This window comes from Pandoraea capi (assembly GCF_902459735.1).
GTDB classification, from domain to species: Bacteria; Pseudomonadota; Gammaproteobacteria; order Burkholderiales; family Burkholderiaceae; genus Pandoraea; species Pandoraea capi.
The window spans coordinates 344,844-398,516 of the sequence record NZ_CABPRV010000005.1 but is presented as its reverse complement, the minus strand read 5'-3'; the positions used below and the strand labels follow the sequence as shown (position 1 = coordinate 398,516).

Here is a 53,673-nt window from a genome sequence, read left to right as displayed (position 1 = left end):
TTACGGCACGTCATGGCGACGTATTCAGGCCGCACCGTCGAGTTTCGGCTTCGCGGTGGCGGTCGACCCGCACGATCCGGACGTCGCCTGGTTCGCACCGGCACAGTGTGACGCCTGCCGCATCCCTGTCGATGCACGGCTGGTCGTCACGCGTACGCGCGACGGCGGCGAGTCGTTCACCGCCCTCTCGCAGGGATTGCCGGACGTGCCCTCCTACGACCTCATCTATCGTCACGGCCTCGACATCGATGCCACCGGCAGTACGCTCGCCATGGGTTCCACCACGGGCGCGCTCTGGATCGGAGAAAACGCCGGCGAGCAGTGGCAAAGCCTGTCGACGCACCTGCCGCCGATCTATGCCGTTCGTTTTGTCTGATACCTCTAAATCGACGTGCGAGCCTTGCCCCTCGGCTCGTACCAACGATTGCGTCGGAATCGACCACCTCGCTCATCTCGTCGTTTACCCCGTTTCGCTGTAGGAAACCTTCAGTTCGGGTATTTCGTGTCGTATACGAAATGAGACGGACTGGCTTCATCGAATCCCCCCGTCACGCGTCGCCGGACATGTCACACTTGCCGAGCCTGGCGCGTGAGCCAACGTTGCGTCGCGCCTCAACCCGGTATCGACGCGTACTACGGCAAACCGGCGACCACTCCTCGAAACGCCATCGGCGACACGCCACCCGTGTTGCCCGGCATCAAATCTCTAAAAGGAGTCATTCTCTATGCGCATCGCCGACCTCAAGATCCGAACCCGTCTGGCCATCGGTTTCGGCACGTTGCTCGTTCTGCTTCTCAGCATGCTGGTCATCGCGTTGGTGCGCTTCGTTGCCATAGAACGCGCCAACGAGGAACTGCTCACCAGCGCGTGGGCCAAGGCCGACGCCGCCCACACCATCGACGCCATGGTGCGCGGCAACGGGCGGCGTCTCCTGGAGTTCTTCACCACCACGAATCCGGCACAGCGCTCGACATACAACGAGCGCATCGACGCGAACCTCGCACGCATGGGCGAAGCGCAGGCCCTGCTCGACAAGTACGTCACGACGGAGAACGGCAAGCGGCTGATCGCCGGCATTCGCGAGCAGAACGAAGCCTTCAAGAAGGCGCGCGCCGCGATCATCGCTGAGCTCGATAACGATCAGCGCGATATCGCACTCGGCATCACGCAGCAGCAAGCGCTACCGGCGCTCGACACGATGCAGACCGAGGCCGCCGAGCTGGTCACGTTCCAGAAGAAGATTCTCGATGAGACGGGGGCCGCCACGAGTGCCGACATCGCCTTTGCGAAGTGGCTGCTCGTCGGGCTGGGTGCGGTTGCAGCCTTCGTCGGCATTCTGGCCGCCTGGTCGGTCACGCGCAGCATCACGCGCCCGCTCGCGCGCGCCGTCGAGGTCGCTGAACGCGTCGCGCAGGGCGATCTCACGAGCCGTATCGACGTGACGAGCCGCGACGAGACGGGTCAGTTGATGGCCGCCCTCAAACACATGAACGAAAGCCTCGACCAGATCGTGCGACGCGTACGCAGCGGCACTGCCGCCATCGCTTCGGCATCGGGCCAGTTGCTCGCGGGCAATACCGACCTTTCCTCGCGAACGGAGGAACAAGCCGCATCGCTCGAAGAAACCGCATCGTCCATGGAACAACTGACGGCGACCGTCAAACAGAATGCGGACAACGCGCGTCAGGCCAGCCAACTTGCGTCGAACGCCTCGGAGATCGCCGGTGAAGGTGGGCGCGTGGTGGAGCGTGCGGTGACGTCGATGCAGGAGATCGCTGCGAGCTCGACCAAGATCAACGACATCATCGGAGTGATCGACGGCATCGCCTTCCAGACGAACATTCTCGCGCTCAACGCCGCCGTGGAAGCCGCGCGTGCAGGCGAACAGGGACGCGGGTTCGCCGTCGTCGCCGGCGAGGTCCGGACACTGGCCCAACGCAGCGCGGCGGCCGCCAAAGAGATCAAGTCGCTCATCGAGACGTCTGTGGGCAAGGTCGAGGACGGCTCCTCGCAAGTGCGCGATGCCGGGCGCACGATGACGGATATCGTGCAGGCCGTGCAGCGCGTGACCGACATCATGGGAGAAATCTCGGCAGCGTCGAGCGAGCAATCGGGTGGCATCGAGCAGGTCAATACCGCCGTCATGCAGATGGATCAGGTCACACAGCAGAATGCCGCGCTCGTCGAGCAGGCCACGGCCGCCGCCGGCTCGCTCGAAGATCAGGCGCGCAACCTGCGCGAGGCCGTGGCGGTCTTCCGGTTGCCCGGCGGCGATGCCATGACGGCCGCAGACGACAACACCGATCTGGCCGCGAACGGCCCGCGCGGGGCCGTGCTGGCGTTCTCGCGTCAACGGCAGGTCGCATAAGGCCCATGAGGCTCATGAAGCACGCGACGACCACGCGCAGCATCGTCTGAGTTCTCGCATGCCCCGACGCCCCGGCCCGTTCGCCGGGGCGTTGTCTTTCGCCTCACGCCTGGCCATCGCACCGCGCGACGCGCTGTCGCACATCGCTGCAAAGCCCCGTCAACGCTGGTCTGGCGGGCGATGGGGCGCTCAGCGCGGCAGTGCGACATTGGAGTATGATGGCTGCTTGCTATGCTTTTTCCCCACCGTCTGAGAAGAGGTGTACTGTGGCCCGAAAGACCCCCATCGAGCGCTACCGAAACATTGGCATCAGCGCTCACATCGACGCCGGCAAGACGACGACGACCGAGCGGATCCTGTTCTACACGGGCGTCAACCACAAGCTGGGTGAAGTCCACGAAGGCGCTGCCACGATGGACTGGATGGAGCAGGAACAGGAGCGCGGCATCACGATCACGTCCGCGGCGACGACCTGCTTCTGGCGCGGCATGGCCGGCAACTTCCCCGAACATCGCATCAACATCATCGACACGCCGGGACACGTCGACTTCACCATCGAAGTCGAACGCTCGATGCGCGTGCTCGATGGCGCGTGCATGGTCTACGACTCGGTCGGCGGCGTGCAGCCGCAATCGGAAACCGTCTGGCGTCAGGCCAACAAATACAAGGTGCCGCGCATCGCGTTCGTCAACAAGATGGACCGCGTGGGCGCTGATTTCTTCCGCGTGCACAAGCAGATTCACGAGCGTCTGCGCGGCAATGCCGTGCCGATCCAGATTCCCATCGGCGCCGAGGATAACTTCCAGGGCGTGGTCGATCTGGTGAAGATGAAGGGCATCGTCTGGGACGAAGAGTCGAAGGGCGTGAAGTTCGATTACGTCGATATTCCCGAAAACCTCAAGGACACGGCGCAGGAATGGCACGAGAAGATGATCGAAGCCGCTGCCGAAGCCAGTGAGGCATTGCTCGAGAAGTATCTTGGCGGCGACACGCTGACCGAAGACGAGATCAAGGAAGGCCTGCGCAAGCGCACGGTCGCCGGTGAAATCGTGCCGATGCTGTGTGGCACGGCGTTCAAGAACAAGGGCGTGCAGGCCATGCTCGACGCCGTCATCGAGTACCTGCCCTCGCCGGTCGATGTGCCCGCGATTGCCGGTCACGACGAAGACGACAAGGAAATTGAGCGCCACCCGTCGGACGACGAACCGTTCTCCGCCCTTGCCTTCAAGATCATGACCGACCCGTTCGTCGGTCAGCTCATCTTCTTCCGCGTGTACTCCGGCGTGATCGAGTCCGGCGGCACGGTGCTGAACCCGCTCAAAGGCAAGAAGGAGCGCCTAGGACGCGTCTTGCAGATGCATGCGAACACGCGTCAGGAACTCAAGGAAGTACGCGCCGGCGATATCGCGGCCGCCGTGGGGCTGAAGGAAGCGACGACGGGCGACACGCTGTGCGACCCGAACCACGTCATCATCCTGGAAAAGATGGAGTTCCCGGAGCCGGTGATCTCGCAGGCGGTGGAGCCAAAGACCAAAGGCGACCAGGAAAAGATGGGCCTCGCGCTCAACCGTCTGGCGCAGGAAGATCCGTCGTTCCGTGTGCAGACCGACGAGGAATCGGGCCAGACGATCATCTCCGGCATGGGCGAGCTGCACCTCGAAATTCTCGTCGACCGCATGCGCCGTGAGTTCGGCGTGGAGGCGACCGTCGGCAAGCCGCAGGTTGCGTATCGCGAGACCGTGCGCAAGAAAGTCGAGGACGTTCAGGGCAAGTTCGTCAAGCAATCGGGCGGACGCGGCCAGTACGGCGACGTCGTCATCACGCTCGAACCGGACAAGGAAAAGCCGTACGAGTTCGTCGACGCCATCAAGGGCGGCGTGGTGCCTCGCGAGTACATCCCGGCAGTGGACAAGGGGATTCGCGAGACGCTCAACAACGGCGTGGTCGCGGGCTATCCGGTCGTCAACGTGAAGGTCACGCTGACGTTCGGCTCGTACCACGACGTCGACTCGAACGAAAACGCGTTCCGCATGGCCGGCTCGATGGCCTTCAAGGAAGCGATGCGCAAGGCCGAGCCGGTACTGCTCGAACCGATGATGGCCGTGGAAGTCGAAACGCCCGAAGAGTTCATGGGCAACGTGATGGGCGACCTCTCGGGACGTCGCGGCATCATGCAGGGCATGGACGACATCGTGGGCGGCGGCAAGATCGTTCGCGCCGAGGTGCCGCTCTCGGAGATGTTCGGCTACTCGACCTCGCTGCGTTCGCTCACGCAAGGCCGTGCAACGTACACGATGGAGTTCAAGCAGTACGCCGAGGCACCGAAGAACGTGGCCGACGCCATCGTCACGTCGAAGAAGTGACAACGTTGCGTCGCCTTCGTAGTCGAAGTCGGAGCGACGTCACGTTGGAGTAAAGCGCCGATGTGCAGGAATGGCGGCGCAACATGCGCCGTCGCCTGCGTCACCCGCGACCAACGCCCGCAGCGCCAGCGCCTTTGTCTCAGGATCGGGGGCGTATCGCTAGCGGGCGTTGTTTTTTGCGAGTCCCTGACAGTCCCGAGAAGTCCCCCTCGTCTTCCCTCCCCCCGCAACATCATGATGAAAAACGTCCTCAGCATTCAGTCCCACGTCGTCTTCGGCCACGCCGGCAACAGCGCCGCCGACTTTCCGATGCGACGCCTCGGTGTCAACGTGTGGCCGATCAACACTGTCCAGTTCTCGAACCACACGCAGTACGGCAAATGGACGGGCCAGGCCCTGCCGAGCGAGGAAATCCTGCGATTGGTCGACGGCATCGCGGACATCGGTGAACTGGGTAATTGCGACGCTGTCCTCTCCGGGTATCTGGGCGCCCCCGAGCAGGCGAGCTTCGTGCGTGCGGCGGTGCAACGCGTCAAACAGGCCAATCCCGCCGCGATCTATCTTTGCGACCCTGTGATGGGGCATCCGGAAAAGGGATGTCAGGTCAAACCGGGGATCGAGCAGGATCTCGTCGAGCACATGCCCGGCATCGCCGACATCATGACGCCGAATCATCTCGAACTGGAAAAGCTCTCGCAGCATCCGATCGATACGTTCGACGATGCCGTTGCCGCCTGCCGCGCCCTGCTCTCGCGCGGGCCGAAGATGGTGCTCGTCAAACATCTGGAGTACGCAGGCAAGCCGCAAGACCGCTTCGATATGCTCGTCGTGACGAACGACGAAGCATGGCACGGCTCGCGCCCGCTCTATCCGTTCTCGCGTCACCCGGTCGGTGTGGGCGATCTGACTTCAGGCGTGTTTCTCGCGCGGCTGCTCAAGGGCGATACGGTTCGCGCGGCGTTCGAGCATACGCTCGCCGCTGTCGATGCGGTGCTGTCCGTCACGCATCTGGCGGGGCGCTACGAGTTGGAAATCGTCCGCGCGCAGGACGAGATCGTCACGCCGCCGCGCCGTTACGAAGCACGGGCGGTGTGACGTCGTCAGTCGGAAGACGGTGAGCGGGTGGCGGATCAGTAAGCGCGCAGATGCTCGGCGTGATGCGACAGATGGTCCGCCATGAAGGTCTGGATAAAGTAGTAGCCGTGGTCGTAGCCGTCCTGACGACGCAGATTGAGCGGCTGCCCCGCCTCGCGGCAGGCGCGCTCGAAGATGTCCGGATGCAGTTGCGCTGCAAGGAACTGATCGTTTAGCCCCTGATCGATCAGGATGCCGCCCGGGAACACGGCTTTGCCCGCCTTTGCGATCAGCTCACTCGCGTCGTACTGACGCCACGACTCGCGATCTGCGCCCAGATATCCGGTGAACGCTTTCTCGCCCCATGGGCAATGCATCGGCGCGGCAATCGGCGCAAACGCCGAGACCGACCGGAACTTGTCGGGGTTGCGTAACGCGAGCGTCAAGGCGCCATGGCCACCCATCGAATGCCCGAAGATGCCGATGCGCTCGGCATCGACCGGCAACGACTGCGTCACGAGGCCATACAACTCCTCGACGATGTAGCTGTACATGCGGTAGTGCGTCGACCACGGCGCCTGGGTCGCGTCGAGGTAAAACCCTGCCCCTACGCCGAAGTCCCACGCATCGGTCTCGCCCGGCACACCGGCACCTCGCGGGCTCGTGTCGGGCGTGATCAGCGCCACACCGTGCTCGGCGGCAAGCCATTGCGCGCCGCCCTTGATCATGAACGTCTCTTCGGTACACGTGAGACCCGCGAGATAGAACAGTGCGGGGACAGCGCGGCCGTCGCGCGCCTGTGGCGGGATGAAGACCGAAAAACGCATCGGCAGGCCGATGGTCGACGACGTGTGACGATAGAAACGCTGCGTGCCGCCGAAACAGCGATGTTCGGAAAGGAGTTCGAGCATGACGGGATCCGGGAGTGTACGGGGCGTCGGCCATGGCATCCGGCGGTGACGCGGTCTCTCATGCGTCGAGCCCGACCGGCCGCCTGTGGCGACATATGGCTGCTATCTTACCTTGCGGGCGCGATGCGTGACATCGCCTAGGCACTCGACGAGAACAGCGTAGCTGTCGACACGCGCCATGGCCGACGCATCGTCTGCCATGCCTCCGGCACCCGCCCCGCATCCGTCGGGCTATGGCGTGCTGTGATGGGCTTGCGCTCGCTTGATGCCTTGTGACAGGCGAATACGCGTCGCTACGGTTGGCGTCCCTTACTCGTTACCAGGAGCGCCCCATGCCGAAGTCGCCTTTCGATCTCGACGATGTGACCAATCTCGTCCACCACAACGGCATTGCCGCACGTCTGTCGGAGCAGGAAAAGCGTTTGTTGGTGCTGCTCGCCGGGCGTGCGGGCACGGCGTTCGAGAAGCATGCGTTGATGCAAGCGCTGTGGGGACGGCGTGCCCAATGGATGGAAGACGCCGCGCTCGTGCAACTCGTCTCGCGTCTGCGGCGCTCGCTTGCCCCGCTCGGTCTGCAACGCGCCATCGTCACCGTCGCCCGCGTCGGGTATCGCTTCGAGATGCCGTCGCCCTCGCCCGCTACGCCCACCGCCGAGCCCACCACCGAGCCGTCGATAGCGGACCGCGGTAGCGAACGTCCTCATGCCGTGACCGACGCGTTATGTATTGACGATTCGACGGGCGCCACGTCGCTTGCGTTGCCGCTTCAGCATGGCGTCGCCCGCGACGGGCACGGCGAGGTGCGACGCCACGGCGTCATCGTGAAGATTCCGCAGATTGAGTACCGCCTGCTGTGTGCACTGCGTTCCCCCGTCGATGTCGTCCATGACAAACGTACGCTCATCGCGATGCTCTGGCCGGCGCGTCCCGATCAGGACGACACGAACCTGATGCAGGTCGTCTCCCGCCTTCGACGCAAACTCATTCCGCTCGGGCTGCACCGGCACATCGTCACGGTGCCACGCGTCGGTTATCGGTTCGCGTCTGGCGATACCGCGCTTACGCCCACCCCGGATCCGACAGACGTGTCGGCGCAAACGCCAGGCGCATCGCAACGCGCCGGCACGGGGATGTCGGCGACGTGGCATCGCGCTCGCCTCGCACTTCACGCACTGCGCGCGCTGACACGTCGTTTGCGCTGGCGCGACCGCTGAGCGAACGCGACGCTGGTTACGCCGATGCCGCAGCGGCCAGCGCCGCCCGGCGACGGCACCTGTCCATAGACTCTCAGGAGCCACAGCATGTCCGATACCATGCGTAACATCCCGACGCCCCGCATGCCTCAACAAACATCACAGACCACCGCGACTGCCCCGCAGGCCGCAACGGCCACCGCGCAAAGCGAACTCGTCTACCCGACGGACCCGCAAGACGGCGCAACCGAAACGACCTACGCGCAGAACGGCTTCGATCCCGCAACCAGCACGACGCAACTGTCGTACACCTCGGCGCGGGTCGCCCGACGTGTCTATAACCGCTACGCAAAGAACGCATTCGAGGTCTCCGGTTACTACACCGACTGGTCGCAATACGACGGACGTCTCGACGGCGACTTCAGCAACGAGGCCGCCGGACGCGGCGTCGATCTGATGCTGCTCGACCCCTTCGCCTACGACCGATTGATCGTGGGCTTCGCGGGCATCGTCGGCGATCAGGGTGAGAAAGCACAAACGATTGCACGCGCGGCGACCGACTTCGTACGCAAGCCGGATCAGGCCACCTTCGTCGATAGTTGGGGCGACGTGCTCGCCTATCGCAACTGCGGCTTTCCGGGATGGGTCAGCAACGATGTCATTCCGATGTTCCAGCAGTCACGCGCGCAGGGAGTGCTCGGCGGATTGCGTCTGTTGCACGCGAAGAATCCGGCGCTCAAACTCGCCCTCGCCATCGGTGGCTGGACCATGAGTCAGGCGTTTCACGGCATGGCCGGCACCAGCGCGCGACGCAAGACGTTCTGTGCGAGCGTCGTCGACTTGCTCAAGCGCTTCCCGATGTTTACCGAAATCGATCTCGACTGGGAGTATCCCGGCTCGCCCGGCAACGACGGCAACGTGTATGACGATACGGACGGTCCGAACTACGCAGCGCTCGTTAGCGATCTGAAAAAAGCCCTCGTGGCCGCAGGACGCAAAGACGTGGAGATCTCGGTCGCCGCATCAGCCGACGTGGCCGACATGCGTCACGCGAATCTGCCGGGATTGATCGCTGCCGGCGTGTCGCGCATCAACCTGATGACGTATGACTTCTTCGGCACGCCGTGGGCGCCGACGCTCGCCCATCAAACCAATCTGCACGACACGAACCCGGCCGACGCCGGTGGCTTCTCCATCGACCGTGCCGTGAACTGGTTGCGGCAGGCCGGCGTGCCGCTCGCCAAGGTGCATATCGGCTACGCAGCCTACTCGCGTAACGCGCTTCAGGCGCAAATCGCACAGGTCAGCGCCCTGTCGGGCACCTATTCGCCGGGCGACGACATCACCGCCGGTACGTTCGAATCGGGCACGACGGAGTACTACGACGTGCTGCGCAATTACCTCGATCTGGAGGACGGCACGGCGCGTAATGGCTTCACGCTCTACACCGATCCGGTCGCCGACGCGGACTTTCTGTACCAACCGTCCAGCGGTCTGTTCATGTCGCTTGACACGCCACGCACGGTGCGGGCCAAGGGGGATTACGTCAAACGCAACGGCCTCGGCGGTCTCTTCACATGGACCATCGACCAGGACAACGGGGTGCTGGCGAACGCCGCGCACGAAGGCCTCGGGCAGAAGGCGACGGTGTCGCACATCGACATGACGCCGTTCTACTTCAGCGGGAAGACGTCGCTCGACGAGTCGACGGGAGAATGATCATGCGCTTTCTCCTGTCGCGACTGCTGGAACCGTCGACGTGGGCCGGCCTGACAGGGCTTTCGGTGTCGCTCGGCATGTCGCCGGACGTCATGCACGAACTCGCGCAGGCAGGGGCGGCAATCGCATCGCTCGCGGCGATGGCGCTTCCGGAGAATGCCGCGCGCGGTCGGCAAAACCACGACATTTCCGGGCAACCGTAAGTCCGTTCTGGGACGTAGCAAGCGTAGAAAACGTGGACAACGTCGACAGCCCTGCCTGCCGCTGTGCCCGCTAAGCACGGGCCGTGAGCGCATCGATATAGCGTTCACGGCCCATGTCAGGAAAAAATCGTCACGATTTCTAAACTTTTCGCTGCACGCGTCGCTATACGGTAGAGGACACGTCACGCCTTGCTGCGCTGCGTCGCGCGGCCAGGTTTTGGGAAACCCCGGAAAGATGTCACATTCGCCCGCTATGATGCCGGCGATGCCAATGGTAGTGACACCCCGAGGCCCCGGCACGCGCCTGTCAGGCAGTTGTGGCAGCGACGTCCCTCAGCAGTGCATGAAAGACGCGTCGCGAAACGCCCGTCGGCACGGCCCTTGTAAAGGGCTGACCCGAACGAGCACGACGACGCACGATGGCGATCACAACGATCCTGTCGGGCCATCATGGCCATAGCGGTTGATAACGACCGATAACGATCAATAACGACCAGATTCACCAGGGATTCACCGGGGGCCTTATGAAGCTGATCCTGCTGGCGCTAGCCGCCTCGCTATTTACGCTCGTCATGATGGTGCAGGCGCGCAGCGAGGCGAGTGACGTCGCCGTCTCCAAATCGCAAGCGCAACCGACCGGCATCAACATCAGCGAACGCGTACGTACGCGCAAAGACATGGCGATGTGGAACGCACGCCGCAAGATGCACGCGGTCCGTCAGGAGGACTGAAAGGCAGCAACATGCTGCGTCGCACCAAATTTGGGCATCCTCGAACAGCGTCCTATAGTGGAAAGGCACATAGGAGAGGAGATAAGAACGATGCCCGCATTCCACTTCAATCTCTACGACCTGACCTTGTTCCTGCCGATGGCAGTGGCCGGGGCGCTACTCGTTGGCGGCATCCCGGTCGCCACCCGCACCACGCGCTATAGCTTGCGCGCGGCCGGCGCGGTGGTCGGTGCGCTCGTCGCGTTCCTGGTCGTGGAGGCGCTCCCGGTGCTCGTATAGCCGGCGTCGCACTTCAGAAAGACCCACGTCGAACGAGGAAGGTCGACAGCGTGCCTAGCACGCAGTGAGCGGCTTTTTCTCGCGACTTTCGATGCCTGCGCCGCGTGTGAACCTAGTGCGCGGCAGAGGATGCGTATTCCCTTCGAATCCTTTCGGCGGTCATGATGATGTCATCGCCGCGGCCTACGCTGATCTACGGCAACTTCGGTTGCGCTGTCACCCTCTCTGTTGCGCCGCCGACCCGCTCGGCGGCTTTTTTTGTGGCGTTGCCGAGCGACACACCCTCTGGATTCTGCCGCTATCGCGCCGTCTCGCGCGTTGTCCCGTTTTGTTCTGCCATGCGGCGCGCCATCGCCTACAATCACCGGAAGTGCAACGCCGTGTGCGTGCTCCCGCCGCAACATCAGCAGGGATCGCGCCGTGCCGACAGAGGAGGTTTCCGCATGTCCGACGCGTTCTCCCGCGCCTTTGCCGTCGTCGTCAACCAGTATCGTTCGCCGCGCCAGTACACGGTCTCCGTCGAACGCGCCGGCGAAATGATCGCCAAGAACGTTGGCTTGTTTTCGGACGGGTTCGCCGCCGAACCGCACCTGATCGTGGGGCTGTTCGAAACCGAAGCCGAAGCCTGGGCGCTCGCGCGGCGCCTCCAGCGCATGCGCACCACCATGCAGGCACTTTTGCAGACGCCTGCGCGTACGGCCTCTCCGACTTCTCCCACCTCATCAGCACCTGTCTGGCCGCCGGAGCTGGATTAACCCCGCCCTGCGCTATTACGAAAAAATCGCGCCGTCGTCCGTCGTTACGCGTAGAATTCGGAATTCCAGATATCACAGATCCCCGGCGAAGGCCGGAATGACATGCCGTCTCCCGCCGATTCCGACGCCCAGCGCAACTCGCTGGGCGCACAGCCCTCGCTTGCGCCGCTGGCCAGTTCGCCGGTCCTCATCGATCAGGTCTACTCGCGCCTGCGCGACGCCATCGCCGACCTCACGCTCCCCCCGGGCGAACGCATCCGGCAGGCGGAACTGGCGGACTCGCTCGGCGTGTCGCGTCAACCCGTCAGCCATGCGTTGCAGTTGCTCAAGCGCGACGGCCTGGTCTGCGACAGCGGACGTCAGGGACTCGAAGTCGCGCCGATCGACCCGGATCACTTGCGTCAGCTCTATCAGGTGCGCACTGCACTCGACGGACTGGCCGCCCGACTCGCCGCGCATCGCGTGGTCGACGGCACGCTGCCTGCGCCCGACTTGCGCCGCTTGCAGGACGCTGTCGCGGCGGGCATGACGATGACACGGGGTACGCCGGTGGCGCGTCAGGTGCGTGTCGAAGTCGCGTTCCACACGGCACTGCACGATGCGTCGGGCAATCCGCTGATCGCGCAGACGGTGGCGCCGCAATGGCCGCACATCATGCGCGCGATGGCAGCGACGCTCGACGCGCTGCCGATGCAGGAAGTCGTCTGGCACGAGCATGGCGAAATCGTGGCGCGCATTGCGGCAGGCGACGCCGATGGCGCGGAATCCGCGGCCCGCGAACACACCGAGGCGGACGGCGGGAACGCGCGTCGTGAATGGCTCGCCCGCCTGACACCCTCGAACTGAATCGACCGACTGGACCTGATGCCGTCGAACTGGTGGCATCGCACCGACCCGCCATCATGCAAGCCGTCATCTCCGCCGCCTTTCCTGTTTTCGGCCTGATCTTCCTGGGCTACCTCTGCGCACGTCGCGCCTGGCTCGGCGCCACCGCGCTCGACGCGCTCAATCGCTTCGTCGTCTACCTCGCGCTGCCCGCCGTGCTGTTCCAGTCGATGGCGCAAATCACCTGGGCGGAACTCTTCAATCCCGGGTTCCTGGGCGCTTTCGGCGGCGGGATGGCGGCCACGTTCGCGCTGTCGTTCCTGCTCGACCGCACAGCCCGGGGCCGGCTGACCGACGCGAGCATCGAAGGCATGGGCGCGGCCTATCCGAACGCCGGGTTCATGGGTTTCCCGTTGTGTCTCGTCGCGTTCGGCCCGGCGAGCGTGCCGGCCGTGGTCGTCGCCATGCTGCTTACCGCGACGGTGCTCTTCGCGATCTCGATCGCGATCATCGAGACAGATCTGCAAGCGACACCCGACTGGCGTCGGACCGCCGGCTTCGTGATACGGGCGCTGATCCGCAATCCGCTGGTCGTCTCGCCGTTCGCCGGTATGGCGTTCGCGGCTGCCGGCGTCGCACTGCCCGCCCCGGTGCTGCACTTCACTACGCTGCTCGGCGGTGCCGCCAGCCCATGCGCGCTGGTCGCAATCGGCATGTTTCTCGCGCAAAGTACGGGCGCTGCGAAGGAGCCGCGCATCGCTCACGCGGTGGGGCGTCTCGTGGGGCTGAAGCTGGTGTTCCAGCCGGCGATCACCGCGTTTCTGGCATTCCGCGTGTTCGACCTGCCAGCGATCTGGGCGCATAGCGCACTACTGCTCTCGGCGCTGCCCATCGGCACCGGACCGTTCATGCTTGCGCAACTGTATGGACGTGAAGCCGCCGTCGCATCACGCGCGATTCTGATTTCGACGGTGCTTTCGGTGGTGACGGTATCGTTGCTGATCGGCTGGTTCAGCCTTCGGTGATCGGCGAATCGCCATCGCGTTCGGGGACGGGCGAGCGTCAGGCGATGCACGACAGGCGTGCGGGATGGCCGCGCTAGCGCAGACTCACCGACGGCGCGACGACCACGCGATCCCGGCCCGAACGTTTCGCGGTGTATAGCGCCGCGTCGGCAGCACCGAGCAAGCGCATCGGCAGCGTTTCCGGATCCGCAGTGTCGCGCGGATCGATACTGGCCAACCCGATCGAGATCGTGAGCGGCACGAGCGCACCCTCGTCGTCGGGCACCTCCAGTCGCGCCACCGCACGTCGCACGCGCTCCGCCACCGTCCCCGCCCAGTTCTGTTCGGTCTGCACGAGCAACGCGGCAAACTCCTCGCCGCCGTAACGCGCCAACGTATCCGTCACGCGAAGCTGCGCACGCATGCACGCACTCGCCGCACGCAAGGCGCGATCACCCGTGGCATGGCCGTGGCTGTCGTTGACGCGCTTGAAATGATCGATATCGATGAGCAGACACGCGAGCGGCGCGCCATAACGTGCGCCGCGCACCACCTCCTCACGCAAACGCTGATCGAAGTAGCGCCGATTCGACAGGCCCGTCAGCGGGTCGGTCAGGCCGATGCGCTTGAGACGTTCGCGATTCCACATGTTCTCGAGACACACGGCGACGACCGCGCCGAAACGTTCGAGGAAATCGGTCGCCATTTCAGGCGCGAAACGTCGTGCATCGCGACTGCCCAGCGCGATCGCGCCGATGTGACGCCCGTTGCGGGCGAGCGGCATGACGACCGCACTCGCGGGAGGACGCGCGCCGAACAGCGCCGCGTGGCGCTCACGCGGCGCCCCGATCCAGAGTTGCCCGTTGCCGCATACGGCGCTGAAAGTGCCGGCATCCTGCGCAATGCACAGACCGGCATCCAGCGCACGGATGCCTTCGGCAGTATCGATGAGGTCACGCAACGTGTCATCGACTTCCGCGAGCATCAGGCGCACGCCGGACAGATCGAAATCGTGACGCAGACGATTGAGCACCACTTCGAGGAATTGACCGAAGTCCGGCGCGCCCATGAGCGCCAGCTCGATGTCCTGGAAACGTTTTAGCGAGCGCTCGTTGCGCTGGACGGTTTCCAGCAGCGATTGCAATGCGTCGAGCGTCGGTGCCTGATTGGTTGCCACGTAAGGTCTCGAAAGACACGCGGCACTGCGCGGCCGCCTAGCGTGCTTGCCCCACCATGATGACTTCATGACGACGCATGTTGCAATGCCATCGTGAAGCGACCACGCGGCCATCATGAGGCCGTTAACGGCACATGCCCATCAAATTTAAGGGTGATGAGAATCTATTTTGCCGTCGCGAAATCGAGCACTGGTGCGTGCTTTCCGCGGTGCTAGGGAAAATACCAACTTCACATGAAAACTATGCGGCGACGCACAAAATCCGCCCATCGTGGTGCATGACGATGTCCGGGCGGGCAGTCGTCCACCGTGCCGGGCGAGGCTGGCACACAACATCGCAGACGTCACCCTTACGCCGCAGATCCGTCGCGATGCAACGAAACGACTCGCCAGCGGCCACTTCACAATCACCGGACGCCAGCCGCCATCGCATCGACACACCTATCAAAAGCATCAGGTACGCATTGCGCTGTCGGAGACAGGAAGCGCACCGGCATGAAGTCATGCATGAGGTCGGCATAAGCTATTGAGCGCGCTAACTTCGGCGCACACCGCGATGACGCAAGCATGAAACGTCGAGTTGACGATGTGCTCGTTGTGTCTGCACCACAACGCCACCTGTGCGCACCGCGTCGCCCTGCATTTTTTCATCGCACGCGCTTGGGAAACGACGCATCGCCATGTCTCACTCCCGTCACCACACTTCCCGGTAAGCGGGAAAATCTGACATGCTGGCGGGTAACGATTGCTGGACGATCAAAGACTTCGATGCCATGCAGATGGCGCCGAATGCAGGCGAAGGCGCGATGTGGCGCAATCTCGCAGACCGGCCGTCCGGCAATGCCGAACGCATGTCGCATCGCAGCGAAAAATGGCTGGAAACTGGCGTGGATCAACAATCCCACAGTTTCCCTGCTTGACACCTTCCCACCTTTCCCGTAAAAAAACGGGTGCATGAACGTTGTATGGCGAGTCTTGTGTCATCTAATGTCGCCCTCTGCGTCAACTCGGTTGTACCTGATCAGCTTTAATGTCATGCGCTCGCTGAGCATCTCGCTCGCTCATTTGAAAACTTTAAGGATTTAAGAAATGGCAACTGGTACCGTCAAGTGGTTCAACGACGCCAAGGGTTTTGGTTTTATTACGCCGGACGAAGGTGGTGAAGATCTCTTCGCCCACTTCTCGGAAATCCAATCGAAGGGTTTCAAGTCGCTGCAAGAAAACCAGAAGGTCAGCTTCGAAGTGAAGATGGGACCGAAGGGCCGTCAAGCTAGCCAAATCCAGCCGCTGTAAGGTCTGGTGACTGGCTGAGCGATCGCTCCCGCGATCGACGCGCCTCGGGCGGTGCGCTAACCCTAGCCGCCGCCCGAACTGAAAACCCCGCCGAGGCGGGGTTTTTTCATGGCTGGGCGATACTGCGCTGCGTCAGACCGCGCGCGGCTTCACGCGACTGGCGGCTTCCACCGCACGACTGCGCGCCACATCGAGATCATCGTCGTAAGCGAGCGCCACGCCCATGCGGCGCTTGACGAAGCTCTCCGGCTTGCCGAACAGACGAATGTCCGTTTGCGGCACTTGCAGCGCCTGATCGACACCGTCGAACACGATGCCCTTCGCATCCACGCCGCCGTAAATCACGGCACTCGCACCCGGCGTCTTCAGCGTGGTGTTCACCGGTAGCCCCAGAATCGCGCGCGCGTGCAGCTCGAACTCGTTCTGCCACTGCGTGATCATCGTCACCATGCCCGTGTCGTGCGGACGCGGGCTGACTTCGCTGAACCACACGTCGTCGCCCTTCACGAACAACTCGACACCGAAGATGCCCTGCCCGCCAAGATTGTTGGTCACTTCGCGTGCAATCAGACGCGCCCGTTCCAGTGCGACGGACGACATCGGGTGCGGCTGCCAGCTCTCGACATAGTCTCCACTCACCTGCTTGTGTCCGATCGGCGCACAGAAGTGCGTCTCGACCTGGGCGTCGGCGCCGCGCGCGCGCACCGTCAGCAACGTGATCTCGTAATCGAAGTCGATGAACCCTTCCACGATGATGCGGCCATGGCTCACGCGCCCGCCCGCCATCGCATAGTCCCAGGCGGCCTTCACATCGGCCGCGCTGTCGATCTTGCTCTGCCCCTTGCCCGAACTGCTCATGACCGGCTTGACGATGCACGGATACCCGATGCCGCCGTCGATGGCTGCCTGCAACTGCTCAAGCGAGTCGCAGAACTGGTACGGGCTCGTCGGCAGACCCAGCGTTTCGGCGGCCAGACGGCGGATGCCCTCGCGGTCCATCGTCAGACGCGCGGCGCGCGCGGTCGGAATCACGCGCACAACGCCGTCGGCCTCCAGCGCTTCGAGCATCGGCGTGGCAATCGCCTCGATCTCCGGCACGACCAGATCCGGCTTCTCCGCCTCGATCAGCGCCTTGAGTTGCTCGGGATCGGTCATCGCGATCGTGCGCGCATGATGCGCCACCTGCTGGCCCGGTGCATTCTCGTACCGATCGACGGCAATCGTCTCGACACCGAGACGCTGCAACGCGATGAGCACTTCACGGCCGAGTTCGCCAGCGCCCAACAACATGACCTTCGTCGCGCTCGGCGACAGCGGGGTTCCGATAGTGGTCATTTGCGACCTTTGAAGAGTGAGGAATTAGGGGCGACGACGGGGAAGGTGAGCGCGGGACGATCTCACCTCACGGGCGTCGTACGGGAAAGACGTATTGTAGCGAGCCTGCCCTCCGCTGCGGCGGCCTTCGACAATCGCAGGGGCGAGAGACCCAAGAACGGAAGGTCAAAAGGACGACAGGACGAAAGCGTCGTGCGTCAGGCCAGCGCGCCGCGCAACACGCGACGACAGCTCGCCACCATGCAGGCTTCCGTGTCGTGATAGCCCATGAGCACCCATGCCGTCCCCGCGTTGGTCATGGCGCCCACAAGCGCCAGGCCGACGATGCGCGCTTGCGCCTGCGCCTCATCGCCTTCCGGCTCGGGGGTCGACGCCATGCCGAGAATCAGTTTCGCGAATTCGAAGATGTAGCGCTGATAGGTCTGGTCCGTCTCCGGACTCACGCCCATCACTTCGAGTAGCAGCACACGCGCCGCATGCGGATTGCGCAGGAAAGAAAAGAACGCGTGGAGACCGGCATCGAGACGCGCATCGAGCGTCGGGGCGCTCGCCGCGATGGCCGCCTGCAACTGTGCGAGCAACGATTGCGCGTGATGCGCATAGGTCGCCCGCAGCAGATCTTCCATGTTGGCGAACGCCGCGTAGAAATACCGGTCGTTGAGCCTGGCCAGCCCGCACACCGCCCGCACGGTGGCGCGGCGAAAGCCGACGGTGCCGAACACCTCGGTCGCGGCGTCGATCAAAGCCGTACGGCGTGCCTGCTCACGCTGCGCCTGACCTACACCGCCGTAGCGCCGCCCCCGGGCCGGCGCCTTCGCCACTGCATCCGACATCGCAGCATCCCTCGATTCGAGTCCTTGTTCCATTTCGCTATTTGACATCACCCGGACGGAAAACTAAAGTGGTGACACTCAACACCAAATTTGCATGACCTCATTATAGGTAGCGCGGGCGCCCTTGCAAGACGAGACGGATGGGCGACGACGCACCCCAGACGGAGACAGCGCAATGAAGACGTTCACGGACAAGGTCGCCGCGATCACCGGTGCCGGTTCGGGCATGGGCCGCTCGCTCGCGCTCGAACTCGCCCGCCGAGGTACGCATCTCGCACTCTCGGATATCGACGAGGCCAGCGTCGCCAACACAGCCATCGCCTGTCGCGCGCTCGGCGTACGCCTCGGTGTACGCGTTACGTCGCAACAACTCGACGTGGCCCAGCGCGACGCCGTTTTCGCGTGGGCACGCGATACGGCGGCAGTCCACGGCAAGGTGAACCTCGTGTTCAACAATGCAGGCGTATCGCTGTCGGTGCCTGCGGCAACGGCGCGTCAGGAAGACTTCGAATGGCTGATGAACATCAACTTCTGGGGCGTGGTGCACGGCACGCAGGCCTTCCTGCCCTACCTGAGCGCTTCGGGCGACGGTCACATCGTCAACACGTCGAGCCTCTTCGGCATCATCGCGATGCCCACGCAATCGGCCTATAACGCCAGCAAGTTCGCCGTACGCGGCTTCACCGAAGCCCTGCGCATGGAGCTAGATCTGGCGGGCTCGCCCGTATCGTGTACGTGCGTGCATCCGGGCGGCGTCGCCACCAACATCGTGACGACGTCGCGCATCGACGACAGCATCGCCGCGTTCACCGGCATCGACGCACAGACCCATCGCCGTCGCGCCAACAAGCTCATCGACGTGACAAGTGCAGAGGCGGCCGCGCGGCAAATCCTGGCGGGTGTCCAGCGCAATGCCCGGCGCGTGCTCGTGGGCCCCGATGCGCGCCGGGTCGACAAGCTGGCGCGTCTGCTCGGGGCGAGCTATCAGGCCCTGGTCGTCTGGTTCTATCGTCGCTCCGCCATGTCGGGCAAGCGTGCGACCGGCGCCACCAGCGCGCACTCCACCACGACCGAATCGTCCACGCACTGACGCCATCACCTGTCCGAGGATCTCGTCATGACGACCCACGCCACTGCTACCGCAGCCGCTCACCAAGCCAGCGCCGGTGCGAACCTCTCGAGTCTCGACGTCGTCATCGTCGGCGCCGGACTATCCGGTATTGCCGCCGCCCACTATCTGCGCGAACGTTGCCCGGGTACGCGTTTTGCCATGCTCGAAGCGCGTCAAGCGCTCGGCGGCACATGGGATCTGTTCCGCTACCCCGGCGTGCGCTCCGACTCGGACATGTTCACGCTGGGCTTCAGCTTCCGTCCGTGGACGAGCGATCAGGCCATCGCTGACGGTGGAAAGATCCTCGACTATCTCAAGGAGACGGTGCACGCCGAGGGCCTCGCCGACCAGATCCGCTACGGACATCAGGTCATCGAGGCCCGTTGGGATTCGAGCGTGGCGCGCTGGACACTCGACGTCGAGCACACCGATGCCGACGGCCATCGCGAGACGCGCGCGATCACCTGCCGCTTTCTGTTCATGTGCAGCGGCTACTACGCTTACGACGCCGGTCATGCGCCCACGTGGCCGGGGATGACGTCGTTCAAAGGCACCGTGGTTCACCCGCAGCACTGGCCCGCAGCGCTCGACTATCGCGATAAACGTGTCGTCGTCATCGGCAGCGGGGCGACGGCGGTGACGCTGCTGCCGAGCATGGCCGCCACCGCCGCCCACGTCACCATGTTGCAACGCTCGCCCAGCTACATTCTGTCGATGCCGCAACGCGACAGCATGGCCGAGCGCTTGCGCACCTGGTTGCCGGCCGGTGCGGCACACCGCATCGTGCGCATGAAGAACGTGCTGATCACACTCGGCTTCTACAATGCCGCGCGACGCTGGCCGCACGCGGTCCGACGTCTGCTGATCAAGCGCGCCGCGCGACAGGCTCAGGGTCATGCCGACGTCGAACGTGATCTCACGCCGCGTTACAACCCATGGGACCAACGTCTGTGTCTGGCCCCGAACGGCGACATCTTCAAGGCGATGCGCAGCGGGCGTGCCGACATTGTGACGGACGAGATCGCGGCCTTCACGCCGACCGGGCTTACGCTCAAGAGCGGCAAGACGCTCGACGCGGACATCGTGGTGACCGCCACCGGCCTGCGCGTACAACTGATGGGCGGTGCACGGCTGCGGGTCGACGGCAAACCGGTCGCACTCACAGACACCGTGGCGTACAAAGGAATGATGTACAGCGGCGTGCCGAACCTGGCGTCGATCTTCGGCTATACGAATGCGTCCTGGACGCTGAAGGCCGAGCTGATCGCGCAGTACGTCTGCCGCCTCATCAATCACATGAATGCACACGATGCCGACACATGCGTGCCGCATCTGCGTGACGGCGAGCAAGGCGAGTTGCCCGCGATCGGGCTGACGTCGGGTTACATACAACGGGCAGCAGGCGTTTTACCCAAGCAGGGCCGACGCAAGCCTTGGGTGTTCTACCAAAGCTATTTGCGTGACCTGCGCCTGATGCGCTGGAGCCGCGTCGACGATGGCGTCATGCGCTTCGAGCGACGTGCCACGCGGCAGTGCGACGCATCGTCGCATCGCGAGCCGGCACCGCACCTTGCTACGATGCGTTCTGAATGACGCCCTTCCCTCATCCAGCGCTACGACACGCCCCCATGCTCATTGCCTATCTGCTTGCCTGCCTCGTCATCGCTTTCGCGGCCGTGGTGTTCGTTCTGATGCGGTTCACGCGGCGCGTGGCGCACCGCGCCGAAGCGAGCGTGCCGCCGGATGGCCAGTTTCTCGAGATCGACGGAGAACGACTGCATTATGTCGACTTTGGACACGGCCCGGCGATCGTATTCATTCATGGGCTTTGCGGTCAGTTACGCAACTTTGCCTATCTGCCGCTCGCGGCGCTCGCCCACACACACCGCATCGTGCTCATCGACCGGCCGGGGTCGGGTTACTCCACTCGCGCATCGGGGCGTGACGCCGCTATCGCATGGCAAGCCAACGTCGTCGCCCAGGTGATCGACAAGCTCGCGCTGGATCGCCCGCTGATCGTCGGGCATTCGCTCGGCGGTGCAGTATCGCTGAGGCTCGCGCTCGATCATCCGCAACGGGTGGGCGCGCTCGCATTGATCGCGCCGCTCACGCAACCGGTATCCGACGTCCCTGCCCCGTTTCGGGCGCTCGCCATCCGTAGTGCGTGGTGGCGTCGCTGGGTCGGGCGCACGCTCGCCGTTCCGGTCGGCATGATGACGGGACGCACGACGCTCACTTACGTCTTCGGCCCGGAGGACGCCCCCAAGGACTTCCTGATTCGCGGCGGTGGCGTGCTGGGATTTCGGCCGGGCAACTTCGAGGCCGGTAGCGGCGACATCCTTGCGGCCGAGCGCGACATGTCCGGGCTTGCCGCACACTACGCCGAGTTGACGGTGCCGGTCGACATTCTTTATGGACGCGGCGACCGCATTCTCGACTACCGTCAGCATGGTGAGCGCATGCCGGTCGCCAACCCTCGCATACGTCTGGCGCTCGTCGACGGCGGCCACATGCTGCCCGTGACGCAACCCGAAGCGACGATGCAATGGCTTCAGGAGGTGGCCGCGCGGATGCCGTCCACGCATGACTACCGTCCCCGCAACGACGTCATGACCGTACCGACGCAAGCCGCTAACGACGCAGCGTGATGTAGCGCAAAGGGTTGCGGCATCGTTCGCGATGTCGCACGACCGCATGAAACGACCTCGCGACATGACCAGTTGGCGTTCCTCCCTAGCCCGCCCGGATCTTCCGGCCTCTCTTCGCCGCGTCGTAGCGTCTCGATTTCATTACTTTGCTAACCGAACGGCCGGCACGCCGCCCATCGGGAGTCGCCCGGCCTGCGGCCGACGCTTTCCGATGGCACACTAAGGACTTTCTGAATTCGCGCGGCTTGCGTGCGCACGTCCCATGGCAGATCGACCCGGTCGCACCGAAACGCCACCGTCCCCCTCCGGCGAAGCGCCTCGCTCGTCGCTGCGCATGGCGGCAAGTCTGGTACTGCTGCGCGAGCGCGCAAGCGGCATGGAAGTGCTGTTATTACGACGCGCCGTTCGCGCCAACGATTTCAGCTCCAACGCCTACGTGTTTCCCGGCGGTGTGGTCGACGCCGCCGACCGCCGCGGCCATGCCGTCTGCGAGGATCTCGACGACAAGACAGCGAGCGCACGTCTCCAGCTTCCGGAGGGCGGCCTCGATTACTACGTCGCCGCCATCCGGGAATGCTTCGAAGAAACCGGCGTGCTGTTTGCGCAGGACGTCGACATTGCCGACACCAAACTCGACGAACCGCGCCTCTATGCGTTGCGCGCGCAACGCGAAGCACTCCACGATGGAACGATCGACATCGCATCGTTTTGCCAGACGTCGAACGTGCGGCTCACACCTCGTCATCTGCATTACCTGAGTCATTGGGTCACACCGCTGGCATTGCCCAAACGCTTCGATACGCGCTTCTTTCTTGCGATGCTGCCGGCGGACCAACTCGTCGAAGTGGATCAGATCGAGACGGCGGCCCATCGGTGGATGCGTCCGCAATACGCGCTCGCGCACGCGGATCAGTTGCGTCTGTTGCCGCCCACACGCAAGCTGCTCCAATGGCTCGACGGCATGGGCACCGCCACACAGACCATCGCGACGGCCAGTGCGTTGCAGGATATCCCGCGCATTCAACCTCGGCTCGCCAACGGGAAACGTGGTCGATGGCCGGTCACGCCGGACGAACCGGCCTGGGCCGAACTCACGCTGATCGATCCGGAGGAACAAGGGACGGGCAGCTACGACATCGCTCCCGGACGGGTCGTGCAACTCATGCCGGGCGTATTGCGGTTGACCGCTTCGAATCCGGGCATGATGACCGGGCCCGGCACCAACACCTATCTTGTGGGCGGCGGTCCACAGAACGCCTGGGCCGTCATCGACCCCGGCCCCGACGACGCCGCGCATATCGACGCGATCCTGCGCGCCACGTCCGGTGTCGTGCGACAAATCTTCGTCACGCATACGCATCGCGATCACTCGCCCGGCGCGCAGTCATTGAAGGAGAAGACGGGTGCGACGACTTACGGCATGCCTGCCGTCCACGATGAAGGGCAAGACACGGGCTTTGTGCCAGACGTCACCCTGACGGATGGCGACGAGGTAACGTTGCCGGACGGCCGCCGCCTGCGCGCAATTCATACGCCGGGGCATGCCGCCAATCACCTGTGCTACGGACTCGATGAGGTGAAGCTTGTCTTCACCGGCGATCACGTCATGCAGGGGTCGACGGTCGTCATCAATCCGCCGGATGGGCACATGGCGACCTATCTGGCGTCGCTGGAGACGCTAGCCGCGCTGGGTCCGCAATGGCTGGCGCCGGGACATGGGTTCGTGATGGATCGGCCCGCACAGCGGATCGCGCGGCTCATTGCGCATCGGCTCGCCCGGGAAGCGAGTACGTTGGCAGCCCTGCGGCAGGTCGGTCCGGCAACGGTGGAGACGTTGACTCCGGTCGTCTACGCCGATGTGCCTGCTGCGCGTCACGGGGTCGCCCGACGCTCGCTGCGTGCACATCTCGACAAGCTCGCGGAGGACGGCCGCGCGGCGGTATCGTCCGAGGGCGTGTGGCGCTCGCTGCACGACGGGAGCACCGACTGAGGGGGGCTTCTGACGTTCCACGCCCATGGTGGCTTGACGTCATGACGCCTTGACGCCGCACGGGCGTAACGCATCAAACGCATCAAACGGCATCCGGCGCGTAACGCGGAATACGCAAACGCTCAGGCGCCGCCATCCCCCAGCAATTCATCGACGATTCGCTCCCCTGCCTTACGTCCCGCCATTTCAGCATCGAGGCGATTGTCGCGATGGCCGTCCGGAGAGCGCACTTCCGGGCCTTCCGGCTTATCGTGCCTGAGCACCTGCACCAGATAGTCCCACGGCCCGGCGTACTCGTTCTGAAACGCACGCACGCGGATGCGATAGCCCGCGCGGTAATCGTAGACCTGCTCATGCGACGCGTAGCTCATGACAGACTCCGTGGTTCGAGTAATGGCGAGAGACGGCAACGGCAACCGACGTCATGCGAACGCAGGGGCCGCGATGGCGTCAGGGCGCCCGAACGTCGACCGGTTCGGTATCGGCGCCGTCGGCGATAGCTCGCGCGGCGAACTCTACGATGTCGTCCTCAAACTCGACGAACTGATCGAAGAGCGCTTCGCCGCCGGCTTCGACGCCCGACAAGCGATTGAGCGACGCGCGGCCGATCTGACAGGTCCAGACCTTGCCGTCGACGCTTACCTTGAAGTGCACGGACTCGCCATCACTGCCGAGACCGAGCCCGCCATGCAGAAAAGTGCTCATGACTGCCTCCGCGATGTTCCGAGGATCGAAAAACGCACTGCGCTGCCAAAAATCCTAGCACGTTCGAATTCCATGAGTGACATCGCGGCGACACTCAAAGTGCTCGTCGACCACGACGCGCACGAAAAAAAGCCCACCTGAGGGAGGTGGGCTCAAGAACCGGGTGGCATGGGGCACCATGTTTCCCCGGGAAGACAGGGTCATGAACACATGACGAACCCATTATGGGCGGCCCTGCCCGGCCTGGCGTGAAGCCGCGAACCACGAGTTAGACGTAGATCAAACTTTACGCATGTCCCCACGTCGCCTCGACTCCGCCGCCCTGGCGCGTTCGCATGAGATTGGGATTCAGTTCGCGTCCGGGACGTCGCCCCCTACGCAGAGGCCGTTCTCTCCGGCAAAACGAATGGGCATTCACCGAATTTCCCAACTGCGCTCTTCACACGCTCACGACGGCGCCGGCCTTTCCGCCCGCCAAAGCACAGGCATGCCGCTCTCGCCCGGCGCGGCTTCCTAAACTCAGACGCGAATCGCCCTTGCCATCCCGGTCAAGCCTCCCATCAATACTACACAATATTGTGTAAAATGCATTTCGCACATGAAAAGCGCAGACGTCATCAGGCAGTTGAGAGCGGTTGGGTTCACTGAGGTTGCCGTAAAAGGAAGTCACCCCAAGTTCCGCCATGCCAATGGTCGCGCGGTGATCGTTCCTCATCCCTAACGAGATTTGCCCATTGGCACACTGCGCTCGATTCTCAAACAGGCCGGTATTGATCGGAGCAGCCTATGAAATATCCAATTTATGTATGGCAGGACGAGGAAAGTGCCTTCGGCGGTGTCTTTCCGGATTTGCCGGGCGTTCATACCGCCGCCGATACGCTCGATGATCTGCAGCGCAATGCACAGGAAGCGGTGGAACTGATGTATGGCGACGGCGATTACGTCATCCCATCTCCTACGCATGACCTTCGCAAACTCCGTGAAAATGAGGTTGACGACGGCAACGGCAGTTGGATGTTTGTCGATATCGATTTATCGAAGGTGAGCAACCGCGCCATCCGTCTGAACATCAGCCTGCCCGAACGCCTTGTTCACCAAATCGATGCGGCGGCGGAAAAGCGTCACATGTCGCGCTCCGCTTTTCTTGCACTCGCGGCGCAACATGAAATGATGACGGCGTGACAATCCGACTGCGGTCCATGTCGCCGATCGATTCTGGAACCCACCCCGGAAATTCCCGGGATTGATTGACGAAACGACGCAGTCTATTGACGACTTTGCGCGTATCGTCAATGAGCGTTCGCCGCGTGAGGTGACGGGGTTGCGCATCGATCACGCACGAGAGCCAAGAAATATTTCGAAGAAGTGAAAAAAGTGTTGGCAACACGATAAAAATGTCGCTATACTCTTGTTTCTGTTCAGCGAGCAAGTCAAAGCGCTGATCACGGCGGTGGCCGTAGCTCAGTTGGTAGAGTCCTGGATTGTGATTCCAGTCGTCGTGGGTTCGAGTCCCATCGGTCACCCCAAAATTCAATGCTCCGCAGGTTAGCGAGCACTAAATTTTCCCGCTGATTTTTGGATTTTCCCGCTAAGGGACGGTTTTCTGCTATCACTTCGCTCGTTTGCTTGTGAGTAACGTTAGCATGAATACCTTCGTCCAACGCTATCGCTCACACCGCCTTCGGTGAGGCGTGCGCGGACATCTCTTTTGCATCCGGCAGTACTACAAACGACCGCGCCTCGTCGATCGAGCGCGCCGCCAACCAGTCATCATAGTCGTCGGGGCGGATGATGATCACCGACCGCTTCTCGCTTCCCGGTTTGTGGAAGCGCTTCATCAGCGGGTGGTTATCCGCGCTCAGCGTCAGCATCGTGAACGACAGCCGAGAACCGCCTTCGCCCTCCCATTCCCGCCACAGTCCCGCAATCGCAAATGGGTCGCCATCGGCCATGCCGATAGCCCAGCGCACCGCCTTCCCTGTCTCGTAGTCAGGTTCGTAAAACACCTGCACCGGGATCAGGCAGAGCTGCTGCTTTTTCCAGGCGCCGCTGAAGCTGCGCTTCTCCCCAACCGTCTCCGCTCGCGCGTTCATCGTGTCGAACACCCTAACGCCCTGCGGGATCTTCTCGCGCGGCACCATCCCGAATGACGCAAGGTCTGAGCGCCGCCCGTCGCCGTCCCCACGAATGATCGGGGCGAAATAGTCCTTGTAGACCTCGTCTCGCCACTCACCCGAAGGCGCGGCGACGCCGTACTTGTCGCTGAACAGCTGGCGGTCAGGTACTCGGTAGTTCGTGCACACGATGGTCCCCCGTATTCGGCATCACAGCCCGATCGCCATTTGTGTATCCCCGTCGTGAATAACGAGCAGGTTCGCAATACGACCTTGAATTGCTTCGTCGGCTCGGATGTGATCAGACCACCTGTCCACCGCAGCGGCAATCTGACGGCAAAAAATATCTACCTGCAACTGAAGGACGTCATTTACGCGATTGTTATGCATCACCCCGCTATTCGGCGGCGTAATGAAGTGAAACGACCGGAGTGCTTCCCTCGCATGTTGCTCTTCGATATTGCCAGCGCCTTCATGTAGGTACGAGCACCTGAGTGCATAGCAGTCTGAGCCACTAAGGAACACCACTCGCTCCTGATGCGGGCCGACATTCACTGTGAAACTTGCCAGTAGCCACTGGTCGAACCATCGCACGTAGCGTGACCGCGAATTCGCGTCGGGCTCGGACAGGCGCCCACACACATCCGGCATAGTCAATGCCAGCGCCAATGCCCCATACCAGTCCTCAACTGCTAAAGAAAGCCCTATTGCGTGAGTGAATCGTCTCATACCCGCCCCTTGAGATTCAAACAACGCAATCATGCCACCGGAACCGATCTCATCAGCGCCAAAAATATACTGTGTTTTTATACAGTGTATTGTGCTAGTTCACCTCCCCCAGCACCACTAGGGAGACCGCAGACAGGACACCCTTCGATTTCTGCTCCCGATTGATCTAAGTGTTCGAGAAGAGCGATCATGCTTATCCAGACCGCGACGAGCAGTAGAGTGAGCCATGAAAGAAAAGAACGGGCGAAGAAAGGTGGTAATGCAAGAGCAATTGCGCTGACGCCAGAGCAGCGAAGTGAAATCTCGCCAACCGGCGGCCAAGCGCGTGTCTCGAAGCTGTCAAAGGAGGAGCGCTCAGCTCTCGCCCGAGCGGCAGCCATCGCCAGATGGCTCAAAGTCCGCCAGGGTGAATGAGCCCGGGAATTGCCTACTCCGAAATGGGGATGTAAGTCTTCATCGTGTGACGCGCTTCCGGCATGACAACGAGCCGCGCTTCGACGACCTGAAGCCCTTCCGATCGAATGCATATTGGCAGGACATACGCGCAGCCGTATACCCGTTGAAGGGTTAGCTCGCTTCCTGCTTCCGCAACCGTAAATTGCATCGAGCGCAAGCGGTCAAGGAGAAAGCAACGAACATCCTGCTCCGACGGCATCTCAACGCCAATGGCACGAGCAAATTCATCGTGGGCGTATTTTCGAACGAGATCGACCGTCTCGTCGAGGTTTGCTTGAACAGCGACGACTTTCATGTTTCTCTAGGTAAGTAGGCGCGGTTACCAAGCTTCATCTATCCATTCCTTCGCCAGTTTCGCCGCCGATTCCATCGCTGTCGCCTCATTGCTGTGAACAGCGCCGCCCACTTTGCTCACCCGGCTCGCACCATCACCTATAGCCCCGGCGTCGGCCACCCTCAGTATCTCAGCCACACCTCGGTAGTCACCACTCGGTGCAGGCATGGCTGTACAGAGAATTCGATAGCCCTTATACGGGAAAGAAAGAATGGCTGCCATCTGTCATCACTCCTCGCGTACATCACGTCGGCAGGCCGGTCCTCTAACATTGGTGGCCCCTACTCAACGCCGCAATTTGCGTACTACTGAAAACGACCGGACGCGTGTGTACGCGTCCGCCAGTGCTGCGGTTCAAAAGATAGCGGGAAAATTGAAAACCCAAAATACTGTGTTTTTATACAGTATTTATGCTAGTTTACCCCCTCACCAGCACCACGAGGGAGGCCACCATGCGAGATCCACACACCACCCGATTTGTCGTCGTCCCCTTCCGTAAAGGATCTGGCGGCGATTTGCTGCCCATAGAGGTGCGGCCAGCCGGCACGAGCGTTGGCGCCGTGCGTGTGGCGCACTCGATGCGAACACGGCATGCAGGCGTCGCGGCCTACGAAGTCCAGATCGACCCGGACACAGGCGGCATGGACTCGCCGAAGATCCTCTTTCAGCACGGCAGCGTGCCGCTGCTCGACGAACATGCGACGGCATAGCGGCGACGCACCGGACATCCGGATCGTTTGCGCACGCAGTCGGGCCGATTACGCGGCAGCGCTGGGCGCGACGGGGAGTGTCACAAAGGACTATCAGGGTGATACGTGGCCCGGATTCAACCGCATGCCCGGTGAAAGCCTGATGACCGTATATCGAGCAGAATCCGGGAAAGTGGAAATCGGCTGGTCGAATTGGGGCTACGCTCCGGATAACGAGCTCGGGAAGCAATTCGGACCGCAGCCATTCGCGCAGGTCGAAACAGCGCCTGATAAGCCCTACTTCAGCGAGGCATGGCTGACGCGACGCCGGTTGGTATGTGCGTGCGGGTGGACTGTCATTCGGGGAAAAGGCGATGACCAGGAAGCATGGCACGTTCGTCCGCGCGACGGAAAGCCGGTGTTCCTGTTGGCGCTCGGTGACCCGGTCGTGCATTGCACCGTGAAGAAGGTCGCCGTATTGCTCGCCCCGGCGCCCGGGATGTTGGCCGAATTGGCGCCGCGCGTGCCCGTCACCGTTCCCGGTGAGCACGCCCGTTTCTGGCTCGATCCTGGGTTGGTACCGCACGAACAATTTGTGCTCGCCAATCGAACGATGATGGGCAATGCCTTCGAGTGGGCACAGGTTACGAAGCATGCCGTGAACCCGAGGATGGACGGCCCCGCTTTACTCAAACGGGCACCAAAGATGAGCGACATCCGCTACGGTGCGGATTGGGACGAGTGGTGGGAGAAGCCACGAGAAAATGCCCGCGACGTAAGACGATAAGATTTCGCGATCGGCCGGCGCCCTCAGATTTGAGGGCCGCCTAGGTGTTGGCGCCGCGCGCCTTATGAGCCGGGGTGTAGAAGAGCGTCGAACGCAGTCGGCTTCCCCGATATGACGGGTGTTGAACAGATGGCATACACTGGCCGCGAGCAGCGACCATTTTTACATGCCTCAGCGTAACTGACTTGCTTCACAGACTTTGGTCCCTCGATAACGAAAAGGCCTTTTTCGGTCCATTTCCCCGCTCGTGCGGCATCAACGCCCCATAACGTGCACGTTGCACCGTCGGCAGCTTCGCCACATTGCCAGGTAGCCACGATAGCGGTCATCCCTGTACAGATCGCCGAATCGTTCGGTGATTGCGCAAAGCCAAGTCCGCTTACGCATGAAGATATCAGAAAAAATGCCAGCTTTCGCGCTGAAGTCTTCTGTTTTTGATTATTAAGCATCCCGATTTATCCATTTTTTTTTCGAATATACAGGAATAGCCGGTAACTCTTCAACTCCGCTGTGGCACGTTCCAGTGGCTCGCGCCGCCGAGGCGCACGCCCCAGTACATCAGCCATCGACGCCACGCAGGGACGCATGTGACCGCCGACGCTTCGCGCAGCACTTTGTCAGCGATCGCGCGCGATACCGGCTGCGTCGAATAAAGCCAGTCATGCACGACGGCCGCCTCGTTGGAAGTGCCGCCCGTCAGCAGATAAACGAGGGGAAGGCGTGGCACCGAGGCAAGATCGGTGACGAAACCACGCGGCACGACGAACGTCTGCTCGGCTACATCCGACTCATACACGAGCGCTCGCGCCAAACGCCACCGGCCGTCATCGCAGCCGGTGGCGTTTTCCATTACGAGCTTCGACAGGAAACGGCTCATTGCGACGCCGCCCCGCCGTTCGCCGTGGGCACGTCGGCCGGCCACGCGGCAATCGCGGCCGTCAGCAAGATCTGGGCCGTCGTCACGCCGATGATGATGCGGTCCTGATCTTGTGCCGACAGCGGTGACGCCTTCACGACCGCGATGATCGCGGGCAAGCCAGTCGTTGCCAGTACCTGCAAATTCACCGCGTCGGCGGTTGCGCCGGCCGCGCACACCGCCGACACAACGGGTTGCGCATCATCGAGCGCTCGCAGCGCGGCGTCCGACAGGCCGTTGATCTGGCCGAGAGAGGTGATGGCGATCTGAACCGGGGGACATACGCGCGCGGCGACTTGCGCCGGCGTCTGGACCGACTGACCGGTAGTCGAGCAAGCGCCGAGGGCGAGCGAAAGCATGGCCGCGAGTGCGGCCACAAAGGCAAAACGCTTCATGGTGGAATCCTTACGGGGTGGTGAGTTTGACGGCGGCGGCTGCCGCACTGGTTACTGCCGAGGTGATGCTCGAAGCGATGCCACCGCCGGCGGTGATCGGCGCGCTGGCCGATACGCCGGTCTCGGCGAAATCGAGGGTGAAACCGTCTGCGGTGTTACTGACGCGCACGGTGACGGCGCCGACATCCTTGCTGCTTGAGACAGACGCCTGGCAGCAGACGAGCCGGCCGGCTGAGTCGTAGAACGGCCGTATTTCGTAGCGCGCGTTACCCGCACACGCGACCAATGAGACGCTGACGGCGCACCCGAGCGCGACGCGAATCACTGCGCGGCGCCCATCGGCGGCGTGCTGGCCGAACCGTAACGTCGCGAAAGCTCATTCAGCGCGACATGCACAGCGGCGGCAACGAGGCCGGTGACGAGTGCCGACACGGTATCCGGCACCGGTGTATGGAACGTCTGACTGAGCAGCCAGCTCACCGCGGGCTGAAGGGTTGCGGCGCTGATCGTGATGCCGCCGGTAACGACGCTGGATGTCTGGCTCATGCTGATTCGTCCTTCTCGTGGTGGTGGATGATTTCCGTGGGGGTAAACTGATAGCCCTCGACGGCGTATTTCTGAGCGATCAGCAAAGGAAGCGGCAGCATATGGATGCCCTCCCCCTTGCCGACGTGATGCTCTTTGCACAGCAGCATCCCGTTGACGGTCATGTCGTCGACGAACCGGTACGGGTCGAGCGGCGTTACCGCGAGGAATCCGTCCCAGTCGAAGGCCCGAGCATGCTCGCCCCAGATTCCCGCGCGGCAGTCCTCGGCCAGGCGCGGCCAGTCGATCATGTTGGCGGTGCAGCGCTCGATCGGATGGTGATGGGCCTCAAGCGGATGGCCCGTATCCTGCTCGGTGCCGCCGCACACGAAACACCGGCCACCCTCGCGCTCGATGAGCGTAAGACGGGTGTGCGTGAACAACGGCGTTGTCGTGCGTGGATCGTGCCCCGGCAACAGCACGTCGATGGCGAGCGTTTCTTTCTCTTCATGGGTATCGGTGACCGACATCGCTTACCCCCGGTCGCCGCGGAACAGGCCCGCGCGACGCTTCAACTGAAGTTCGATGAACTGCGCGCCCACCGTGCCGAGCACGCTGCCGATACCCAGCAGCGCGAGCGGCGGAATGTCCGGGATCTGGATAAGCGCTACTCCGGCGATCATCGATGCACCGGCCCCCAAGATCGCGCGGCCGATGACCAGCCGCCACGTCAATACCTCGTCGCTGACGAGAAGTTTCCCGAGTCCCATAGCAGCCCCTAACACCAACAGGCCCAGAATCGTCCAGGCTGTCTTGTGGTCTTCCATCGATCGTTCCCCGGTTACGAAGCAATGACGCCACCCGCACGCCGATAGGCATCGAGCAACTGGTCGAGTGTGTTTTCGTGTTGGCCGTAGCCAGCGTTGGGCAGGCTCGCCCAGATGTTTCGGCATTTCGAAATTGCCGATTGAATTCGCCCTGCCCCGATGTCGGCAAGCGCGCCACGCTCCTTGATCTGCTGGATTGCGATGCGGTCCTGACTGATGGGCGAGAAGTCGGGCAGCGCAAGCTGTGCCTTATAGGCGTCGTAGTATCGCGAGAGCACCTGATACCGGCCCGCCGCTGTCGACCAGACATTGAAGCGCTTGATCCATACCGATTGCCTCGGGTGATCGGCATATCCCTGAAACAACCCGCCGCCCACGATGACGTTGTAGCCATCGTCCGACGCAGAAATGCGAGAGGTAAATTCGGACCACGCGATCATGTCCAGAGCGGCCAACAGATTCGGCACACTTCCCGCTTGAATGAACGAGATTCTCGGCATCGGTTACTCCCCCGGGACGACCATGCCAACGCGCAGCGGCTCGGGCAGCATGTTGAACCAGGCGTCGTAGCGCGGATCGTCCGACGGCATCGACGCGAAGTGCCGCTCTTCGTATAAATCAGGCGGCAGCGGCTCACCACAGCAAGCGATAGCGTGCTGCATTTCCGAGTCGGAAAATTCCATCCAGATGGTCGTGATCATATGGACCTCAGAAGGTATAACCGGTGTAGGTGAGGCCGCACGAGATCGAGCCGGTCACGGTGCCGGAATAGTAGATAGACGCGCTGCTTTGCAACGGCACCGGCTTCGTGTCCGGGTTCAGTGAATTGGCGATCGGCGCAAAGTACGACGCGCCGCCAATACCACCGGCACTCGCGCTCAGCGTAAAATTCGCGGCCGAGTTCGCCCCCGTGCTCGTCTGCGAAGCGACAGACAGCGATTTCACGTTAGGGCTGACGTTTGAGATGGGAAGCGCTGTCGGGCTCGCTGGGATCGTAGTGAACGTCGCGAGTGAAATCGCCGCAATCGAGACACTCCGATATCGCGCAAGACACGGAATGATCTGGCCCGAGGCATTCGTGCGAAGGATCGACACCAGCGCAGTCGACGTATAGCCTGCCGGCGCATTCGCGCCACCATATACCTCGGGTGCGAGCACGCTAGTTGCATTGACCGCGAAGACGCCGGATGCCCCCGTCGACGGATTGGTCGCCGCATACACGGCGATTGCGCCATTGGCAGGCGCGGCACCGGTGTCCATTCCACCAATACCTGTCTTTGTCAGGTCCAGCGCAGCATTCAGGCTCTTGACGCAATACCGAAGGCCACCGAGTGCAGTTTCGGTGATGACTTCGTCAGCGGTGACCGTAGTAGACGTCGCCGCCGTAGGCACCAAAATCAACAAGTTTCGAGCGACGCCAACTACGCCGGATATCTGCTTTTGCGCGATAGCCTTGATGGCAGCGGCCAACTGCCCATTGTTCGTACGATCGAGAGTAAGGCCGCCCGCAAGAATTGCGGCGACCAGTTCCTCTTGGATGGCGTTAAACGCGTATGACGGAAAACGCGTTGCAGGTACGTTCGTGGCCGGATTTCCGTCGGTGGCTTGCCCCGGCGTACCAGTGGCTGGCGCAGCATCGCCGCTACCGGTCGGAACGGTATTCGGTGCAATCAATCGGTCCATGGGATTTGCTTCAGGAATAGTTGAACAGCGGGATTGTGTGAGCCGGCGCGTACGCCAGAATCTCGCACTGAAGTACGTTGTTTCCCCATGACGCAAATGGCTCGCCGAAGCTGCTTACGCCGAAAGAGAAATATCGAATCGAATACGATGGCGCATTGACGCGCCATGCGAAGAGCCAGTCATCCCGTCCGAACTGGGACCCGAACGTTGACTGACCAAAGCGAAACGGCGCGAATTGGTCGATCGTGATCGCATAGCCAAGATTCGCGGCCAACTGGGTAAAGTAGGCAACGGACTGTCCTCCAACAGCAGCCAGCCGCGCGACCACCTGCGCACGTCGTGCTTCGACGGTCGGAGACGCGCCGGCGCACGTGTCTGGCAGCCCCAGCGTTGCCTCCCACTCTGGCAAGAGTTCGAACGTGGTCCCTGGAAAGGCATCGATCAGAAGGTTATTTGCACGAGCGGTGTTCTGTGCGTAGACACCACACATCCCTCGAAAAACCCGCGTTTGTAAAGCATCAGGGTCTCGCGGCCACACCGCCCCTCGCGGAAGAAGCCCCTGAAACGCCCGAAGAAAATCGTCAGTCGTCAGTGACGGGACTGCCATCGCAACTCCTTTACAGATAGGTAACGGTGCCGAGTGTCGGAAGTTGCCCCGTCGAGTTCACGATATTTCCCGCAGGACTGGTGATGACGAATCCGCTCGTTCCGGGAATCGCTCCAATGGCCGAATTGATGTCCGACATATCGATAGTGCCTCCGGGCATCCCATTGCCCCGAAAGACACCGACGATCGCGTTTGAAACAGCGGTCTTCGTAGCAGCCGATGCAGTCAACAAGCCCGTTATCGTGAAATTTATGGCGTTCGCGATCGGCGAGCACACATAGACCAGGGCAGTCACCGGCTGTAACGGATAAATCGCATTCGCTACGGCAAGCTGATCGCCCGTCGCCACGACTCCTCTGGATCCCTCGCCGGCCGCTACGCCGTCCGTCCCTTGCGGAAAGCCACCATGAGACGCTTGCGCGTCGTCAAACATCACGTAAATGACGACGGTGCCCGCGCCAAATCCGTTACGAGTTACCCACGCTCGCGTCACGCCAGGCACATCAAGCGCCCACGTCGAGTAATCGCCAGCGGCACCCCCTTGCGGTGTCGCTTGGTAGGCACCCATCACTCTTTCGCTAAAGTCGTCTTCCTGTTCAGCGTCCGCGCCCCCGGTAATCGCCGCAGCAGCGGTGCCACTGCTCTGCACACCCGGAATCGCAATCCCCAACGTGATCACGGTACCTGCGTCGCAGTTCCCTGCGGCGCCTGCCTCATCTGCGAGAAGCGATACCGATCCTATACCGGTCGACTGGATAGTTACGTCCCCCTGACTGGTGTAAGTGACACCATCCTGCCGCGCCCCTGACGTTCCATCCGGAATGATCGTTCCAGGCACCCCTAAAAACGGCACGATGCCTGATGCAGCGGTCGCAGGCTTCTGGAAGGTATTTCGTAGCGCCCCCCAGGCGGCGAGATACTCACCCGTCGACGTAAAGGGAACTGCCTGCTTCGCGATGTAGTCCACATATCCGTAATGGAGGTGAGCCAGGCCGGCCTGCACCCTTCCAGTGATCTTGAGGTTTGCGAACCGTAGCAGTGGGTTCGAGCCCGGCACATTCGAGGCAATGTCGGACGCAACCTGATTCTCTAGATCGGTCAGCGTTGGTCGTTGATACGGCATCAGTCATTCCCCTGCCAGGCCCACGTGAAAGTGTTGGGCACAATTGCTCCGTCCTGCTTGTATGCCGTGATTTGGGCGCCCATCTGCCCACGAGCAATCCAAGACACGTTGATATCGAAGCGCGCCACGACCTTGTCGTCGATCATCCACTGGATGGCTTCGACGATGTAGTCATAGGCGCGCTGCAAAGTTTCCTTCGTCTGCTTTTCACGGAACAACAGCCACAGCCGAGAACCGATCGAACCTGCATTTGCGTCATCACCCCACCACCCGCGCGGATCCGTCGTGCCGTCGGGAATGATGTCGTCGATGTCGGCCATGCGATCCGTGAACAGACTGATCAGCAATGCGGTGGTGACATCATTGCCAGTCTCCAGCGACGCTCCATCGAGAACCCAATCACCTCGGTTCGCAGCGGAGTCCCATACGGTTGAGGTATCCATTCGCACCAAACAAAAAGGCCTCCACTGGGGAGGCCTGAAGAAGGAAACACGAGACGATTATTGCTGCTGGCTCGGCTGGTCACTTGTAACCGTCGAGCTTCCACCCTGCACATTCTTCACCGGATGGGTGTGCGTATTTGAGATTTGGCGCATGTCCGCCAGCGTATGCGGGTTACTGCCGAAGTTGTCCTGCATATGTCCGCTCGACTTGACCAACGGCGCATCAATCTCGACACCACCCGGCGCCACCAGAGTGAATTTTCCGGAGCAGTTCCACGTCACGTCCGACGCGTCGTTTACGACAACCGGCTGACCTTTCGCTTCCACGACGATCCCGTCGGTGGCCGTTAGGTACACCGATTTCCCGTCCTGGCTGTGGAGAATCGTTTCGCCGGGGCTCAAATTCTGCGGGCGAGATGGCTGGTGGCACGTTCCAATGACGATCCCTTTCGATCGGTCGCCGCCAAGAAACGCTACCACTGCATCTGAGCCCACTGGCGGGTTCGAGGAGAAGCCGAATTCTGCGAAGCGAGGAAGGCCGTCGCGCACCTCAGAAGCACTGAGCTTCATCTGCATGATTTGGATTCCCCCGGAATCGCGCACGACGGCCACAAGCGCACGCGCAATGCCGAGGAGGATTCGCTGCGAAAGGCGCCCGAAAATGTCACCCATATCGCCCCCTATCGACCGAATACGGTACCAACGAGGTCGCCGAACTGCGGGTAAAGCAAAATCGGCTCAGGCTCGAAAGCCTCCGGCGGCATCAGGGTGAGATTGGCGTGCGTGCCAGACTCATCCAGAGAAAACGTGACTTCGGCAATCAGGTACCGGACAGGCACAGTACCCGCTTGGTCACCCGAGACTTTCAGGCTCGGAATCAACACATCGACGAGCTTATTCGGCTCCCACAGGTTGCCGGCCACGTCGTGCCAGTTGTCGACCGTGAGGTGGATCGTCTCGGCGCGTCCACGGCGACGGGCAACTTCCCACAACCCGCGCTTCTTGCCCACTTCCCAACCAAGTTCACCGCACTCAGCGATGATGACGCGGCGGCGGAAACGAGGGACATTCGGATCTTCCGCAACGAAATGCGGATCGTTGATCGAACTCAGATCCTGCATGTTGTTCGTACCGGTCAACATCACGACGATTTCAGAAAACCGCCGATCCATCGATCGCTCGACCGTTGCCGCTTCGAGATTGATACCTTCGTGAATACCGCTTGCCATCACCTCGGTACCAGAGCGAGCCAGCACAAGACTGCCGTCGGCCGACTCGTAGACCAGCAGCGCGCTGTAGCGGGCTGTCCGCTCGACGATATCGAAGGTGCTCTCACCCGGCAGGATATTGATCTGGGGAATCACCAATAGGTTTTCGACTTCGCACTTGACGCTCACCGAGTACTTTTCGGCCAGTTGTTGAGCCATCGAATATGCAGTGACGTTGCTCATCTGGTAGTTCGGCCAGACGGCGGCGCAGTCAACAAGGTCCTGGCATTGCCCGCGCCCCGTCACCCGGATATCGTGGCCGTCTGCGGAGATGCTCGGAACGACTCGGTCGACAAATCCCGTCACAACGGGTTTGCCGTTCAACGCCAACACGCATGCCTCGCCGGGATTTACGATAATGTCTTGAGCCTGCCCCGGGAAAATCTCGGTCATTTCCAGCTCAAAATCGCCTGGACACCGCTCAATTCCCTGTGTCACCCGCAAACGCGTCCACCCCGACAACCGGGTCCTGTTGATGCTTAGAGCTATGTTTTCAGTCGACATATCGGAGAATTAACCAGTGAATTTCACTCTTTTTCTGTCAGGGATGGCGCTCGCTCTTACAAACGCAAGTGCGGAGCCAATTTTCAAAGTGAAGGACGGTGGGTCAATTGCATGCACTACTTCGGAGGGCGTATATCAAGCCACAACGCACCCCGACGCGCCGCTACCGAACAATTGCGGAAGACTTCAGCCCGGCACCGCATTTGAAGCCATGAATCGGTCTCTGACGTATGTCCCGAAGGACCAGAGTGAGCCAATACTGGGAATCGTCTCCGGCCGCCCCTTGGCAACTTCAAATGAGCGGGGCCAGCCATCCTATTTCAGGGTGAACGCAGACACCGTGGAGGCAGCCCGGGACTCGAAAGGCAACTACGTCCAACCCTCATGCGACTACCCCGAAAGTTACGTGACGAGCAAGCTCCTTGCCGGCCCAGATGGAAAGCTCTATCTGAAGCAAGGCAAGGTCACTATCAAATGCGTGAACGGGGAAATGCGGCAGATCTATCAGCCGCTAAACTGAGTTTCGATACTCCCCAAAAGAAAAAGCCCCGCTGAGAGGGGCTTTATGTTTCTCTGGTATGTTTACCGGCTCCTACACCCTTAACATTCCATACTGGGGAAAACGTGAGTAATTCTAAGAACCCTGTTCCGAATCCACAGCCAATTAGGCGTGATACACACGACCACAACTCTAAGCGCCCAACGCCGCCGAGCAAGCCGCCGAAGCAATAAAGATGAGCGGGCTGGCAATCGCTGCCAGCCTAATCCAATTCAGCCGGTCAGCGACCTTCGCATTTCGGTCGATGGCCTGCTGAATTCTGGATTGCATATTCTCCAATTCGAACACCCTGATCTGCTCGAAAGAGTATTGCGAAGGCACATTAAGCAAGTTTCCCGGCTCATTATGCAACTGCGGGTACTCCCCAATCGTCATGCATCCGCAGATTAGAAGCCCCGCGAGTACGACGATGTACGCAGTAAAAGTCAAGGTTCCGATTGATAGCCACGTCCAGTGATGCAGCTCCAGCGCCTTTGCCCCGTAAGCTAATCCTCCGCCGATACCAGCGAAGAAAACGGTCAGTGTCGTTGTGCATTGCTTCTCGATTGCTTCCGTCGCACTTTGATGAGCTTTGAAATTTTCGACGGCAGCTTTTTCGATCCAATCGATGCGATCTTTTTCCATTCCTCTCCGCCCATTCAGTTTGGCAGCCAGTATACGTGGTAATTTCCACCGACCACCGAATGCCCAAAGTTATGTCGCCAACGCCTTGAAACTTGTAGGACAAAACGCCGGGTGAATCGGGTTCGCCTGCGTCACCAACTCGCCTTCGCGCCCGATGTCGCGGTAAATTCGATTCGCGAGCGCCAGAGACGGGATCGATCCATTGAACTGAAAGGTCGTCGCAGCAGCCAGCCCTTGACCACGGCTGTCGAAATCCGTAACAACGGCATCTCGCAGGGTCCGAAGGGACATATAGACATCGTCCTCGCCCTGATCGGCCGCCAATTGAATCTCGGCGTCGATGAGGCCCACGATGACGTTACGGACATCGATGGCATCGTCGGCTGACGCCGGCTGATATGCCGTCGAACTCGTGGCTACCTGCGCTATCGCAGCCCGTCGGAGAATATCTCCCGTCGCGCCTGCAACGACGGCCTGGGCCGAGGCCACCGCAGATCCCGCTGGAACAGCCGGAGGTGTGTAACGCGCCAACGGTGTGAGCAATCGAATTGCATCGGCCGGCGAAGATGCCGTATTGGCCGTGGCGACCATCAAGCTTTGCGCCGCACTGCTGAAACCCGCCGGGTTGATGCCAGCGTTCACCGCAGCCGCAGATAGCGCCGCCCCCGCGACCGCCACAGTCGCAACGTTCTGAGAATCTTGCGCCAGCAGGCTTACAACCGTTGCCGTCTTCGGAGCTTTGCCGTTAGATCCAGAGTAGCCGCTGTTCCCGCCGCCAAACAGGCGCCCGAAGTTTCCGGAGAGCGTCGAAATCGCATTGAAGAACCGCCGCACGCTATGCACCAGACCATTCACCATCTGGTAAAAGCCCACAGCGACGCTCACGGCCGCCTTAATGACGGCCACACCGGTCTTGATAGCGTCGAGCGTGTTGCTGATGAAACTGAGGAGCGAGGCTGCCGTGAGTGCCGAAGAGGCCGTGCTTACGGCGTCCTTTGTCGCGGAAGTGGCGCTTGGGTATAGACGATCGCCACCCAGCACGAATGTCAGCCGCAACTCGACGACCCGACCACGATCCCACGACGTGCCGATCTCGGCCTCGGTGCAGTTAGCCTTGATCTCACCCCACGTCGGGTGAACCAGCTTTCCGATGCCCGGCGGCTTGGTGTTGTTGACCGATCCGCCACGGATCACGTTGAGCAGGTTGATCTTCTGGGTGGTGACATCCCCTCCGCCGTAGATCAAACTATTCTCGACGAGAAAACCGGTGACCTGTAGGACGTTAGTCTTCAGACCGTTGTCTTCAATCCACGGGCGCGTCTCCTTCTTCGGGTAAGAGTGGACGACGACATTTCGCCCGAACACTCCACTCTCCGACAACACGGCAAACGGCACGCCGTTGTAACTCGCCTTGCGCAGTTTGCTGGCATAGTCACCGCTGCCGAACAGGCTCAGCAGATTCTGCGCGGACGAGGCGATTCCCTTGGCGGCAGACGCCACGCCGCCGATACTTCCGGCGACATTCACCACATCAGCTACGCTCACACCAACGCCTCCATTTTTGACGTCGTCACCTTGGCGGATGCCGTTGTGTTGCCTTGCGATCGCACCTTTGCCGTCGCCGGACGCCCGTCCTGATGGATGACCACGTCGACGTGCACCCGACCGGCGTCGGCGGTCACCGTCGACGGCGACTGCCCCGGAAGGTTGGCAGCGGCGATCCGCGGAGAATTACCGTATAGGCCCGTGCCGCCCATGCGGGCTTGCACCTGATCGACGTAGTTACGCGTCTCTTTCGGGGCATTCTCCATGCCCTTACGTTGCAAATTGCCCTGGCCCCAGTTGTAACCCGCCAAGGCCTTACTGAGATCACCGCCGTTCTGCTTCAACAGATCCCGATACATCTGCGCTGCCGCCGTGGCTGACTTGGTCAGGTCGTCCGGATCCTCCAGGCCGTATTGCTTCGCCGTGGCATCCATGAACTGGAAATGCCCTTTGGCACCGGCAGGCGAACGCATGTTCGTCCCTCGGCCCGACTCTTGCGCCCAAACGCTGTCCAGCAGCCCCTTCGGCAATCCATACTGCGATTCGAGCCGTGAAAACAGGGCATTCGACTCGTTCGTCGCACGGCCGGCACCGGATTGCTGGCGAAGGCCGGCGGCGATATCTGCATTCGACTTCCCCGTGAGCCGATCCCAACCGGCACCAATGAAGCTCAGCGCGGGCAGGCTCGTTGATGCGGCCCACCAGTTACCGGCGGCAACATCGCTCGCCCCCTTGGCCGAATTCGTGTCCGGCAATCCTGCGGCTTTCGCCACTTTCAACGCACCCCATGCGGCGAGCCCTGCGACCCCAAGAGTGCCAAGCGCGGCGACAGCCCCGGGAATGGCGACCGCCGTGAGAGATGTGAGATTCGCGATGATCGAAACAATGCCCGCGGTCGGCGCCGCAAAGGTGATTGCGGCGAGCGCTATTGCCACGCCCTTCACTCCGCCAATCGCATCGATGAAGTTAGTGATTTTCTGGGTAGTCTCATCCCAGTTCACCGTCTCCAGCCACTTGGCAAATCGCTCGACGTACTCGGCAACCTTCGTCGCCACGATATCTCCGTACTGATCGACAAGGCGTTGCACGACGCCGATCACCCGTTCGAGCGCCGGTGCCATGGCCTCGCCGAACGAATACTTCAGCTTCGTTCCGGAGGCCTCAAGCTGGATCATTTGCTCGTTGTACGCCGCCGCGCGCCGCAACTGCTCATCGCTGAGCACGAGCCCCATGCTCTTTGCCTTCTCAACAAACGCATTGATGCCCGATTCGCCTTTTTGCAGCATCGGCAGCAGCGACCCGACACCGAAAACATCAGCGATCAAAGCCTGCGTTTGAACATTTCCCTTCTGCTTGACGATCGCATTCGCTACGTCCTTGAGCGCTCGGGTCGCGTCAACGGCTCCGTCCTTCGTGCGATGCAGGCTGATGCCGAACTTCTGCATCATCACGAACGCGTCCTGATTTCGGCCGTAGGTGGCATCCTCGATGGTCTTGCCGAGCGTCTTGAGTGAACCAGTCATCTCATCTGCCGAGAGGCCGGCAAGCTTCGCGGCACCCCGGTACGCCTGAAGATCCGCCGCAGACACACCGATAGCCGCCGAGGTTTTCAAAACCTCGGCGCCCATCTTGCCCCACTCGTTCGTCATCAAGGCAATGCCTGCGATCGAACCGAGGCCCGCAATACCTGCCAGCGGAGCGACGATACTCAGCAGGCTGCGGCCAGCATCGGCAGCCGCGTAACCAATGCGCCGAATGCCACGTGCAACCTTGGTCACACCGGTTTCATCGCCGAGAGCCTTCAAGGACCGACCGACATCGGCGAACGGCTTCCGGAGCGTTGAGGCCGCTTCGTTCATCTTCTTCGAAGACGCGGTCACCCGATCAATTGGCTTCGTGATCCGTTGCATCGAGGCTTCGATGCGCTTCGCCACCGCCGACGCTCGATCAGCGGCCGTGATGGTGATCTGATACGCGTTACCAGCCATCAGTCCTCCATCTGTGATTGACGAATGCGCTTGGCCTGATCTCTCCACCAAGCAAGTTTTGAAAGTGCGAGGCGCTCGGCCTCACACGGGCCCCAACGGAAAAAATACGTTACGTCGGCGATTGCGTCGCCGACTCCGTCGGGCCATCGTCGGTAAAACCCGCGAGATACTCGTTCGCCTCCGCGAAATCTCGCTGACAGAGCTTCTCGACGGCCGACTTCGGCAGTCCCGAAACCAGGTGGATCAGCGTGATCCCGATGCCGATGTTCGATCCGCCAGTCGACGTTGCTTTATCCAGCTCGCCGGCCGTGGGCTCGCGCAGGTTGACCTTGTCGTAGACAACTTCGCTCTCGCCGCTGCCGAGTTTTACCGGCTTGCGCAGGGGGATTGTTTTTTCGTCAGGTTGATTCATGTTCAGCTCGTCGTTTCCGAAACTTGGGGGCCTTCCCACTTAACTTCGATGGTGGCGTCCGTGGACTTCGCAGTCTGGTCTTCGACAGTCCACATGTTCCGGCCGATGATGGTTTTGCCGTTGGCGAGTTGCGTGACGACGGTGACGTTATCCATCGCGTTCAAATCCGCGACCGTGAGGTTGCCGGCGTCCCGCAGGCTCGCCGAGATCGTTCCCGGACGCGGCTTCTCACTGAAACCATGCACACCATCCTGACCCGAGAGCGTCTCACGCGTCACCGACGATGGGTTGTATTCGAAATCCCCCACTAGGAGGTAATTCGTCCCGTCAACGGTGAGACTGGCGGTTCCCGCCAGCCGATTCGGATTACCTGCCATGAGGAATCTCCAAAAATGAAAAAGGCGCCTTCGGGGCGCCTGGTTAAATCGGGGGGGGATTAGCTCAATCGGAACTGCATCAATAGCGCGAAGACGCGCAATTGCGCGATCAGCACTGCCGGATAGATCACGTCCACACGGTTCGGGTTGGTACTGTTCTGCTGAACGACGAGCCCTTGAGCAAACACGGTGCTCTGCTGCACGAACCCGTCATATTCGAGCTGCTGATATTGCGCGATGAGGTCCGCTTTGATGATGGCCGGCGTCACGATGGACGACCCCGGCGCGAAGCGCGTGCCGTCGGCGGCCAGCTTCATGCGGGCGTACTTACTCGTCACGACCGAGCGCAGCGCACGCAGCACAAAGGCCAGCGTGTAAAGCGTCTCCACCTCCAGATAGCTGTCGTCGGGTTGACCGAAGCTGTTCACCTGATAGGTCGTGATCAGGTTTTCGATAGCAACGGTGCCATCGCTGGCGACCGTGAACGTCGAAATACCATCCCACAGTAACGTGTTGCGGTCATTGAGCGCAAAGCGGGACGCCAACGGCGGCGCGAAGAAGCTCGAAAGCGCTAACGTCTGGACAGGCCGTGCCGGGTCCGCACGCACCGACGTCGCGACAGTGCCTGCGATATCCGCAGCGAGAATCCACGCCGCCGTCGGCGAATCGTTGAAACCCATCACCGAGACGTGCTCGTCGTTTCGCCCGTTACCGAACGTCGTGAGCGCCCCGAGGGTTCCACGGTAGCCACAGAAGGCATGGCCGTAAATCTGCTTGCTCCAGCTCCACCGACCGGTCTTGGAACTCAGAAACGCCTTTATGGCGTCCAGAGAGTTCGCGTCGGTGTACGGGAACGCAATGAAGTCGAACTCCTGGTCGAGCAAGTTTGCGAGCCCTGTCGTCAGCGCGGGATTGACGGCGCCGCCGGACATCTGCGTGATCGTCAGTGCGAGACCGGCCGGCATTGCTTCGCCACTCGCGGCCCCTCGGTAGTTCAGGCGGATGTCAATGTCGTTCCCCGCCAACCCCTTGTTCTTCGCTGTGACCGTCACGGTCGACGTCGATGCTGTCGCCGTTACCGGCAGATCCGACTGAGCGTTGATCGCGGCGGCGAGCGCCGTGGCGATCTGTGCGGTCGTCTGGGTGGCAGTGACCGTCAATGTGACCGGAGGCACGCCGTTGATCCCGGCAATGTAGAGGTACACGACGCCCGTCGCCGTCGGTACAGACGTGACGGCGATCGTGCCAGTGGCCGCGACGGCGCTCGGGTCGTCCGCCAGCGGCAGATACCAGACCTCGCCGAACGGATCGGCATTTCGATAGGCAGCAGTCATCAGTGCCAGCATCGAGCCAGCACCACCGATGGACTTCGCCTCTGTCGCGCCTTGCGAGATCTGGGGAACGCCCGGCGTTCCAGTTCCAGCGGACGTGATCTGCCCGATGATCAGCGCTCGCTGCGTCGAAGCCCCACTGTTTGCCTGACTATTGTCGAGATCGGCATGGAACAGGGGGACACGCAGATTCTGCGGAATATTTGGAAAGGGAACAGTCACTTGGCGTTCTCCAAAACAAAAACCCCGCCGAAGCGGGGTCGTTGTTCAATTCGAAAGTTGTTCAGGCGCTTTTGGCCGGCTTTGCCGAGGCAGGCTCGGGTATTTCTGCGGTCACACGAATGGCGTCACCGTCGTTGATGCGACGGATCCAGTACAGGTCAAAATCCCCGACCTCCAATCCGGACTCGGGGATGAATTGTTTCGTCTCGGGATCACGAAGTTTGATCCCCGGCGCAGGCTTGATGAACATTGCCGCTCCTCAGAGTTGGGGGTGAATGATGATTCCGGATTGCGGGGTGCCATCGGGGACCGACACAGCAATCTGCACTTCATCGATCGGGACGGTCGGAATCTGGAAGAAGTCCTCGGGGCCTTGGTAGAACTTGACCTCGATGTTCATGATCAATTCGCCCATGGGCATTTCGCCCTCCGACGACGTCGAAATCTCGGAATCGATGGAAGTGAACTGTTCAATCAGGGCACCGCCAGCCGAGTCGTTCCAGATAAGCGGGTTGTTGATCAACGAGGCTTCGATCTGCGCCCGCAGCCGCTCTGCCGCTGCTAAGGCGACAGCAGAACCCTCATCACCCACCAATGCCGGTGACGTCGTCCTCACGACGATTTGCATCGTAGCGAAGACGTCATATCCCGGCTGAAACGGCCCCTGCGATTCCTTCCGCTCGCGAGGGTTTCGGACAAGAATGCAAGGGTACGCCCCGTCCATCGTCGGCCAGTCGAACGGCGAGAACACCGATTGCCCGGCATCAGTCGCCCCTTTGAGTGCCTGAACGAATAGGGCTCGAATATCAGCAGATGTCGTCATGCCATCACCATCTTACTCAAAACCAACTTAGCGCCGCCATGACTATCAACTCGCACGTCTTTCACAACGTATGACGCTCCGGTACGCACCACCGTCAGTTGATCGTTTTGCACCGGCGGCACGTCGAACTGGGACAACTGGACGCCGAGCACCGCCTGCACGGTCGTCAGTTCAACAGACGCATCGGAGAAAAGCATCTCCTTCTGATATGCGTCGTCGAATACCCCGTTGATCGTAAGCGGCGCGCCAGCTCGCGGCCGGTATTGCACTGGCTCGCCGAACACGCCCATCAGCGGCCCCAGAACTTCCGCGCCCCAATTGATCGGCATTACGCTTCCGCGCGACCGCTGGCGAGCACTTCGGGGCGAGTGCAGAGATACAACGGGTAGGCGTACGCCTCCATCTTCCACCACATGCGGCGATCGCGATCGATGATCGGCAGCACGTAGACCGGAGCGCCGGGTTGGTTGATGAATTCGGCGGATTCGCCCGGCGCCATCACTTCCTGGAAGATGCCGGGGGCGTTGACCGGGAAGAACTTGACCTTATCGTCGGCGATCTTCACGGACGTGTTGTCGTCCGAGCCGCGGTAGTTCACCCACGTGACACCGTCGAACTCAAACGACGAAAACGCGTCACCGAACGAGTCGTCACGAATGTCGCGAGCACCCTCCCAGTTGAGGAACGTGCGGATGACGTCCGGGTGGTTCGAGAACTGGTCGTAGAACGTGTCACCACAGAGCGCCATGATGCGGGTTTGGTTCGTGAACGCCCCCTGCGCCTTGCGAGCCATATAGCGCTTGATCCCGTTGATGATCGGGCGCAGGCTATTTGCCGTTCCCGCCGACAGGTTGAACGGCGTCTCGGTCGCTTGCGTGATCTGGAATTCGTCGAACCAGTTGTACAGAACAGAACCGTCCTTCGGATCCAGCACCAGGCCCTGAACGGCGGCCAGACGCAGGTATTCCTTGGTGTATTCGACGCTCGCCAAAAGTCCGGTCGGACCGGCGAGGCGGCGCGCGACTTCTCGTTCGAGCTGCATGGGGACGGTAATGATCTGCCCCGTCGGCCCTTCCGGGAATTCGCGGATGTTCTGGATTTCGTAGGTGTGAATCGTATCGTCGTGCATCAGGCGCGGCACGTCGAAGTAGCGCATCTTGCGCTTTTCCGTCGTGCGCTGCGTACCCTCGGTGCCACGCTCGCTGAAACCGATCAACTTGAGCGTGCCGGTGCGTTCTTCGACGGACACGGCCGTCGTTCGGATCGGGTTCGGATCGAAGATGTTCAGTCGGCCTAGAGCGCCGGGCTGGTAGGGATTGCGTTGCACGCCCTGCGTGAGCGTCAGCGCGCTAAACGCGTCGCTGTTGAAAATGTCGATGATTTCGCCGGCCATGGCTTATTCCTTAGAAAAAAGAAAAGCCGCCTTGCTGGCGGCCTCAATGCGTTCACGAAAGCGCCGCCGACAGGCGGCCTTTTTTAGGGGGCGGATTAGCGCGGGATGATGGTCAGCGCCTTCAACTGCGCGAGAGCGGCTGCAATCGCGGGGCCGCTCATACCTGTCGGCCACACCAGTTCCGATGCGTTGACCTCGGCTAGTCGCACAACGACCGCGCACGCCTTATCCGCCGTCGTTACGTCCTTCGACGCGAACAGGATCGCGCTGGGCACCTGCGATCCATCGACGTTGGCCGGGTCGAACGGCTTGTATTTGCCGGAACCAGCCGCCACGGTCACGGAGAAACTGTCGCCAGGCGCGAACGCGGTACCACCAGCAGTGATCGTGAACGAAAGGCCCCCAGCCTTGAACGCCGTGCCGGTGGTGCCGTGGCCGACCTCGGCACCCGCCGGATCAGACATCACGAAGTGCGTCGCATCGTCGAACTCGACGGAGTAGACGCCGACCTTGGCTGCGTAGCCTTGCACGCTAAGCGAGCCTACGGTGCCATTGCCGGTGTTCGTGCCGGCGGCGGACGTAATCGTCGGATTGCCGGGCGCCGCCGTGGTCGTGAGGGCGAACGTGTCGCCAGACACGAAAGGCGTTCCGCCGGCAGTGACGGTGAATCCGATGCCCAGGCCACTGAATGCCGAGCCGACAGCACCAACGGCAGTTTGCCCGTCCGGCGCAGTCACCGAAAAAGCGGTCGCGCTCGTAAGGGCCACGTTGTACGTGCCGATCATCGTGGCCGGCGCAGACTGAACCGCAACGGAGCCGAACGTGCCGTTGCCGGTGTTCGTGCCCAGTGCCGCTGCGGTCGCTGTCAATGCAGAGAGCACAGTACCAAGTACCGTGCCTGCCAACACCTTGCCACCGCCAGTCAGAATGCCTTGTTCGATCGATTGGTGGCCATTCGCCTGGGAGACGAGGAAGCCACCGTTGTGCCAGTTTTCTTGAAACGGCGTGTAGGTCGGGTTACCCATGATGGTTCAGTTCCTTGAAGGCTGAGGGTTTATTAGCGACGGCCCGGATTCGCGGCCTTAAGGTTTGCATCCCAGCGCGCCGCAAGAGCCTGTTGACGAGACGGTTTGGCACCGCCGTCTCCGCCGAGGCTCGGGTTTCGAGCGGCGCGCGACGAATGGGCTGCTGACGCTGCGGCGGGAGTCGCTTCAAGCGTATCGATGGCTTCGGCCCGTGTCATACGCGTTTTGAAAGCCAGGTTCGCCGCGAGGACGGGATTGCGAGCCGCGGCCTTCGAACCCATGATGGCGGCGCAGCGGGCTTGTTCTCGGCGACGGGCACGTGCGGCAGAACTCTTGCCGCGCATTTCGCCTTCGTCATCTTCCGCATCGGGGTCTGCGTCATCATCTTCGGCGTCCGGGTCGACGTCGTCGTCTTCTGCGCGACGCGCACCTTTGTCCTTTTCGTCGGCGGGATCCTCTTCGGCGTCAGGTTTGTCATCCTCACGCTCTTCCGCGCGGCGCCCCTTCTTGCCTTTCGAATCGCCGGGATCTCGATCATCGCGATCTTGATCGTCCATCTCGTCGTCCTCGGCTTGATCGTCATCACGTCGATCGTCGTCTTCAGCGCGCGCTGCGCGGCTGGAAATCCCAGCGAGATGGGCGAACGAAAGCCCGCGCGCCGCGAGGGTGCGAATACTCTTCATAAGTGAAACCTCTTGGGGTTGGGAATGTCAGCCCAGCTCGGCGAGCAGTGAGCGAAAAGCTTCGTCAGGTGCCATTACGGCATCGGCGAAACCGATCTCGACGCCTTCGGCGCCAAGGAAAGTCGTCGCCTGCGTGCCGCGCACAGAGGCCACCGACAATTTGCGATTACGAGCGACGGTCTTCACGAACAACTCACCCATTGCATCGACGTCCGCCTGATATCGCGCCAGCGCCACATCCGACAATGGATTGAACTCGTTGCCATCAGCTTTGCGAGCGCCGTAGTGGATCATCGTGACAGTGATGCCGTCTTTCGCCAGTGCCTGGGAAAAGTCCACGTGCGCACAAATGACGCCCACTGAACCGGTGCCGCCGGTGCGAGGAACCGTAATCCTGTCCGCCGCGCTTGCAATCGCGTAAGCCGCCGAAAATGCGGATTCGGAGAGGACTGCCCAAATGGGCTTCTTGCCGCGCGAGTTGTAGATGGCGTCGACCAGGTCAAAGCAACCGGCCACTTCACCACCACCGCTTTCGATATCGAGCATCACCGCGCGCACTGCGGGGTCGTCCAACGCCATGCTGAGATTCGCCCGAATTCCGTCGTAGCCCGTCATGCCACAAGTCGGGCGCATGTACCCCGACTTGTGCACCAGCGTGCCCGTGATCGGGATAATCGCGACGCCACGCACGACCTCGTAGTAGCGGTAGTCGGGCTCATCAGCTTCGTCTTCGAGCCCGAATTCGCTGATCGCAAGGGGTTGACCGCTTGTGCGAAACAGCTTCGTAATGCCAAAGCGATCGGCAAGCGCCGCCATCACCATCTCCGCCTTTGCTGGCGTAATGGCAAGCGGAGTGTTGAATAGCCGCTGAGCGAGGAAAGGCAGATTGTTCATTGGGGTTGAGGTTCCTCTTCCGGCTCCGATGCCTCCTCGGCACTCTCGACGCCAGACCAACTCGGGGGCTTCATTCCGAGACGTTTGAATGCGTCCAGCTCTATCGCTCGTTGGGCGAGGACTTCCTCCCAATCGAGGCCCTGCTCCGCGCACTCACGCTTGAGAGTCGACAAACCAGCGTCCATACCAAGTACAGCGCCCTGCTTTTCCTTAACCGGGTCGACCCAACCGCGGGCGACGCCGAGCCAATCGCAGCGCGAATAAGCTGTTGCCGCCTCGATAAAGTCGGGGGCGCCCACAGGCAGGACATCATCCAGTTCGCCGTTCTCCATTGCCTCTTGCAACCATGTGGCAAAAAGCGGGGTCGCCGTACCAACTTTGAACTCCGCATTGCGGCGACTAAGCGTTTTCCAGCTTTCTAGAAGCGCTGCTCGCGCACTCGAATAGTTGGTCTTGCTCCAGTCTTGGGTAATCTGCTCCGCCGAAACCCCCATTGCAGCAGCGATCGAGCGAAGCATTTCGTGCGCAAATTCCCCGAATCCGCTGTGCGGGTGGGCTGCGGCAACCTGCTTGATTTCTTCGCCGGGGGCAAGCGTCGGAACTCGAACGCCGTTGAGCATTGCCGGCCGCTCTTTCGCCCAGTCGGCACGAAGCTCCTGGTAGTAACCGATCTCCTGATCGCTACCTTGCGAGTCCATCGCGGCTTCAATCATCGCCGGATCATAAGGACTCGTGACATAGGTGCCGAAGATCGTGGCTACCGTAGCAGCTTGCAACTCAACCCCGTAGTAGCGGGCGAGCATTTTTGCGTGGGCGAGCACCGGCGTGAACACGCCGATTCCACGGCTTTGGCCGGCACGATCGCGTTCGAAATCGTGAATCACGCGGCGCCAACCGTCTTCGTCCTCACGCTCGACACGCTCCCACTCCATCGATTCGACCGCGTTGTACCAGTCGTTCTGATGGGCTTTGCGGATGTGATAGGCCAACGGCACACCGTCGTCATCGATCTCAACGCCACCGCGCAAGTACTTCGTATCGATCATTTGATACGGGTTCGACAGACGATCGGGATCTACAACGAGGAACGACGTCGCGTACTGAGCGGCACCGCGCCCCACTCGCTCCGGCTTCCAGTACGAAACGAGAAGCGCCTCGCCATCGACCAGCTTGTGACGCAAAGCAAGGCGCAACTGCTGCGAAACCGTCAACTGGCGAGATACGTCGTTGTATCGGCCAAGATCCTCCGAATACAAGCGCCACAGCGCTTCAACCGCCTGTCCGAAATCCTTCGCCCAACTAGCATCGAATCCCTTCGCGAACCGCCGCAATACGCGCCAGTCGGGACTCGTCGACAACCGTAGGTGCGCACCCACCGTGTTATCGAGAATGCGCGTGACGCCGCCGCTGGCCCAGCCGTCATTCCGGGCGAGATCACGCGAGCGCGCGACCATCTGGTCGCGATAGAGGTTGATCTCCGAGTCGGGAGAGCGAATCCACGGATACCAACTCCCCATTTCTGGGGACGTGAGCGACGCTGCCTCGTACGGGAAGCTGTTCGCGTACGGTGGGCGTGCGAAGCCCGTAGACCCGCCCATCCCAGATTCAGCGCGCACGCGTCCCCCGCCTGACGCATCCCCGAAGGGCTTGCCAGACGTATCGACGATGAGAGATGGCATTTAGAACAGAATCCTGCGTGCGCGGTGGAAGTTCGGAATGATCCCTAGGGCCTTTTGCAGCATCTGAATGCTGCGCATGATCTGTGCAAGATCGCTTTGCTGGTACGTAACCGACTTGGTCCCATCGCCCTGGTTGTAAGTGGCCGTCACGATCTTCGAGCCGGATGAAAGATCGAAATAGGCTGCTTGCAGCGCCGCCAGTCTCGACTGCATATCGAAAGTGCCCATTCCATCCGTGATTGCCATGTTTTTCCTAAGCAAGTCGGCCCGTGAGTTTCCTCCGAGGCGTTTGAGTATCCGCCGGCGTCGGTGGCGACTGTTCTGACATATCCGCGACGGGCTGAGGTGCGATTTCGTTCTGTTGAGCGCTGCGCTCGAAAGGCTGCGTCACGAGATCGACACGTCGATTGAGTTTCAAACCCAGATGCATCAGCCCGCAAAGCGCTCCATACGCATACACGCGGCAATCAAGCGCCTCGTTCGCGCGGCCAGAAGGCAGCTCCCACACTCGATACTTCTGTCCACCGGATACTTTCACGACGGAGCGTTCGGACGTGAGTTGCTCGAAGTAGCCGATATCCCGATCGCTCGGAAAGTGCATGAAGCCCGGCCCAGGCTCCTCAACGTGAAGCCGATTACGAATCGTGTCTTTGGCCGTGTTCACGCCGAGAATCACCGGGCGGAATGACGCTTTCGTCCGCCGGGACGGCTTTTTGACCGGCCAAACCGGGTTTCGCTTGCCGCTTACCGCAGATTCGCCCTTGATCGCCCAGATTCGCCGACCCAGTCGCGCTTTGGAAAACTCATAGACCTTCTGCGTATGGTGCCCACCCGAGTCGATGCAAACCGCCATGGCCTCGAATGGTCGACCGTCTGCGCGATGCCAAATCTGATCGAGAAATGCGTCGAGCTGCTCCCACGGTCCCGGGGTCTCCAGATCGCCCTCGATGACCTCGTAGTCGATCGACCAGCTTTCTTCGTTGCGCCCCCAACCGACGACTTCGATTTCAAATCGATAGTCCTGCACGTCAACGCCAACCGTTACCACCGCAACACCGTCGGGGACTTGAGCCGCCCAGCTCTCACCGCGAGCGACGAGCGCCTCAAGGCGCAGGACCTTGCCAGAGTTCGGGCGATACGGCATGCCCGCCTGCGTGTTCCACCAGGTTTGCTTCTTCTCTTCGTCGCCCTCGGCCTTCAGCCATTTCGCAGCGATATCAGCAGGCTTATCCTTCTGCCATGGGCTATAGAGCTTGCTCGCCTGGAATCCGGCGTGCTCGTTATCAACCTTCCAGTCACCACACTCTGGGCACTTGGCGCGGTAGACCGCGTGGCGGTCGCTCTCCCACCAGTCCCAAACCTGAGCGATTGCTGAGTCGGTGGAAGGCTCACGCGAATCATCCGGGCCTCGCCAAGCACGCTCGTAGTCGTCAAGCGGAACGTGTCGAGATCCGCAGCATTCAAATGGCTTCGTCTGGTGCCAACGCACTGTTTGAAGCGCACGCAGTCGATCTCCTTCAGACCAGATTTGGCCGCATGACTCGCAGGAAATCCTAGCGGTTTTCGGGTAGTGTTCGACGACCGTTCCGCCTTCGTCGCGGCGCTTATCCCAATCGACATGCTTAAAGAAGTCGGGAAACATGCGGTGCCCGCAGTGTGGGCAAGCGACCGAAGCGCGACGCTGATCCGACTCCTTGTAACTTGCTTCGATGCGACTTTCGTCCTCAACCGTAGGCGAGCACGCTCGAATCGACAGCCAGTTGACGCCGAATGTCGCCGTCCGCTCCTCCGCCAGAGCGATCGGCTCACCTTCTCGGGTCACCGGGTATTTGTCCACCTCGTCGGCAAGGATCACCCGCACCGGACGGCGAGCAAGGTTGTCAGGACTGCCTGCACCCGCGAGCGCCAAGAATCCGCCGGGAAACGCCTTGAATAGCAGCGTCTCATCAGCATTACGCGTCTTGCTCGTTCCCACGAGCTCGCGCAGTGCCGGCGTCACACGAATCAATGGGCTGATTCGCTCCTTACTGAACTGCTCGGCCGCGTCCTCTTTCGGCTGCAACAGCAGAATGGGGCAAGGATCAAGGTGAGCAAAATAGCCAAAGACGTTCTCCAGCAGAGCCGTCTTCAACAACTGCGTACTCACCATCGTCGTGACGACATGCACACCCGGCTCAGTCACCGCGAGCATAGGGCCGCG

Annotated in this window: 63 protein-coding genes and 1 tRNA gene (2 of these 64 running past the window's edge); 25 read left to right on the top strand and 39 right to left on the bottom strand. The window is 61.5% G+C overall.

From position 1 onward, the window contains the following. The 4 genes from PCA20602_RS13820 to pdxY form a co-directional block, all read left to right on the top strand. Positions 1–376, top strand: partial view of a WD40/YVTN/BNR-like repeat-containing protein gene (locus tag PCA20602_RS13820; protein ID WP_150721705.1) — the final stretch only. The gene continues 779 nt to the left of window position 1, outside the view; 376 of the gene's 1,155 nt are visible here — the last part of the coding sequence; its start codon lies beyond the left edge, outside the window; its stop codon occupies positions 374–376. A 349-nt stretch (positions 377–725) separates the two neighbouring features. Further along, a complete protein-coding gene (locus PCA20602_RS13815) occupies positions 726–2,369 on the top strand; it encodes a methyl-accepting chemotaxis protein (protein WP_150721704.1) in 1,644 nt (547 codons plus the stop codon). Positions 2,370–2,635: 266 nt separating this feature from the next. Beyond that, complete coding sequence (fusA, locus tag PCA20602_RS13810) at positions 2,636–4,732, top strand: elongation factor G (RefSeq protein WP_150721703.1); 2,097 nt, start codon at positions 2,636–2,638, stop codon at positions 4,730–4,732. A 237-nt stretch (positions 4,733–4,969) separates the two neighbouring features. After that, positions 4,970–5,827 (top strand): pyridoxal kinase PdxY, encoded by an 858-nt coding sequence (pdxY, locus tag PCA20602_RS13805; protein WP_217432427.1) that lies wholly within the window; start codon positions 4,970–4,972, stop codon positions 5,825–5,827. 35 nt (positions 5,828–5,862) lie between these two features. Here pdxY and fghA read toward each other — a convergent pair whose 3' ends face one another. Next, positions 5,863–6,717, bottom strand: coding sequence for an S-formylglutathione hydrolase (gene fghA / locus PCA20602_RS13800; protein WP_150721701.1), 855 nt, complete (start codon positions 6,715–6,717; stop codon positions 5,863–5,865). A gap of 332 nt (positions 6,718–7,049) precedes the next feature. On the opposite strand from fghA, the gene PCA20602_RS13795 reads away from it, so the two are divergent. The 8 genes from PCA20602_RS13795 to PCA20602_RS13760 all read left to right on the top strand — a co-directional run bounded on the left by PCA20602_RS13795 (position 7,050) and on the right by PCA20602_RS13760 (position 13,447). After that, the gene (locus tag PCA20602_RS13795) at positions 7,050–7,931 is read left to right on the top strand and encodes a winged helix-turn-helix domain-containing protein (RefSeq protein WP_150721700.1); all 882 of its coding nucleotides are present in this window, start codon (positions 7,050–7,052) and stop codon (positions 7,929–7,931) included. Positions 7,932–8,018: 87 nt separating this feature from the next. Continuing rightward, positions 8,019–9,629 carry a glycoside hydrolase family 18 protein gene (locus tag PCA20602_RS13790; RefSeq protein WP_246182153.1) on the top strand — a complete coding sequence of 537 codons (1,611 nt, stop codon included), beginning with the start codon at positions 8,019–8,021 and terminating at the stop codon, positions 9,627–9,629. A 2-nt stretch (positions 9,630–9,631) separates the two neighbouring features. Next, entirely contained in the window at positions 9,632–9,832 is a 201-nt protein-coding gene (locus PCA20602_RS13785) for a hypothetical protein (RefSeq protein ID WP_150721699.1), read from the top strand. 524 nt (positions 9,833–10,356) lie between these two features. After that, positions 10,357–10,563, top strand: coding sequence for a hypothetical protein (locus PCA20602_RS13780; protein ID WP_069344356.1), 207 nt, complete (start codon positions 10,357–10,359; stop codon positions 10,561–10,563). 90 nt (positions 10,564–10,653) lie between these two features. Next, positions 10,654–10,842, top strand: coding sequence for a hypothetical protein (locus tag PCA20602_RS13775; RefSeq protein WP_150721698.1), 189 nt, complete (start codon positions 10,654–10,656; stop codon positions 10,840–10,842). 443 nt (positions 10,843–11,285) lie between these two features. Then, the gene (locus tag PCA20602_RS13770; RefSeq protein WP_150721697.1) at positions 11,286–11,597 is read left to right on the top strand and encodes a hypothetical protein; all 312 of its coding nucleotides are present in this window, start codon (positions 11,286–11,288) and stop codon (positions 11,595–11,597) included. Between the two features lie 102 nt (positions 11,598–11,699). Beyond that, on the top strand, positions 11,700–12,443 hold the full coding sequence (locus PCA20602_RS13765; RefSeq protein ID WP_150721696.1) for a GntR family transcriptional regulator: 744 nt from the start codon (positions 11,700–11,702) through the stop codon (positions 12,441–12,443). 56 nt (positions 12,444–12,499) lie between these two features. Further along, a complete protein-coding gene (locus PCA20602_RS13760) occupies positions 12,500–13,447 on the top strand; it encodes an AEC family transporter (protein WP_150721695.1) in 948 nt (315 codons plus the stop codon). A gap of 73 nt (positions 13,448–13,520) precedes the next feature. Here PCA20602_RS13760 and PCA20602_RS13755 read toward each other — a convergent pair whose 3' ends face one another. Beyond that, positions 13,521–14,603 (bottom strand): GGDEF domain-containing protein, encoded by a 1,083-nt coding sequence (locus tag PCA20602_RS13755; protein WP_246182152.1) that lies wholly within the window; start codon positions 14,601–14,603, stop codon positions 13,521–13,523. Between the two features lie 728 nt (positions 14,604–15,331). Between PCA20602_RS13755 and PCA20602_RS13750 the strand changes: the two genes are divergently transcribed. Both PCA20602_RS13750 and PCA20602_RS13745 read left to right on the top strand, forming a co-directional pair. Beyond that, positions 15,332–15,523: a hypothetical protein gene (locus PCA20602_RS13750; RefSeq protein WP_150721693.1), complete on the top strand. Its 192-nt coding sequence runs from the start codon at positions 15,332–15,334 to the stop codon at positions 15,521–15,523. Positions 15,524–15,692: 169 nt separating this feature from the next. Continuing rightward, complete coding sequence (locus tag PCA20602_RS13745) at positions 15,693–15,896, top strand: cold-shock protein (RefSeq protein WP_069344352.1); 204 nt, start codon at positions 15,693–15,695, stop codon at positions 15,894–15,896. Positions 15,897–16,028: 132 nt separating this feature from the next. Here the strand turns inward: PCA20602_RS13745 and purT are convergent, their stop codons facing one another. Together purT and PCA20602_RS13735 are read right to left on the bottom strand one after the other, a co-directional pair. Continuing rightward, positions 16,029–17,231, bottom strand: coding sequence for a formate-dependent phosphoribosylglycinamide formyltransferase (gene purT, locus PCA20602_RS13740; RefSeq protein ID WP_069344351.1), 1,203 nt, complete (start codon positions 17,229–17,231; stop codon positions 16,029–16,031). Positions 17,232–17,428: 197 nt separating this feature from the next. Continuing rightward, on the bottom strand, positions 17,429–18,112 hold the full coding sequence (locus tag PCA20602_RS13735) for a TetR/AcrR family transcriptional regulator (RefSeq protein ID WP_150721692.1): 684 nt from the start codon (positions 18,110–18,112) through the stop codon (positions 17,429–17,431). Between the two features lie 127 nt (positions 18,113–18,239). Here PCA20602_RS13735 and PCA20602_RS13730 point away from each other — a divergent pair, with 127 nt between their 5' ends. From PCA20602_RS13730 to PCA20602_RS13715, 4 genes are all read left to right on the top strand, one after another. After that, positions 18,240–19,154: an SDR family NAD(P)-dependent oxidoreductase gene (locus PCA20602_RS13730; protein ID WP_150721691.1), complete on the top strand. Its 915-nt coding sequence runs from the start codon at positions 18,240–18,242 to the stop codon at positions 19,152–19,154. 27 nt (positions 19,155–19,181) lie between these two features. Beyond that, the gene (locus tag PCA20602_RS13725; RefSeq protein ID WP_150721690.1) at positions 19,182–20,768 is read left to right on the top strand and encodes a flavin-containing monooxygenase; all 1,587 of its coding nucleotides are present in this window, start codon (positions 19,182–19,184) and stop codon (positions 20,766–20,768) included. 35 nt (positions 20,769–20,803) lie between these two features. After that, positions 20,804–21,823 carry an alpha/beta fold hydrolase gene (locus tag PCA20602_RS13720; protein WP_150721689.1) on the top strand — a complete coding sequence of 340 codons (1,020 nt, stop codon included), beginning with the start codon at positions 20,804–20,806 and terminating at the stop codon, positions 21,821–21,823. A gap of 262 nt (positions 21,824–22,085) precedes the next feature. Continuing rightward, positions 22,086–23,813 (top strand): MBL fold metallo-hydrolase, encoded by a 1,728-nt coding sequence (locus PCA20602_RS13715; protein WP_150721688.1) that lies wholly within the window; start codon positions 22,086–22,088, stop codon positions 23,811–23,813. A gap of 122 nt (positions 23,814–23,935) precedes the next feature. On the opposite strand, the gene PCA20602_RS13710 is transcribed toward PCA20602_RS13715, so the two are convergent. After that, positions 23,936–24,184 (bottom strand): hypothetical protein, encoded by a 249-nt coding sequence (locus tag PCA20602_RS13710; protein WP_150721687.1) that lies wholly within the window; start codon positions 24,182–24,184, stop codon positions 23,936–23,938. Here PCA20602_RS13710 and PCA20602_RS26030 point away from each other — a divergent pair. The 4 genes from PCA20602_RS26030 to PCA20602_RS13690 all read left to right on the top strand — a co-directional run bounded on the left by PCA20602_RS26030 (position 24,183) and on the right by PCA20602_RS13690 (position 26,044). Continuing rightward, complete coding sequence (locus PCA20602_RS26030; protein WP_246182150.1) at positions 24,183–24,659, top strand: hypothetical protein; 477 nt, start codon at positions 24,183–24,185, stop codon at positions 24,657–24,659. The genes PCA20602_RS13710 and PCA20602_RS26030 overlap by 2 nt on opposite strands. 457 nt (positions 24,660–25,116) lie before the next feature. Next, positions 25,117–25,239 (top strand): type II toxin-antitoxin system HicA family toxin, encoded by a 123-nt coding sequence (locus PCA20602_RS13700; RefSeq protein ID WP_150721685.1) that lies wholly within the window; start codon positions 25,117–25,119, stop codon positions 25,237–25,239. A 65-nt stretch (positions 25,240–25,304) separates the two neighbouring features. Next, complete coding sequence (locus PCA20602_RS13695) at positions 25,305–25,700, top strand: type II toxin-antitoxin system HicB family antitoxin (protein ID WP_150721684.1); 396 nt, start codon at positions 25,305–25,307, stop codon at positions 25,698–25,700. 268 nt (positions 25,701–25,968) lie between these two features. Beyond that, positions 25,969–26,044, top strand: a tRNA-His gene (locus PCA20602_RS13690). A 144-nt stretch (positions 26,045–26,188) separates the two neighbouring features. Here the strand turns inward: PCA20602_RS13690 and PCA20602_RS13685 are convergent. Next, on the bottom strand, positions 26,189–26,821 hold the full coding sequence (locus PCA20602_RS13685) for an SOS response-associated peptidase (protein ID WP_150721683.1): 633 nt from the start codon (positions 26,819–26,821) through the stop codon (positions 26,189–26,191). A 21-nt stretch (positions 26,822–26,842) separates the two neighbouring features. Continuing rightward, the gene (locus PCA20602_RS13680; protein ID WP_150721682.1) at positions 26,843–27,394 is read right to left on the bottom strand and encodes a hypothetical protein; all 552 of its coding nucleotides are present in this window, start codon (positions 27,392–27,394) and stop codon (positions 26,843–26,845) included. Between the two features lie 156 nt (positions 27,395–27,550). Between PCA20602_RS13680 and PCA20602_RS25635 the strand changes: the two genes are divergently transcribed. Next, complete coding sequence (locus tag PCA20602_RS25635; RefSeq protein WP_174981101.1) at positions 27,551–27,775, top strand: hypothetical protein; 225 nt, start codon at positions 27,551–27,553, stop codon at positions 27,773–27,775. A 13-nt stretch (positions 27,776–27,788) separates the two neighbouring features. Here the strand turns inward: PCA20602_RS25635 and PCA20602_RS13675 are convergent, their stop codons facing one another. Continuing rightward, on the bottom strand, positions 27,789–28,112 hold the full coding sequence (locus tag PCA20602_RS13675; RefSeq protein WP_150721681.1) for a hypothetical protein: 324 nt from the start codon (positions 28,110–28,112) through the stop codon (positions 27,789–27,791). Between the two features lie 24 nt (positions 28,113–28,136). Further along, positions 28,137–28,373, bottom strand: coding sequence for a hypothetical protein (locus PCA20602_RS13670; RefSeq protein ID WP_150721680.1), 237 nt, complete (start codon positions 28,371–28,373; stop codon positions 28,137–28,139). A gap of 356 nt (positions 28,374–28,729) precedes the next feature. Between PCA20602_RS13670 and PCA20602_RS26215 the strand changes: the two genes are divergently transcribed. Both PCA20602_RS26215 and PCA20602_RS13660 read left to right on the top strand, forming a co-directional pair. Further along, the gene (locus tag PCA20602_RS26215; protein ID WP_281354660.1) at positions 28,730–28,861 is read left to right on the top strand and encodes a hypothetical protein; all 132 of its coding nucleotides are present in this window, start codon (positions 28,730–28,732) and stop codon (positions 28,859–28,861) included. Further along, positions 28,848–29,627 carry an SOS response-associated peptidase family protein gene (locus PCA20602_RS13660; RefSeq protein WP_174981098.1) on the top strand — a complete coding sequence of 260 codons (780 nt, stop codon included), beginning with the start codon at positions 28,848–28,850 and terminating at the stop codon, positions 29,625–29,627. The genes PCA20602_RS26215 and PCA20602_RS13660 overlap by 14 nt, the downstream gene beginning before the upstream one ends. A 499-nt stretch (positions 29,628–30,126) precedes the next feature. Here PCA20602_RS13660 and PCA20602_RS13655 read toward each other — a convergent pair whose 3' ends face one another. The 30 genes from PCA20602_RS13655 to PCA20602_RS13505 form a co-directional block, all read right to left on the bottom strand. Then, positions 30,127–30,504, bottom strand: a complete 378-nt coding sequence (locus PCA20602_RS13655; protein WP_150721677.1) for a DUF1353 domain-containing protein — start codon at positions 30,502–30,504, stop codon at positions 30,127–30,129. Further along, the gene (locus tag PCA20602_RS13650) at positions 30,501–30,938 is read right to left on the bottom strand and encodes a hypothetical protein (protein ID WP_150721676.1); all 438 of its coding nucleotides are present in this window, start codon (positions 30,936–30,938) and stop codon (positions 30,501–30,503) included. Before PCA20602_RS13650 ends, PCA20602_RS13655 begins: the two co-directional genes overlap by 4 nt. A gap of 10 nt (positions 30,939–30,948) precedes the next feature. Further along, positions 30,949–31,263 (bottom strand): hypothetical protein, encoded by a 315-nt coding sequence (locus PCA20602_RS13645; protein ID WP_150721675.1) that lies wholly within the window; start codon positions 31,261–31,263, stop codon positions 30,949–30,951. Further along, positions 31,260–31,484 carry a hypothetical protein gene (locus PCA20602_RS13640; RefSeq protein ID WP_150721674.1) on the bottom strand — a complete coding sequence of 75 codons (225 nt, stop codon included), beginning with the start codon at positions 31,482–31,484 and terminating at the stop codon, positions 31,260–31,262. Before PCA20602_RS13640 ends, PCA20602_RS13645 begins: the two co-directional genes overlap by 4 nt. Continuing rightward, positions 31,481–31,993, bottom strand: coding sequence for a hypothetical protein (locus PCA20602_RS13635; protein WP_150721673.1), 513 nt, complete (start codon positions 31,991–31,993; stop codon positions 31,481–31,483). The genes PCA20602_RS13640 and PCA20602_RS13635 overlap by 4 nt, the downstream gene beginning before the upstream one ends. 3 nt (positions 31,994–31,996) lie before the next feature. Continuing rightward, entirely contained in the window at positions 31,997–32,290 is a 294-nt protein-coding gene (locus PCA20602_RS13630; protein WP_150721672.1) for a phage holin family protein, read from the bottom strand. A gap of 14 nt (positions 32,291–32,304) precedes the next feature. Continuing rightward, complete coding sequence (locus PCA20602_RS13625; RefSeq protein ID WP_150721671.1) at positions 32,305–32,790, bottom strand: glycoside hydrolase family 24 protein; 486 nt, start codon at positions 32,788–32,790, stop codon at positions 32,305–32,307. Positions 32,791–32,793: 3 nt separating this feature from the next. Further along, positions 32,794–32,991, bottom strand: a complete 198-nt coding sequence (locus PCA20602_RS13620) for a hypothetical protein (RefSeq protein ID WP_150721670.1) — start codon at positions 32,989–32,991, stop codon at positions 32,794–32,796. Between the two features lie 7 nt (positions 32,992–32,998). Continuing rightward, a complete protein-coding gene (locus PCA20602_RS13615) occupies positions 32,999–33,973 on the bottom strand; it encodes a hypothetical protein (RefSeq protein WP_150721669.1) in 975 nt (324 codons plus the stop codon). Positions 33,974–33,983: 10 nt separating this feature from the next. Further along, a complete protein-coding gene (locus PCA20602_RS13610; RefSeq protein ID WP_150721668.1) occupies positions 33,984–34,580 on the bottom strand; it encodes a YmfQ family protein in 597 nt (198 codons plus the stop codon). 10 nt (positions 34,581–34,590) lie between these two features. Continuing rightward, complete coding sequence (locus PCA20602_RS13605) at positions 34,591–35,703, bottom strand: baseplate J/gp47 family protein (protein WP_150721667.1); 1,113 nt, start codon at positions 35,701–35,703, stop codon at positions 34,591–34,593. After that, complete coding sequence (locus PCA20602_RS13600; RefSeq protein ID WP_150721666.1) at positions 35,703–36,146, bottom strand: phage GP46 family protein; 444 nt, start codon at positions 36,144–36,146, stop codon at positions 35,703–35,705. The genes PCA20602_RS13605 and PCA20602_RS13600 overlap by 1 nt, the downstream gene beginning before the upstream one ends. A 57-nt stretch (positions 36,147–36,203) precedes the next feature. Beyond that, positions 36,204–36,818, bottom strand: coding sequence for a phage baseplate assembly protein V (locus PCA20602_RS13595; protein ID WP_150721665.1), 615 nt, complete (start codon positions 36,816–36,818; stop codon positions 36,204–36,206). Positions 36,819–36,826: 8 nt separating this feature from the next. Further along, positions 36,827–37,918: a phage baseplate assembly protein gene (locus PCA20602_RS13590; protein ID WP_150721664.1), complete on the bottom strand. Its 1,092-nt coding sequence runs from the start codon at positions 37,916–37,918 to the stop codon at positions 36,827–36,829. A gap of 691 nt (positions 37,919–38,609) precedes the next feature. Continuing rightward, a complete protein-coding gene (locus PCA20602_RS13585) occupies positions 38,610–39,101 on the bottom strand; it encodes a hypothetical protein (RefSeq protein ID WP_150721663.1) in 492 nt (163 codons plus the stop codon). Between the two features lie 69 nt (positions 39,102–39,170). Continuing rightward, positions 39,171–40,646, bottom strand: coding sequence for a DNA circularization protein (locus PCA20602_RS13580; RefSeq protein WP_150721662.1), 1,476 nt, complete (start codon positions 40,644–40,646; stop codon positions 39,171–39,173). Continuing rightward, entirely contained in the window at positions 40,643–42,634 is a 1,992-nt protein-coding gene (locus PCA20602_RS13575) for a transglycosylase SLT domain-containing protein (protein WP_150721661.1), read from the bottom strand. The genes PCA20602_RS13580 and PCA20602_RS13575 overlap by 4 nt, the downstream gene beginning before the upstream one ends. A 109-nt stretch (positions 42,635–42,743) precedes the next feature. Further along, positions 42,744–43,046, bottom strand: coding sequence for a phage tail assembly protein (locus PCA20602_RS13565; protein ID WP_150721660.1), 303 nt, complete (start codon positions 43,044–43,046; stop codon positions 42,744–42,746). Between the two features lie 2 nt (positions 43,047–43,048). Continuing rightward, complete coding sequence (locus PCA20602_RS13560) at positions 43,049–43,423, bottom strand: phage tail tube protein (protein WP_150721659.1); 375 nt, start codon at positions 43,421–43,423, stop codon at positions 43,049–43,051. Between the two features lie 59 nt (positions 43,424–43,482). Further along, positions 43,483–44,976: a phage tail sheath subtilisin-like domain-containing protein gene (locus tag PCA20602_RS13555; protein ID WP_150721658.1), complete on the bottom strand. Its 1,494-nt coding sequence runs from the start codon at positions 44,974–44,976 to the stop codon at positions 43,483–43,485. A 61-nt stretch (positions 44,977–45,037) separates the two neighbouring features. Further along, complete coding sequence (locus PCA20602_RS13550; RefSeq protein ID WP_150721657.1) at positions 45,038–45,226, bottom strand: DUF2635 domain-containing protein; 189 nt, start codon at positions 45,224–45,226, stop codon at positions 45,038–45,040. Positions 45,227–45,235: 9 nt separating this feature from the next. Further along, positions 45,236–45,799: an ABC transporter permease gene (locus PCA20602_RS13545; protein ID WP_150721656.1), complete on the bottom strand. Its 564-nt coding sequence runs from the start codon at positions 45,797–45,799 to the stop codon at positions 45,236–45,238. Further along, positions 45,796–46,128: a head-tail joining protein gene (locus PCA20602_RS13540; protein WP_150721655.1), complete on the bottom strand. Its 333-nt coding sequence runs from the start codon at positions 46,126–46,128 to the stop codon at positions 45,796–45,798. Before PCA20602_RS13540 ends, PCA20602_RS13545 begins: the two co-directional genes overlap by 4 nt. Then, positions 46,128–47,192, bottom strand: a complete 1,065-nt coding sequence (locus tag PCA20602_RS13535) for a major capsid protein (protein ID WP_150721654.1) — start codon at positions 47,190–47,192, stop codon at positions 46,128–46,130. The genes PCA20602_RS13540 and PCA20602_RS13535 overlap by 1 nt, the downstream gene beginning before the upstream one ends. Before the next feature lie 95 nt (positions 47,193–47,287). Further along, entirely contained in the window at positions 47,288–48,217 is a 930-nt protein-coding gene (locus tag PCA20602_RS13530; RefSeq protein WP_150721653.1) for a head decoration protein, read from the bottom strand. 32 nt (positions 48,218–48,249) lie between these two features. Then, on the bottom strand, positions 48,250–48,900 hold the full coding sequence (locus PCA20602_RS13525) for a hypothetical protein (RefSeq protein WP_150721652.1): 651 nt from the start codon (positions 48,898–48,900) through the stop codon (positions 48,250–48,252). Between the two features lie 27 nt (positions 48,901–48,927). After that, the gene (locus PCA20602_RS13520; protein WP_150721651.1) at positions 48,928–49,794 is read right to left on the bottom strand and encodes a S49 family peptidase; all 867 of its coding nucleotides are present in this window, start codon (positions 49,792–49,794) and stop codon (positions 48,928–48,930) included. Then, entirely contained in the window at positions 49,791–51,473 is a 1,683-nt protein-coding gene (locus tag PCA20602_RS13515; protein WP_150721650.1) for a phage portal protein, read from the bottom strand. The genes PCA20602_RS13520 and PCA20602_RS13515 overlap by 4 nt, the downstream gene beginning before the upstream one ends. Next, complete coding sequence (gene gpW / locus PCA20602_RS13510) at positions 51,474–51,719, bottom strand: gpW family head-tail joining protein (RefSeq protein ID WP_150721649.1); 246 nt, start codon at positions 51,717–51,719, stop codon at positions 51,474–51,476. Between the two features lie 7 nt (positions 51,720–51,726). Next, on the bottom strand, positions 51,727–53,673 hold the 3' portion of the coding sequence (locus PCA20602_RS13505; protein WP_246182148.1) for a phage terminase large subunit family protein. It continues 207 nt past the right edge of the window; the window shows 1,947 of its 2,154 coding nt (coding positions 208–2,154); its start codon lies beyond the right edge, outside the window; it ends in the stop codon at positions 51,727–51,729.

What these genes read in the sequence shown, in the direction of transcription:
- PCA20602_RS13815 (WP_150721704.1), top strand. Translation starts at nt 726, where the DNA reads ATGCGCATCGCCGACCTCAAGATCCGAACCCGTCTGGCCATCGGTTTC.
- pdxY (WP_217432427.1), top strand. Translation starts at nt 4,970, where the DNA reads ATGAAAAACGTCCTCAGCATTCAGTCCCACGTCGTCTTCGGCCACGCC.
- fghA (WP_150721701.1), bottom strand. Translation starts at nt 6,717, where the DNA reads ATGCTCGAACTCCTTTCCGAACATCGCTGTTTCGGCGGCACGCAGCGT.
- PCA20602_RS13795 (WP_150721700.1), top strand. Translation starts at nt 7,050, where the DNA reads ATGCCGAAGTCGCCTTTCGATCTCGACGATGTGACCAATCTCGTCCAC.
- PCA20602_RS13790 (WP_246182153.1), top strand. Translation starts at nt 8,019, where the DNA reads ATGTCCGATACCATGCGTAACATCCCGACGCCCCGCATGCCTCAACAA.
- PCA20602_RS13785 (WP_150721699.1), top strand. Translation starts at nt 9,632, where the DNA reads ATGCGCTTTCTCCTGTCGCGACTGCTGGAACCGTCGACGTGGGCCGGC.
- PCA20602_RS13780 (WP_069344356.1), top strand. Translation starts at nt 10,357, where the DNA reads ATGAAGCTGATCCTGCTGGCGCTAGCCGCCTCGCTATTTACGCTCGTC.
- PCA20602_RS13775 (WP_150721698.1), top strand. Translation starts at nt 10,654, where the DNA reads ATGCCCGCATTCCACTTCAATCTCTACGACCTGACCTTGTTCCTGCCG.
- PCA20602_RS13770 (WP_150721697.1), top strand. Translation starts at nt 11,286, where the DNA reads ATGTCCGACGCGTTCTCCCGCGCCTTTGCCGTCGTCGTCAACCAGTAT.
- PCA20602_RS13765 (WP_150721696.1), top strand. Translation starts at nt 11,700, where the DNA reads ATGCCGTCTCCCGCCGATTCCGACGCCCAGCGCAACTCGCTGGGCGCA.
- PCA20602_RS13760 (WP_150721695.1), top strand. Translation starts at nt 12,500, where the DNA reads ATGCAAGCCGTCATCTCCGCCGCCTTTCCTGTTTTCGGCCTGATCTTC.
- PCA20602_RS13750 (WP_150721693.1), top strand. Translation starts at nt 15,332, where the DNA reads ATGCTGGCGGGTAACGATTGCTGGACGATCAAAGACTTCGATGCCATG.
- PCA20602_RS13745 (WP_069344352.1), top strand. Translation starts at nt 15,693, where the DNA reads ATGGCAACTGGTACCGTCAAGTGGTTCAACGACGCCAAGGGTTTTGGT.
- purT (WP_069344351.1), bottom strand. Translation starts at nt 17,231, where the DNA reads ATGACCACTATCGGAACCCCGCTGTCGCCGAGCGCGACGAAGGTCATG.
- PCA20602_RS13735 (WP_150721692.1), bottom strand. Translation starts at nt 18,112, where the DNA reads ATGTCAAATAGCGAAATGGAACAAGGACTCGAATCGAGGGATGCTGCG.
- PCA20602_RS13730 (WP_150721691.1), top strand. Translation starts at nt 18,240, where the DNA reads ATGAAGACGTTCACGGACAAGGTCGCCGCGATCACCGGTGCCGGTTCG.
- PCA20602_RS13725 (WP_150721690.1), top strand. Translation starts at nt 19,182, where the DNA reads ATGACGACCCACGCCACTGCTACCGCAGCCGCTCACCAAGCCAGCGCC.
- PCA20602_RS13720 (WP_150721689.1), top strand. Translation starts at nt 20,804, where the DNA reads ATGCTCATTGCCTATCTGCTTGCCTGCCTCGTCATCGCTTTCGCGGCC.
- PCA20602_RS13715 (WP_150721688.1), top strand. Translation starts at nt 22,086, where the DNA reads ATGGCAGATCGACCCGGTCGCACCGAAACGCCACCGTCCCCCTCCGGC.
- PCA20602_RS26030 (WP_246182150.1), top strand. Translation starts at nt 24,183, where the DNA reads ATGACAGACTCCGTGGTTCGAGTAATGGCGAGAGACGGCAACGGCAAC.
- PCA20602_RS13710 (WP_150721687.1), bottom strand. Translation starts at nt 24,184, where the DNA reads ATGAGCTACGCGTCGCATGAGCAGGTCTACGATTACCGCGCGGGCTAT.
- PCA20602_RS13700 (WP_150721685.1), top strand. Translation starts at nt 25,117, where the DNA reads ATGAAAAGCGCAGACGTCATCAGGCAGTTGAGAGCGGTTGGGTTCACT.
- PCA20602_RS13695 (WP_150721684.1), top strand. Translation starts at nt 25,305, where the DNA reads ATGAAATATCCAATTTATGTATGGCAGGACGAGGAAAGTGCCTTCGGC.
- PCA20602_RS13680 (WP_150721682.1), bottom strand. Translation starts at nt 27,394, where the DNA reads ATGATTGCGTTGTTTGAATCTCAAGGGGCGGGTATGAGACGATTCACT.
- PCA20602_RS25635 (WP_174981101.1), top strand. Translation starts at nt 27,551, where the DNA reads ATGCTTATCCAGACCGCGACGAGCAGTAGAGTGAGCCATGAAAGAAAA.
- PCA20602_RS13675 (WP_150721681.1), bottom strand. Translation starts at nt 28,112, where the DNA reads ATGAAAGTCGTCGCTGTTCAAGCAAACCTCGACGAGACGGTCGATCTC.
- PCA20602_RS13670 (WP_150721680.1), bottom strand. Translation starts at nt 28,373, where the DNA reads ATGGCAGCCATTCTTTCTTTCCCGTATAAGGGCTATCGAATTCTCTGT.
- PCA20602_RS26215 (WP_281354660.1), top strand. Translation starts at nt 28,730, where the DNA reads ATGCGAACACGGCATGCAGGCGTCGCGGCCTACGAAGTCCAGATCGAC.
- PCA20602_RS13660 (WP_174981098.1), top strand. Translation starts at nt 28,848, where the DNA reads ATGCGACGGCATAGCGGCGACGCACCGGACATCCGGATCGTTTGCGCA.
- PCA20602_RS13655 (WP_150721677.1), bottom strand. Translation starts at nt 30,504, where the DNA reads ATGAGCCGTTTCCTGTCGAAGCTCGTAATGGAAAACGCCACCGGCTGC.
- PCA20602_RS13650 (WP_150721676.1), bottom strand. Translation starts at nt 30,938, where the DNA reads ATGAAGCGTTTTGCCTTTGTGGCCGCACTCGCGGCCATGCTTTCGCTC.
- PCA20602_RS13640 (WP_150721674.1), bottom strand. Translation starts at nt 31,484, where the DNA reads ATGAGCCAGACATCCAGCGTCGTTACCGGCGGCATCACGATCAGCGCC.
- PCA20602_RS13635 (WP_150721673.1), bottom strand. Translation starts at nt 31,993, where the DNA reads ATGTCGGTCACCGATACCCATGAAGAGAAAGAAACGCTCGCCATCGAC.
- PCA20602_RS13630 (WP_150721672.1), bottom strand. Translation starts at nt 32,290, where the DNA reads ATGGAAGACCACAAGACAGCCTGGACGATTCTGGGCCTGTTGGTGTTA.
- PCA20602_RS13625 (WP_150721671.1), bottom strand. Translation starts at nt 32,790, where the DNA reads ATGCCGAGAATCTCGTTCATTCAAGCGGGAAGTGTGCCGAATCTGTTG.
- PCA20602_RS13620 (WP_150721670.1), bottom strand. Translation starts at nt 32,991, where the DNA reads ATGATCACGACCATCTGGATGGAATTTTCCGACTCGGAAATGCAGCAC.
- PCA20602_RS13615 (WP_150721669.1), bottom strand. Translation starts at nt 33,973, where the DNA reads ATGGACCGATTGATTGCACCGAATACCGTTCCGACCGGTAGCGGCGAT.
- PCA20602_RS13610 (WP_150721668.1), bottom strand. Translation starts at nt 34,580, where the DNA reads ATGGCAGTCCCGTCACTGACGACTGACGATTTTCTTCGGGCGTTTCAG.
- PCA20602_RS13605 (WP_150721667.1), bottom strand. Translation starts at nt 35,703, where the DNA reads ATGCCGTATCAACGACCAACGCTGACCGATCTAGAGAATCAGGTTGCG.
- PCA20602_RS13600 (WP_150721666.1), bottom strand. Translation starts at nt 36,146, where the DNA reads ATGGATACCTCAACCGTATGGGACTCCGCTGCGAACCGAGGTGATTGG.
- PCA20602_RS13595 (WP_150721665.1), bottom strand. Translation starts at nt 36,818, where the DNA reads ATGGGTGACATTTTCGGGCGCCTTTCGCAGCGAATCCTCCTCGGCATT.
- PCA20602_RS13590 (WP_150721664.1), bottom strand. Translation starts at nt 37,918, where the DNA reads ATGTCGACTGAAAACATAGCTCTAAGCATCAACAGGACCCGGTTGTCG.
- PCA20602_RS13585 (WP_150721663.1), bottom strand. Translation starts at nt 39,101, where the DNA reads ATGGAAAAAGATCGCATCGATTGGATCGAAAAAGCTGCCGTCGAAAAT.
- PCA20602_RS13575 (WP_150721661.1), bottom strand. Translation starts at nt 42,634, where the DNA reads ATGGCTGGTAACGCGTATCAGATCACCATCACGGCCGCTGATCGAGCG.
- PCA20602_RS13565 (WP_150721660.1), bottom strand. Translation starts at nt 43,046, where the DNA reads ATGAATCAACCTGACGAAAAAACAATCCCCCTGCGCAAGCCGGTAAAA.
- PCA20602_RS13560 (WP_150721659.1), bottom strand. Translation starts at nt 43,423, where the DNA reads ATGGCAGGTAATCCGAATCGGCTGGCGGGAACCGCCAGTCTCACCGTT.
- PCA20602_RS13550 (WP_150721657.1), bottom strand. Translation starts at nt 45,226, where the DNA reads ATGTTCATCAAGCCTGCGCCGGGGATCAAACTTCGTGATCCCGAGACG.
- PCA20602_RS13545 (WP_150721656.1), bottom strand. Translation starts at nt 45,799, where the DNA reads ATGACGACATCTGCTGATATTCGAGCCCTATTCGTTCAGGCACTCAAA.
- PCA20602_RS13540 (WP_150721655.1), bottom strand. Translation starts at nt 46,128, where the DNA reads ATGCCGATCAATTGGGGCGCGGAAGTTCTGGGGCCGCTGATGGGCGTG.
- PCA20602_RS13535 (WP_150721654.1), bottom strand. Translation starts at nt 47,192, where the DNA reads ATGGCCGGCGAAATCATCGACATTTTCAACAGCGACGCGTTTAGCGCG.
- PCA20602_RS13530 (WP_150721653.1), bottom strand. Translation starts at nt 48,217, where the DNA reads ATGGGTAACCCGACCTACACGCCGTTTCAAGAAAACTGGCACAACGGT.
- PCA20602_RS13525 (WP_150721652.1), bottom strand. Translation starts at nt 48,900, where the DNA reads ATGAAGAGTATTCGCACCCTCGCGGCGCGCGGGCTTTCGTTCGCCCAT.
- PCA20602_RS13520 (WP_150721651.1), bottom strand. Translation starts at nt 49,794, where the DNA reads ATGAACAATCTGCCTTTCCTCGCTCAGCGGCTATTCAACACTCCGCTT.
- PCA20602_RS13515 (WP_150721650.1), bottom strand. Translation starts at nt 51,473, where the DNA reads ATGCCATCTCTCATCGTCGATACGTCTGGCAAGCCCTTCGGGGATGCG.
- gpW (WP_150721649.1), bottom strand. Translation starts at nt 51,719, where the DNA reads ATGGCAATCACGGATGGAATGGGCACTTTCGATATGCAGTCGAGACTG.